Raw genomic sequence first — 57,671 nt, forward strand, 5'->3', positions numbered from 1 at the left:
TCTGGTTGATCTACCATCAGGCGCGGCCCGGGCGATACGTTCAGTGCGATGAGAGCACCGAGCAGGATTGCAGTGGTTCCTGAACCCGGGATGCCGAGGGTGAGCAGGGGAACGAAGGAACCGGTACACGCTGCATTATTGGCGGACTCGGGAGCAGCGAGACCTTTAACGGAGCCTTTGCCGAACTCAGCTTGTTCTTCTTTCGGAGCGATATTGCGCTCCACCGCATAACCGAGGAAAGAAGCGATGGTCGCGCCAGCGCCGGGCAGAACGCCGATCAGAAAGCCCTGAATGGACTGGCGTCCAATCACTGGGGTGATCTTCTTGGCTTCTTCCTTGGTGATGCGCAGATCTTTGATGTCACCACCATTGCTACCGGAGTTGGAACGGGAAGGGTCCAGCACGAGGAACAGCGCTTCTGGCAGAGCGAACATGGCCATTGCTAATGTGATGAAACCGAAGCCAGACTGTAGATCCAGAATACCCATGGTGAAGCGTGGCTGGTTGAACAGCGCGCCTTCACCAACGGTTGCCATCATCAAACCGACCAGCGTCATCAGCAGCGCTTTTGCCACCTGTCCGCTGCCTGCAAAAGCGGCAATCGCAGATAGACCGACTACCATGAGCGCGAAGTACTCGGCGGAGTGGAAGAGCAGGGCGACAGAAGCCAGAGCCGGAGCAAAGATCATCAGCAGGATCGCGCCGATGCTGCCGCCTGCGAAAGAAGCGATTGCGGCCACAGTCAGCGCTTTACCAGCCTTGCCCTGACGGGCTAGCGGATAGCCATCGAAGCTTGTGGCAACGGTGGAAGCCACACCCGGCGCATTGATGAGGATGGAAGAAGTGGAACCACCAAAGATTGCGCCGTAGTAGACGCCTGCGAGCAGGATCAGTGCAGCGGAGGGGTCTCCAATGGAGATCGCCACAGGGATCATGATGGCGATGATGGACATGGGGCCGAGGCCGGGCAGCATACCGATGAACGTACCGATCAAGCAGCCGCCAATCACCATCAGCAGGTTAGAGAATGAGAACGCCGTCGAGAGGCCAATCCAGATACCGTCTAACATTGTGGCCTCCTAGTTTAGAAATGTCGGCAGCGGGCTGAGGTAGATACCCAGCGTTTGCTGAACCAGATACCAGACGCCACCAGCAGCAACGGCGGCGACCGGTACGAGGATCGTGAAGCGTCGCTCGCCTAAGAGGGCTGCGCCAATCACAATGAAGAGCAGGGTGGAGAGCAGGAAGCCAGAAGGGCGCAACAGCAAGGCGTAGGCCACCATCAAAGCCAGCAAAAAGACTGCCTGTCCGATATTATAGTCCCACAATCGGCTGAAATCGATCTCGTCCGCATCGCTCTCAGCGGGTTTCTTTTCAAAGCCGAGCAGAATGGCAAGGCTGGTGATTGCGGCCAATACTGCAATGACTTTCGGAAACGTGCTTGGCCAGATCGGGTTAAACCGCATGAAAGGCGGCAGGCCTGCGTCCATCATAAAGAACGCCGTGTATCCGTAGCTGAGGCTCACTGCCAAAATGACAAGAGCAATCCATCGGTCCAGTGCCATCATCCCCTCCCGTTGGCGTGGCAAGTGGATGCGCCCATTAGAGTGCATCCCATTATTTTTATTGGTTTAGAGGAAGCCCAGCTTCTTCATGAGATCGCCGATGGCCTTTTCCTGTCCTTCAAGGAAAGCCTGGAAGTCTTCGCCGGAATTATGGATGTTGACCCAGCCATTACGTGCACGCACTTCTTCCCACTCAGGGGTGGCGTACATCTTTGCGATTGCTTCCTGATAAGCGGTCAGCTGTGCTTCTGGCAGGCCAGGAGCCGCGAAGAACCCACGCCAGTTGACGAAGGTGGTATCGATGCCCTGTTCCTTCATGGTTGGTGCATCACCATAAGCTGAAACGCGCTCATCCGCGGTTACACCGATGATCTTCACTTCACCTGCCTTTGCCAGTTCAACTGCCTCAGAGAAGCCTGTTGAAAGCGCGGCAATCTCACCGGAAAGAAGAGCTGCCATTGCTTTGCCGCCGGCATCGTACGGGATGTACTTCACAGCAGTTGCATCTTCACCAGCAGCTTCCATCACCATGGCTGCAACGAGGTGGTCCATGCCGCCTGGTACGGAGCCGCCGCCGATAGCAGTGCCGCGCTTGTCAGCTTTGTAGGCTGCCAGCAGATCGCCCATGGAGTTGATGGAACTATCTTTACCAACCACGATAGCGGCGTAGTCACCGATTGTGCCGGAAACCAGTGTCAGGTCGCGGAAGTTATGCGGGAACACACCGGTCAAAGAACGGATCACGATTGGTGTGGAGTTCACCATCAGCGTGCCGTGCTGACTTGCTGCGTTCTCGATCAGATAACCGATGGCCTTACCGCCACCGCCGCCGGACATGTTCTCGTAGGATGCATTGCCGACAAGACCGGATTTGGTCAGCGCTTCACCTGTGCCGCGTGCGGTGCCATCCCAGCCGCCGCCAGCGCCACCTGGAATGAGGAAGTGGATGCTTTCAACCACTGGCTCTGCAATTGAAGCTGCAGGTAGTGAGAAAGTCGCCGCGGCCATAGCCGCTGCCGCAACCAAGCGGCGCGCCCGAATAAAACTCATTTTGTCCTCCCATTTGACAGGGGCAGCATTTGTCGCCCATGACTTACGTGAAAACACGGAAACCTGACACAAACCTGTCACCTCCTTGATTTTTTGGGGAAGCTAAAGATGAGATTTCTTCTCGTTGAAGATAACGCCAAACTGGCCACATCCATCGTCGAGCGCTTGACGCTGGACGGCCATGTGGTTGATCACGCTGCTGAAATTTCGACTGCTGAGGACTTTATCTCAACGGCAGATTACGACATGATCCTGCTCGATATTATGCTTCCCGATGGCGATGGGCGAGATTTTCTAAATGAACACCGGAGCCGTCAGGATGATACTCCGGTCATCGTTCTGACCGCGCGCTCCGAAGTCTCTGACCGGGTAGGGGTGCTTGATCTCGGGGCCGATGACTACATCACCAAACCCTTTGATTTCTCAGAGTTAGAAGCCCGTTGCCGTGCTGTGATGCGTCGCAAATCCGGCGGTGTGACCAACGCAAAACGATTCGGTGATCTGGTATTCGATTCCTTAGCCGGAACATTGAAAATCGGCAGCAAAACAGTGAGCCTGCGCAACAAAGAACTGCGTCTTTTAGAGATTTTTTTCAGCGCTCCAGACGTTATTTTCTCAAAAACCAAGCTTGTAGACAGATTATTTTCGTATGACGAGGACGTCTCTGAGAATGCCATTGAGGGGTCTATGTGGCCCGTCTACGCAGGCATATATCTTCCTCCTCCGTGCAGATCATCACCGTGCGCGGGCTGGGTTATCGGCTGAGCCTGACATGACGTTAGAGGCCAACATCTCCGGCTCCATCCGCCGCCGTTTGACCCTACAGCTGCTTGGCATTGCCGCCGTGCTTGCGGCCCTGCTGTTTGTCATGGTGATGACTTACGCCAAGCAGGTGGCAGAAGAATCTCAGGATAACATCCTGTCCGCCTCAGCCACCTCCATTCTGGACAGCGCGGCCATTCAGAGCGGGGAGGTCACCGTCGACATTCCATACTCAGCGCTTTCCATGCTGGGGAACGTGAGCGATGACCGCGTGTTCTACCGCGTTGTCGCAGATGGAAAGTACCTAACTGGATATGAGAGCTTACCCGATGCCTACACGGCGAAAGGGCGAGAGAACCACCGCTTCATCACCTCTCACTATCTGGGCGAGAGCATCCGTATGGTGTCGGCTACACGACGCCTATCCAATGCATCCGGACCTGTCGAAGTCACTGTTTCTGTTGCTCAAACACTGAAGCGCCAACGTGAAACACTGGAGCGTATCTCCACAAATGCTGCATACCTCGGCTTCGGCTTCTTCATCGCCGCTGCGGTGTTAGGGGTGTTGACAGCTCAATCCGCAGTTCGGCCTGTACAGACGCTAGCCAACTCCGTTTCCAGAAGAGGCCCGCAAGACCTGCGTGCCGTGCAAGCCCCTGTTCCGGGAGAGATGGCCCCACTGGTGGTTGCGCTCAATCGCTTCATGGCTCGCCTGAAGAAGTCGCTGACCCGATCCGAAGAGTTCATCGCCGAGGCTGCCCACCGCATTCGCACGCCACTGGCAGTGCTGCGCACACAAGCTGAAATAGCCCTGCGCCGCGTGGAACGTCCTGAAAACAGAGCCGCGTTGAAAGAGATGATCCGCGCTATTGATGAAAGCTCGCGCGCGGCTGGCCAGTTGCTTGATCACGCCATGGTCTCCTTCCGCACAGACCATCTGGAAGTGAAGGAAATCAATCTGCTGGAGTTGGCCGATGAAACATTGGAACGCTTACGGCCACTGGCAGAAATGCAGGACAAAACACTCAGCCTGCATGGGAGTGAACCGCCTTCCATCAAGGGTGATGCAATCCTCATTCAAAACGCTCTGAGCAACATTCTGGACAACGCCATCAAATACGCCCCGCAAGGGGAGGACGTGAAGATAACCGTCACTCATGAAGAGAAATGGGTGGTGCTTTCGGTCTATGATCAAGGTCCGGGATTTGTACCAGAAGACATCGAGAAGCTTACAGAACGGTTCTCACGCGGTCAAAACGCTGAGGACACCGTTGGCTCCGGTCTGGGGCTTACTATTGCCGAAGAAGTGACACAGGCACACGGCGGACACCTGAAACTTTCAAACAGAACAAATGTCAGAGGCGCATGCGTATCCTTCTATTTCCCTCAGTCCTGATTGTGTTGTTGGTGTCGCTGGTTTCAGCCCACGCCTATGAGATTGAGCAGCACAAGGTCTTTCCAGCCTCACAAGAGGCGCAGACCCTGCGCATCATCTCCAACTCCGATATCGATATTTTCGCCCCGATGGTAGAAGCCTTCCAACGCAAGTATCCGCACGTCTCCATCGATTACACCGTGGTCAGCAGCACAGAGCTGATGAAAGCGCTTTACGAGGAGCGGCAGGTATTCGACGTGGCTATCTCCTCAGCGATGGACCTGCAGGTGAAACTGGCCAATGATGGTTTCACAAAGCCGCACAGCTCATCCGTTGCTGGTCTAATGCCAGACTGGGCCCGCTGGCGTGACCACGTATTTGCCTTCACGCAGGAACCAGCCTCCGTGGTTTACTCCAAGTCCGCCTTTGAGGGGTTGGAGGTGCCAACCTCACGGCAGAACCTCATCTCGACTTTGCGCAACAATCCGGGCCGCTTCCTCAACAAAGTCGGCACCTACGACATTCGCCAGAGCGGGCTTGGCTTTCTGTTCGCCACGCAGGATGCACGCACCTCAGACACATTTTGGCGTCTCAATGAAGTGATGGGCAGCCTCAATGCTAAGCTTTATTGCTGCTCTGCGGATATGATCTCTGACATCACAACAGGCGATCTGGCCGTGGCCTACAACGTGCTCGGCTCCTATGCCTCGGCGCGGGCAGCAAAAGACCCTGATGTTGGCATTCTGGAACTGGAAGACTTCACCACATTGATGCTTCGCTCCGCCATTATTCCAGCAGGTGCAGAACAGCCAGAAATCGCAGGTGATTTCATTGATCACCTGATCACCGCCAGCTGGAGCGAGGAGGGCGCAGACTACTACCCTTACCCAAAGCTCAATCATAGCGAGGTGGCACCAAACCTGTCCTTGCGCGCTATTCGGTTAGGCCCCGGCCTGCTGGTCTATCAGGACAACCTCAAGCGTCAGCACTTCCTTCAGGAGTGGCAGAACGCGATCATTCAGCAGTGACAAGAGATGAACCATTTTCTCTTTTCAGCTGACTGAGTTTGTGGCATGACACGCCTCCCAAATTCAGATGAGTGAAGTCCATGAGTGTTATGATCCGCCCGCTAGAAATCTCCGATGCCCCTCAATGCGCACAGATCTATTATGATGCGATCATGATCGGAGCGAAGGATTACTACACAACAGAACAGCTCAACGCATGGGCAGGTCCTCAACCCAACCCGGAAGGCTGGACCAAAAATCTGGATGGAATGACAGGTTTTGTGGCTATCAAAGAAGATGCCGTCATCGGTTTCATGACCATCGATATGGAAGGCTACATCAAGTTTGCGTTTGTAAGCCCGTTTGAGAGCCGCAAAGGGGTTGCAACAGCCATCTACAACGCTCTGCTGAACTGGGCAATTGAGCGTAACATTCCGTCTCTGTCGTCAGACATCAGCCTTGCCGCCAGGCCCTTCTTTCTCCGTCAGGACTGGCAAGTGGTCCGCCAACAAGCTCCGGTGTGCAGAGGCATCACGCTGACAAACTTCCACATGACCAAAGCGCTGACTGCTTAGTCCGATCCATTCAATCGGCCTATCACTATTGTCATTCGGGCTTAGCCTTGACCATCCAACCAGAATGGTCACTATGGATGCGCTTAACCTGCGGCTTACTCATCCAGCAATCTACATATAACTTATTGATTTCATATATTCTCTTCAGAGGCCACATTGTCAGACGCCACTTTAAAAGCCAGATGGGGGCAGATCAGCCTACTGTTTTCAGCAAACTTTCTGTCGCTTCTTGGCAATGGTTTGTCTGCAATTGCTATCCCGTGGTTCGTGTATGATTTGACGGGCAACGCCGTTATCACCGCAACGGTCGCCATTGCAGGACAGTTGCCCAACATTATCGTGGGCCTCTTTAGCGGACCGTTGATTGACCGCTATTCCGCCAGAACCATGAGCATCTTCTGTGATGCTGTAAACGCTGTTGCAGTGCTGCTTATTCCGCTGCTCTATGCCGTCGAGATGCTGGACGTGGCCTTGCTTGGCTTCCTCGTCTTTCTGTCTCAGGTGATTGACGTTCCGGGGCAAACCTCCAAAGCTGTCATGATCCCGGCTTTGATCGACAAAGAAGGCTTGCCACGCGAACGGGTCAACGGGCTCAACTCACTGCTGGAGACCGGCGCTGATCTTCTGACACCATCACTAGCGGGTATCCTTATCGCTGCTTTCGGTGCAACCACCGTGCTGCTTCTGGATTCCCTTAGCTTTCTGATGGCCCTGATGATCGTCTCCATGGGCATCAAAGCCAGCCACGTCAGTGCTCCGCCCCAATCAGAGCCACAGCCAACAAAGGAAGCGTGGAAGTGGATGTTCACCACGCCCAGCATATTGAAACTGGGCATCTATGATCTGATCATCAATACCGTCGCTGTTTCCTTGTTGTCGCTGGTGCTGCCAGTGCTGGCAAACGCGAATGATAAGCAGGCCATTTGGCTGGGTATCTGGCTCACCTGTTTCGCCTGCGGAACCACACTCACAACCATCGCCTACACGGTTCTGGGCCACCGCATCTCATCTCTCCGCCTTTTACAACTCACGCCAATCGGTCAGGCCATTGGCCTTGGTCTCCTGCTCTGGGTGTTCGCTGACATCACAAATATAAGCCTCACCCCAACGACTGGCATCATCGCTGCACTGGGAATGTTCCTCTACGGCCTGAACCTCGGTGTCGGAAGCGTGGTTGACGCAACAGTGCTCCAGAAACTCGTCCCCGAAGCCAAACGCGGCACTGTCTTCTCCACCTTCTCCTCCCTCCGCTACACCGGCGTCCCCCTAGGCCTCCTCCTCAGCGGCATCCTGCTGGAGCAAAACAATCCAATAACGCTATTCGGCACATTCATAGGCTTGCTACTGGTGAATGCAGTGATTTGGTTTTGGGGGAGATTGGAGGTGTGAGGAAGGTGGGATTTGAGAGCAGATACTCGCAAGTTCCATAATACATATTATATGTAATAAATATTAGGCAACCATATACTCCCACCTCACACATCCGTTTACAAGTTACTCCACCAACTCTGTCTCTTTCTGAGCTTGATTAACTTCAGCCGCCATCGGCTGAGTACCCAGAACAGTAACGCGCTCACCAAATCTGGAGTAAGGATAATAGTCCCAGACTGCGCGGTGCTGCGTGCAGCGATTATCCCAGAAAACCAATGTACCTGGCTCCCAACGGATGCGGCAGTTCAGAGCTTGCTCACGTTCAACAAATTGGAAGAGCATGTTCAAAATGGCAGTACTCTCGTCTTCAGAAAGATCAGGAATGTGAGTTGTGAAACCTGAGTTCACGAAAAGCATTGGTCTGCCGGTATCAGGATGCTTCGCTACAATTGGGTGTTCTGTTTTGGGAAGCCCTTCAGGCGGAGTGAAGCCTTTCCAGGGTACGGCGCCATCATGAACAGCTGTCAGGCCGAGCAGAAACTCCTTCATTGCAGGAGATAACATTTCATAGGCGAGATGCATGTTTGCAAACAGTGTGTCTCCACCGCATCCAATCTCAGGCGTTTCGTGCATATACAGCATTGAGCCAAGCGAAGGTGCCGGGTCAGCTGTGCCATCCGTATGCCAGACTTCTCCGGCTACAAAACGAGACTTTTCGCTGGCACGAATTAGGACAATCTCCGGATCATCACCATCAATATCGCTTAGTGGGAGTGCCCGTAGCTTTCCAAACCTCCGAGCGAATGCTTTCTGTTGATCCTTTGTCAGTGTCTGATCGCGAAATACCAGAACGTGGTTTTCCAGAAACGCACGATAGATTTCATCGTACTGTTCTTTGGAAGTTTCTTCGGAAAGATCTACACCACAAATTTCGGCTCCAATAACCGGCGTGAGGCGATTAACTTGTATATGGTGATAGGCCTCGCGAGGTTCTGCTGCGATGCGTTCAATAGCTTTCAATGCGTTCGGATGCATGACGTTCCCTCCCCGGAAAACAAATAAAATCAGACTACAGGCGTTAGAGTGAGCTGCTGGAGACCCTCGCTATACCGCGCTTCCAACTCACCAAATGCATGAGCGGCGGCGAAAGCGTATGCGAAGGCTTTTAAAAGGCTGAGTAAAGCAACCTCATCCAAGCCTTGAGGGCTTTCAGAGGCAAACAATCGGGCGGCAATCTTTGAATGAACCTGCGCATTTGCACGTGCAAAGGCCTGTGTATTGGCTTCGCTGTTCAAGGTCCCATAGTAGTCAGCATAAGCCTCTGAAGAGCCAAATTCTTTCTCAATCATCTCTTTGTTGCCGGCGGCAAACTCAAGAGCACTCGCATGAGAAACGCGGTAGGTTTTCTCGGCAATGAACGCTAAGCGAAATAGAACGACAAAGGCTTTCTCTGCCACGTTGGCCCAATGCTCAAAAGGTATGCCCACCCCTGCCGCAGCTTTGCGATGCATGTTCTGGAGGTTTTCTAGCTCCCGACAGTTTTCACCTCGCATCTGAGCGGCTTCTAATCCCACAGGTAAGGCAATCTCAGCCATGTACCTATGAAGTCGGTGGTCTGTCTCATCACGAGAGAACGAAGTCATGTATGCCACCAAGGCGGCTTCAAGCTGAGGTCGCTCTAAATCAGGCTGTGACATGATCTATCGTCCTCTGGCAGGTGAATGCATCTAGTAGGACCTGACCAAATGCTACGTTCCCATGGATCGGGTCATTTTCCTGCGAAAAATCATCGAGTTGTAGGCCATCTCTGCCAACGGTGCCTTGGCGAACATCCAGGGTCTTCAAACCCATACGATTTGCTTCTGCAATCAACACACTTTGGGCTGCTCTAAAGACATTTGGCTCTGAAGTTTCAGGTATTTTTTGAGGAGGGAGGACTGCGGTAACGTCAATGTCTTTTTCGATTAGCGATCGATAAAAATCTAAGGCACCTTGTGCCATAACGCAGATAAGGTCGTGAAACAGCGGGCTCTCAAGAAAAGATTGGGAAAGCGTGTGATCCGCTTCCCGGTATATCTCCCAGTTCTCAGAGGTCGCATAAAAGTGCAGCGCGAAGCCGAAAGTGCAGAGAAGCGGCAGGTTAACATCCAGCAAAGAGCTGGCATTCAACTCCTCCAGAAAGCTCTGGTACATTTCATCAGCGTAGCTACTGCGAAATGTCAGCTTCTCAGCATCCCAGTCCACAAAAGGAGCAGTGAACTCCCGCCCTGCTCCCATTGGCCCGCCAACGAACTGAACACCAGCTTCTTTGGCAGCGCGTCCGATTACACCCGCATGAGAATCTCCAAGCAGCAAGAACTGCGGATCATTTGTAGTAGTCGAGCAGTTCTTCTTCACAGATGATATCCTCAAACGGCAGTGATGATCGGGTACCTTCTTCAGCAGTTTTGTGTTGCGTCTGATCCCTGAGATAAATGCTGTTAAAGAAGTGGTTCATTACAAAGCGCACCCCAGTTGGCGTGATTGTGCGCTTGTTTGGATTGTAGAACACGCCATTCATGGGAGGTGATGCGACCAACTCATAGGATGGAAAGTACTCAACGTTTTTATTGATTGCTTCCAACTGACCAGCGACAGCGCGCAAAACTGACTTAGTGTAAGTAGAGGCTGTCAGTACGTGGTGCTGCGAGAAGGTCGCAGTGACCGGAACAGGTGAAACTGTAAAAACCAAACGCAAACGCGGATTGTATCGCCCCAAGAGACCAATGCACTCCTGAAAGTCAGAGTGAATCTCGCCAAACGTAAAGTTATGTGCCTTATGCAAACGTTCATCGAACCGGCCCTGTACGGTTCCGGGACACATCGGATACACCACATCCGTTACAGTGTTTAACCAGGCCTCAGTCAACCCCATGGTGAACACGAACACATCAGCAGAAGAAACGGCTTGGCGGATTGCTTCTAAGGTGACCTCACGCGACGCCCACATTGCTTGCGGGCTATCGAAACCAACTGGTGTTATGTTGGGTCGAAACGGATCGAAATAGCGCTCTCCGTCATTCCAAACTTCCTTAGAGGGCGGGGTTTCCTCAAACGCCCACTTTAGCCATTGCAGCAGTAAACGAGCGGTGTAGATGTTCCCTGTCCGGAATGAGAAAACACCATAGTTCAGCTCATGCGCGACTTTTGCACTGAACTCGTCTGGTGCAGTTTCAGCATTTAGCCAGTTCATTCCTCTGCGCTGCAGCTCTTTGCCCATGTTCTGAGAGAAACAAGATCCAGCGGTAATGATCGCGGCATCTTTGGAGATCTGAAACTTTGGTTTCCAAACCTCGGAGATTGAAAAATAGTCTTTTTCAGCAACGGAGGGGCGCCAAAATTTATTGGGAGGGAAAGAAATGTATGGGTTCATTTCACACCTCTCCTCACATGACACGAACCAAATATCATGCGACCTCCTCAGCAACTTTTTCTTTGATCTCAGTTGCACTTAACAACCTGAAACTCACGTAAGCCACGGGTAGGCACAGCATCGCAGAGGCTAGGAACAACGGTCCGCCGCCGAAGCGTTCAATCACGAGTGCAGCAACAAAAGGAACGGCTGCGGCTCCCGCATTGGACAGCATGTAGAGCCCCATATAACTGTTCCTAAGACGAACCGGCGCCATACGGTCAACCACAGTGGCGAACAAAGGCATGGCGATGATTTCTGCGAGTGTCGCCAGTGCTATTGCGACAAGCCACAGTTCCATCATCTCAGCCCTGTTAAAGGCGACGACCAATAGTCCGAGCATCAGGAAGAAGAACGCAACCAAAACAGCTTTGTGCTCTTCAAGCGTGATAAGCCATTTCATCAAGAACAGGTGGACAATCAGAACAACGCTTGTGTTGGTCACGTTTATCGACGCAATGATCCCATTGATGTTTGCCGTCTCAAGGAACAATAGGAAAAACGTGAGAGGCTCATCCATTTGTGCATACAGGATGACGAGAAAAAAGTTGGACACAAACAGTGTCATGAAAAGACGATCCGTTAAAGCTACCTTCAGCAACCTCGGGATCGGGACTTCTTCTTCTCTGTTTGTTGCAATGATAGTCCGCGTGACGCTAACTAAAATACAGGCCGCTAAGATGGCGTAAGCTATTGCACCAGCAAGAAAAGCTAGGTTTGAGTTATTACTAGCAAACCACACTCCGCAGAGAGGCCCTAACGCCCCCGCAATGTTGACCAGATAGTACCGCAAATGGAACAGTAACGGGCGGTCCTCTTCTTTTGCTGCACAGTCTCCCAAGGCAGAGCGCAAAAGCGGCTCCAAGGCTCCATTTGCAACAGACATCGCGATGATGATTGCAAAATACACCTGTTCACTGCTCCAGAGTCCGAGTGAGCAATAGAGCCCCATAATCACCAGCGTGCTTAGTAGCATGATTGCCTGGCGGTTCAGTTTGTCTGCAACAACTCCGCTTATTGGCGATGTTAAAATTGCTGCAAATGCCGATACGGAAAAAATCACGCCGAGCTCAGCAATAGAGGTTCCAAACCGCCGGGCCATGAGCACTGCGAAAAAGGGCCAGATCATGAAAGAAGCAAAGCGCGCGCAAAAAGTACCGATCAGGATTGTTTTCGCAGACTTCGGAAGCATCCGGAATTGACGCAGAAACGTTTCCCGCCCACGAGTTTCAGACATGAACAAAACAACCTGAGATTAAATTAAAACTTGACTTTGTGATATATTAGAAAGAATGATTGGGCAATTAAAAAATCAATACCCGAGGCTTTGGTGAATTATTTTCATGTTTACTTACCTTCACTCAAACCATACCAATTATGTACTGAGCTTCAAGTCTATTTACCCTCATTAATGTAAAATTTTATTCAATTACTCAATCATCGGTAGTTGTTTTATGGGTGAGTTTAATCTTTCCAACGTAGTTTCAATATGCGCAACGGGGCACGAAAATGTCGTGACCCGAATAGAGCAAGTTGCAAGGATCCAGGCCAATAAAACGGCTTTGGTTGGACAAGTAGCAGCGCTCAGCTATGGCGACATGGTCTCTTCTGCAAACCGGCTTGCTGGGCTGTTGCAATCTAAAGGGGTTGGGCCAGAAGTTGCTGTTGGAGTGTGTATCCCTCGCGGCCCTGACGCAATCATCGCCTTTCTCGCTATTCTTAAAGCGGGCGGTGTTTATGTCCCACTGGACAGCAAACACCCTCACAAACGCCTTAAGTTTATGGTTCAGGACAGTGAAGCCACCGTTTTGATTTGCACCGACGAGACAGGAGCTTTCGTTGACGGACTCGCTGCCAATGTTTCGCGCTCAACCAAGATCGTAAACTACTCCAGATTAAATCCATCAAGATCCGACACCTTTGAAGATCAAGTGATCAGCCAAGATCAGCTCGCTTATATCATCTACACGTCAGGCTCCACCGGCCAACCTAAAGGTGTGATGGTCGAGCATCGCGGATTGATAAATCTTGCTGAAGAACAAGCGCGCCATTTTGAGTTAGACGGAACTGCACGTGTGCTGCAGTTCGCCTCCCTGGGCTTCGACGCATCCATATTTGAAATTCTGATGGCCTTGTGCAGCGGTTCAGAGTTACATTTCACTCCCAATGAAACATTGCTTGCTGGAGATGCGCTAAGGGAAATTGTTCGAGAAAGAGCTATTTCTCATCTGACGCTGCCACCATCTCTTGTCAGTCGAATGAACCCGTCAGACTACCCAAGTTTGGAGACATTGGTGGTTGCTGGTGAAGCAATGCCATGGACGCTCATGGAGCGATGGTCTGATCATGTTAATCTTATAAATGCTTACGGACCAACCGAAAACACAGTTTGGGCGACCCTGCATAAATGCAGTAACAAGGCCATTTCATCCGGCACGGTTCCAATTGGCAATCCAATTGCGAATGTAGATGCCCATGTTCTGGATGCAGACCTAAAACAAGTGCGAGATGGTGAAGACGGAACTCTCTGGCTGGGAGGCCTCGCACTGGCGCGAGGATATAAAAACCGCCCTGATCTCACCAATGAAATGTTTCGCTCCGTTCCCGGGATTACGGCCGAAAGACTTTACAACACTGGAGACCGAGTACGGCGTCTTGCCGATGGATCATTGGAGTTCCTTGGCCGTTTAGATGCTCAAGTCAAGGTGCGAGGCCATCGGATAGAACTTCAGGAAATAGAGAGAAACCTCTCTGCTCTTGATGGCATTGAACATGCTTATGTGGTCGTCTCATCATCGCGATCAAAAGATCATGAAATCATTGCTTACTTCACTGTTCGCGCCAGCGAAATCACCCCTGGCATTCAGCAGTTAAAGACCAAACTACGCGCATTTCTGCCTGACTATATGATGCCAAACGCATTTGTGCGCCTTGATGAGTTTCCGTTAACAGTCAACGGGAAGGTAGATAGCAAGGCACTTCCTGCGCCGGACAGGAGTGCGCGCGGTGGGTCCTCCCAAGAGCTGCCACAGACAAACATAGAGCAGTCGCTCGCAGGCTTTTGGAAAGAAGTGCTGGGTGTAAATCCCGTCTTTTGTGGCGACACGCTTCAAACTCTCGGAGGCTCCTCACTGGATGCCGTTCAGTTTCTCACGCGATGCAGGGAAGAGTACGGCAACATACTCTCATTAAAGGACGTATTTACGGGCAAAACACTCCGTGAACTGGCAGAGACGATCCAAGCAAGAGAGGGTTTAGAAAAACAAGAAAAACCCCTGAATGCCTACAGTATTGAAAGTGACACATTCCCTGTTTCGCATCAGCAAAACGGAGTGTGCTTGCTGGAGAAGCTCACACCAGACTCTCTTGCCTACAACGCTCAATGCCTGATCCGTATTGAGGGAAATGTAGATGTATTAGCCCTGCAGAGCGCTCTGGATCTGATTGTTCAGCGGCATGAGATCTTTCGCAGCACTTTTCATGAGGACGCAACAGGCAAAGCCTACCAGAAAGTTCACGGTCCCGTCCCTGCCCGTTTGGATCAGGTGGAGTTGGATGCTCCAATGGATAGCCCTGATCTCTGGCAAGCTGTAGACGATGAGGTCTCCAGGTCATTCGACACCAGCCAATTGCCACTCGCACGCTGGGTTCTGTTCAAGTTAAACGATGAGACATCGGCTCTCCTACACATAGAGCATCACCTTGTTCATGATGGCTGGAGCGCGAACATTTTCCTCTCAGAGTTTCTGGAGGCTTACAGCGCATTTGCACATGGAGAGGAGGTCACTTTGCCTCCCGTTCCAGCTCAATATCGCCATTATGTGGGATGGCAACAAAGTGCCGATGCAGAACGTACCTATGAAAAGCAACTTGCCTATTGGAAGGAGCAACTTTCAGAGGCTAGCTTCACTCTTGCTCTTCCAACAGATGCCTCTCGCCCTGAAACAATGTCTTTCAAAGGCAAACAGTCGCGTTTGGAACTCAAAGGAACGCTGCTCCAAAAACTAAACGAGTTCTGCGAAAAGAGTGGTCACACTGATTACACCGTGTTGTTGGGAGTATTTCATCTCCTGCTCTCACGCTATACGGGACAAAAAGATCTGCTTACGGGCAGTGCGGTCGCCAACCGAAAAACAAGCGCTTCAGAGCATATGTTGGGTATGTTCGTGAACAGTATCGCCATACGATCTGATCTTTCCGAAAACCCAAGATTTATTGAACACCTCGAGCATCTGAGAAACACTCTATCCAACGCTTATGAGAATGAAGAAGTTCCGTTCGAACGCGTTGTACGTGAGTTGCAGCCGGAACGAGACCTCTCAAGAAACCCCATCTTCCAAGTGGGATTTAGCTATCATAATTCAAAGATTCCAGAGCTCTCACGCGATGATCTGAGCCTCTCACTTTACGAAGCCTACAGCAACAATTCTGCAAAGTTTGACATCGAAGTCGTCATTCTGCCGCGCTCATCAAATGAGAAAGATACACCAGCCCTCACTCTGTTATGGAATTATGCAACGGACCTGTTTCAACTCGAAACAATTGAACGCATGCAGGCCAACTTTTTTGCATTATTGGAGAACTGCCTGTCTGAGCCTGAGTGTTCCGTTGAGGATTTCAGTTCTGTTTGCTTAAGTGAGCGAGAACAACTGCTTGCGATGGGAGCGCCATCTGAACCGACTTCAGAAATCGTGCCGGTTCCTGTTGCAGTCAGGATCGAGCAACTGGCCAGATCCCAACCAACATCTCCTGCAATCCTTCACGGAGAAACGACCCTCTCCTATGGCGAGCTCAATCGTCAGGCCTCGCTTCTGGCAGGCCAACTTCGTGTACTCGGTGTGGGAAAAGAAAAGCTGGTTGGCGTTTGTATGGAACGCGGCTCAGATCTTATTGTTGCTTTGCTGGCCATATGGAAAGCAGGTGGTGCTTATCTTCCGATTGATCCTTCACTGCCAGAAGCAAGGAAGGCGTTTATCATTGAGGATAGCGCACCTGATTTAATCTTATGCTCTCATGCATCACGCCACTCATTCAAGAGTTTGATGGGGCAGGACACGCTTCACATTTTTGAGGCGCTCGCGCATGCTGCTGAAGAAGCAGCCGCAGATGAGAACATACTTGAACCAGTCAGCGGACAGGATCTCGCCTATGTCATCTACACGTCAGGCTCCACCGGGCAGCCCAAGGGCGTACAAATCGAACATCAGCAGATTGCCCGGTTGATCGACACATGTGAGCCTAGTTTCCAGTTTTCATCATCCGATGTCTGGTCTTTCTTCCATTCCTACGCCTTCGACTTCTCAGTTTGGGAAATATGGGGCGCGCTTTCCACCGGTGGCTCCGTCGCAATTGTGCCGGAAGACATCCGGCATGATCCTGCACAATTCTACTCCATGTGCTGTGATCAAGGCGTCACCATTCTCAGCCAGACACCCTCTGCTTTCCGAAGTTTCATGTCAGCGCAAGCAGGCACACATAAACCTCACTCCATCAGGACTGTTGTATTTGGAGGTGAGGCTCTATCCCCGTCGATGCTCTCAGACTGGTTCGCTCATCCTTGCAACACAGACTGCAAGATGGTGAACATGTACGGCATCACAGAGACTACCGTTCACGTCACCTACACAGAGCTAACACCTGAGAACATTAATCATTATTCAGATGGAAGCCCGATCGGTCGTCAGCTTGATGACTTGAGCCTTTGTCTGCTCGATGAACATGGCACGCTTGTGCCCTTTGGTGCGGTTGGTGAACTTTATGTGGGTGGTGCGGGCGTTGCACGCGGGTACTTAAATCGTCCGGAGTTGAATGCAGAACGCTTCATCGAAAGCCCATTCTCAACAAGCGACCGCCTTTATAAAACAGGCGATCTGGCGAGATATGCAGTTGATGGTACCCTGCTCTATCTGGGTCGAAACGATAGTCAGGTTAAAGTTCGCGGATACAGGATAGAGCTGGGTGAAATTGAAGCTGCTCTTGCAACGCATGAGGCCCTTCAACATGTGGTCGTGACATGCCAAAACCAAGCAACCAGCGATGCGATGTTGGTGGCCTACTATGTCTCAACTTCCGAAAATGCTGACCTGGACAGCTCCACATTGCAGTCCTTTGCAGCAGGTCTTCTGCCAGCCTACATGGTACCTGCAGCGTTTGTTGAACTGGATGCGCTGCCGTTAACCTCCAACGGCAAACTGGACCAGAAAGCACTCGATAAACATAAGCCGACTTACACCAAGAACAGAGCATTCGAGAGCCCGGAAGGGGAGCATGAAGAACTGCTCGCCAACGTATGGGCAGACATTCTTCAATTAGAAAAAGTGAGCCGCCTCGACAGCTTCTTTGAACTTGGAGGGCATTCACTGTTGGCAGCTCGGGTACAAGCTGCCATGCGCGCAAAAGGTTTTCTGCTGGCGGCAGTGGATGTTCTGCGATGGCCAACACTGAAGGATCTGGCACAACGCATTCAACCTGTTGAACCGAAGAGTTTGAAATCAAGCGCCCACGGAAGTGGTAGTGCGATGTCACTCTCCGGTCTTTCGCAAACGCGGATCAAACATCTTGCATCGTCACTGCCCGGTGGTTTTGAAAACGTAGAAGACATCTATCCCCTTACGCCCCTGCAAGAAGGTATTTACTTCCATCACCAGCTCTCAGAGGAAGGAGATCCTTATCTGCTCTGGAGCCTGATGGCATTTGAGACTTCCCAAGCCTTGCAGGACTACACGGTGGCCTTGCAAAAGGTGATGGATCGTCATGACATTCTGCGAACAGTGTTTGTCTCTGAAGGGTTAGAAAAACCGCTGCAAGTGGTTCTGAAAAACGTAAACCTGAAGGCTGTTGAGCTAAATGCTGACGCCTTGGAAGGGCCCGGAGATATTACTGAAAGGCTTCAGGCGCACTTTGACCCGCGCACCACTAAGGTTGATTTGCAAGAGCCATCCATCCTCCAGGTTTATTCCTGCTACGACGCTAGAAACGAACGCTGGTTAGCCCTCAAGCTCTTCCACCACATCATAGATGACAACACCTCACTCAAGCAGCTCAATGCTGAGGTCAAAGCTTTCATGGTGGGGGACGGCAACCGACTAGCGAAACCAGCGCAGTTTAAGGAATATGTCGCCTTTCAGCAAGAAGAGAGCATGAAAGGAGGCGCACGCAGCTTCTTTGATGAGCTGTTCAGAGGTTTTGAGGCTCCAAACAAACCTTTCGGCCTCAGTGTTGATCATGTTCATGGCGCTGATCTTGATACAAAGACAGCGCATACGGATACCGCGCTGACATCAGGTCTGAGAGAAGTAGCAAGTCAACTGGGTGTAAGCACGGCATCGATCTTTCACTTCGTCTGGTCACTGGTCTTGGCGAAGTGCTCCGGGCAGGACGACGTTTGCTTTGCCACCGTGCTTCTTGGCCGATTACAGGGACTTGAGAATGCCGAGCGGATTTTGGGGCCGTTCATCAACACCCTGCCCTTGCGTGTCCAACTGACTGATCAGGATTGGAAGAGCGTGCTTCTCACTGTTCATCAGATCCTTCTTGACCTGATGGATCATGAATACGCATCGCTTACTGATGCGATTGGGGCCAGTGGAGTGGATCGCACAACTCCGCTTATCTCTTCATTGGTGAATTTCCGTCATGCCCAGCTCATGTCCGATGGCTCACAAGGTTCCTCGCACCGTGACTTGCCGGGCGCGACTTATCTGAATGGTCATTATGGTACGGGCTACCCTTTCAACCTGACTGTTGATGACTTCGGCACATCCTTCAAAGTCCAGTGTCAGGCTCCACATGGCAGCTATGCTTCTGCACTTTTAGATATGACACTTGAATGCTTGCAGCGGATAAACCGGGTGCATTCAAAGGCAGAACAGACGCCAGCACATCAACTGGTACGGCTGGATACGAACCAGACAAGCAAACTCCTTGAGCTTGCAGAAGGAGTGGAGTTTGAAGAGGTTTCAACTCCGCTTCATAGCGCTTTTGAAGCTGTGGCAGCAGATCATGGAACGCAAGTTGCGTTGGTCGGAGAAGGAACACAACTCACATATGGCCAACTGAACAGTCAGGCCAATCAGCTTGCCAAATATCTAGTTGCTCAAGGTGTTTCCAGCCAAAGTCGCGTAGCGGTATGTCTGCAAAACTCAACACATGCTGTTGTCGCGCTGCTTGCTATCTTAAAAGCTGGCGGGGCGTACGTTCCAATCGATCCCGCTTATCCATCAGAACGCATTGCGTATCTGATTGAAGACAGTACCCCTGTTCTGGTGCTTTGCGACACTGCAAGCCTTACAGGGCTGAGTGAAATCATTCCTCCTGCAAAGCTGGTCGATTTGGGTCAATCGGATCCTGCTTGGCAAAATCTCGACGATGGGAACCTCAACAAGTCGGTCTCCAGTGAAGACACTGCCTATGTGATTTATACGTCCGGCACCACGGGCAAACCCAAAGGTGTTGTGGTGCCGCATAATGGCCCTGCTAACCTCACGGCTTGGTTCCTGCAGGAAGGCACCTTCACTCGGGAAGACAGAATTCTACTGTCGACGTCTCTCACCTTTGACATTTCAGTGGTGGAAGTGTTTGCCAGCCTTTCGTGTGGCGCAACTGTTGTTGTCGCAGACCGCTCGCGCTTGCTTGAAGGCAATTATCTGGTGGAGCTGATTGCGGAACAACAGCTCACTGTTTGTCAGTTTGTCCCTTCACTGCTGGACTTTTTCCTTTCATGTGAAAACGTCAGCACCTGCACAAGCTTGCGATCAATCCTTTGCGGTGGTGAAGCATTCCCCTCTCGGCTTGCGGAACGCTGTTTCAAGGCTCTGGGGTCAATACACTTGCAAAACCTTTATGGGCCCACAGAAGCCAGTGTCTACTGCACCAGACAAGAGTTAGATCATCGCGCTGAGTACCCGCCTGTTGTCCCTATTGGACAGCCCATCGCAGGTATGAAGATGTACGTCCTGGATCGCTATCTGGACCTCGTTCCTGCTGGTGTTGCAGGCAATCTCTATGTCGCTGGTCCCGGTGTTGCTAACGGGTACTTGAACCGTCCTGAACTAACAGAGGAACGCTTTGTTCCGAGTCCATTCAAGGCTGGAGAACGGCTCTATCAAACTGGAGATGTTGGTCGCTATCTGGAAGACGGCACAATTGAGTATCTGGGCAGAGACGACTTCCAGATCAAAGTGCGAGGTTATCGCATTGAGCCGGGCGAGATTGAGCACGCGCTATCTAAATTTGATGGCGTCTTGAATGCGGTTGTGGTCGCACATGAAGATCAGGCAGGGTCTTCTCAACTGGTTGCCTATGTCTGCATGGAACAAAATGCAGCAGCACTCGACACGACTGCTATGCGCGGGGCCCTGTCCAACCAGCTACCGGATTATATGGTTCCAGCGCTTTATATGCAGTTGGATGATTTGCCCTTAACATCAAACGGCAAAATTGACCGCAGCCAGCTTCCCCTACCAACCGCAGACAGTATTCAACCGGTTCGCGATTACGTGGCTCCTGAGACGCCATTGGAAGAGGAACTTGCGCGTATCTGGGCTGAGGTTTTGCAACTGGATCGCGTCGGTATCCGTGACAACTTCTTTGAGATTGGCGGACATTCCCTGCGAGCCACCCGCATTACGGCTCGCATGCAAGACGCACTAGGGGTGGAGGTGCCTCTTCGCATCTTCTTTGAGCGTCCCACCATTGAGCAAACCCTCGACTACATCTTTGAAGAGCTGGAAGCAGCCGAAGAATTTTCCTGACGCAGAAGCAGGTCGTCAGCGTCTCTGGGAGGAACCATGCAGGACGGACAAAACAAGCGAAAAATGCGCTCTCTGACACCGGAGCAGCTGTTGAAGCTGCGCCAGCACACCGCTCTCAAAAAGCTCCGCGAGATGAAGGTCCCCTGCCCTTATCTTTTGCCCAAGAGAGGCTTTGGTTCCTTTCTCGCATCGCAGGGATAGGATCCGCCTATCACCTCACACTTGGCATCCGCCTGCGAGGAGAGCTCAACACGAGCGCTCTTCAAAACGCACTGGATCAACTGATCGCCCGCCACGAAGGCCTTCGCGCATTTGTCTGTGAAGACGCCGGAGAGCCCGGGCTGCGGTTTGCTCCTCCCACCTGCGGCTTGCCTTTGCATCTGATCAACATTGAGACTGAAGACGATTTAGAAGCTGCAATCCACCACGTGGTGGATGAGGAATGCACAAAGCCGTTTGATCTGAAGACCGGTCCACTCGCACGTTGCTGCCTTATCAGGGTGAGTGAGACAGAGCATGTGTTGCTGCTTGTGCTGCATCATTTCATTTCTGATGGTTGGTCCAACGGGCTTTTGCTCAAGGAGCTGAGCGAAAACTACACGCACCAGATCGAGACCGGACAACCGGTTGACCGCAACACACCTGAGCTTTCTTACGCAGACTATGCCTATTGGCAAAAACAGCCTGAGCAACAAAAGAGCTTTGAGAAGCAGAAGGCCTACTGGGAGCAGCGCCTATCCGGGGCGCCAGAACGCTTGCTGTTGCCAACAGACCGCCAACGTCCGCTACAGCAAAGTTTTGAGGGGGACTTTCTACCTCTTGAGTTAGATTCTGAACTCACAGAACAGATAAGAGGGTTTGCCCGTGAGGCGGGGACAACTCCGTACCTGGTGCTTATCTGCGCCTTTGCAGTTGTGCTTACGCGCATGTCTGGTCAGGATGACATTGTCATTGGAACACCATCAGCTAACCGGGTTCGCAAAGAGCTGGAAAAGATGGTGGGGCTATTCGTCAACACGCTGGCACTCCGCTTCAACTTCGATGAAGACATAACGGTGAGCCAGCTGCTGGCTCACGCGCGAGATACATTCCTCGACAGTCAGGATAACCAATCTGTTCCTTTTGAGCAGGTGGTGGATGCACTGAGCCCTCAGCGGTCACTTTCCCATACACCTTTGTTCCAAATTATGTTTGCCTGGCAAACTCTTGACGATGCAACACTTCGCTTTGCCGATTTGAAGCATGAACCATTCTCGGTTCCCCGCAGTGCATCGCAGTTCGATCTTACACTGGAGCTGGTGGACAACGGGACTAAGATTTCTGGTGGACTGGAGTACGCAACAGCACTCTTTGACCGGCAGTCCATCGAGCAACTCGCAGGTTATGTTCTGCAGGTGGTTCAAGGCATTTGCGAGGATCCAGAGCAAGGTGTTGCTAGTCTGCCCATCATCGATGAAGCGGCACGTACTGAAACGCTAAAGACCTCTCTCTTGGCATGTAACAAGACCTCCACTGCCGAGCCTATCCATCTTCCGTTTGAAGCCACAGCTACCTCATATGGCGAACGGATTGCGATCATCGATGGTGAGGACGAACTCACATACGCTCAACTCAACGAGCAAGCGAACAAACTCGCCAGATATCTTCGCTCGCTTGGGGTTCAAAAACAGGATCGCATCGCGGTCTACATGCAGAAGTCCGCAGATGCTGTCACAGCATTGCTGGCTGCTTTGAAAGCAGGTGTAGCCTACATTCCGATTGATGCTAACTACCCTCCTGAGCGGATCAACACGCTTGTTCAGGACTGCTCACCTAAGTGCATACTGGTTGATGCATATGGGGCAAAGCAACTGACTCACCTGCCCGACCTCGCGGCGGAGGTCGTCCATATCAAAACCCAAGAAGATGAATGGGGTTCGCTGGGTGGGCAGAACTTAACTATTTCCATTGACCCTGATGATCTAGCCTACATCATCTACACATCTGGTTCGACAGGACGACCTAAGGGCGTGATGGTGGATCATCGAGCGATCTGGACCGTCAGAGATGCCTGGAGCGAACTGTATAATTTCGACGAGCCGCCACGTGTTTTGCAAATGGCTAACCTGTCATTTGACGTGTTCACAGCAGATCTTGTCCGCGCGCTCACGTTTGGAGGCACGCTTGTCCTTGTCAATCAGGATGAGTTAATCGACAGCACAGCCCTGCTTGCAAAAATCACGCAGTATCAGACGACCTTCGCAGATTTTGTTCCGGCAGTGCTGGATAGTTTGACAGCACACATACGGAAGAGTGGCGCAACTTCAACTCCCCTCAAAACCATCGTGTGTGGATCCGACCGGTGGTCCTCCAAAGGTGCCGCTGAAGCACGCAGTGTTTTCGGGCCTGACGCGCAAATCATCCATGCCTATGGCTTAACTGAAACAGCGATTGATTGCCTTGCTCTCACCCTGCCTCAAACTTTCTCGCAGACTGACAACCTCAGTTTAGGCAAGGCAATCAAGAACTACAGCGTCTTGGTTTTAGATCCCTCAGGCCAGCCTGTACCTAAAGGCGTTGTCGGTGAAATCTGCGTCACTGGAGCTGGACTTGCGCAAGGGTATTGGAACGCACCTGAGCTAACCGAACAAAAGTTCGCCACTGTTGCGGGCCGTGATGATCTACGATTTTTCAAAACAGGAGACCTGGGTCGATTGCTTCGCGATGGATCCATTGAGTTTCTGGGGCGCAATGACAGACAAGCCAAGCTTCGCGGGTTTCGTATAGAGCTGGGAGAGGTAGAAGCCACTCTTGAAACCGATGAGCGCGTTCAAACTGCTATTTGCGTCGTAAACGAGAAGTCCGGAGAAGAACAGCTGCTGGCCTATGTGGTTCTTTCCAGCGAAGACAATGGCGATGTGCTTGCTGAGCTCAAGAAAGGTTTGAGCCAAAAGCTGCCTCACTTCATGGTGCCTGCTGGCATTGCCGCAATTCAGCAGATCCCCCTCACGCCAAATGGCAAGGTTGATCACGAAGCACTACCGGATGTTGATCCAACAACTCTTTCCCAAGCAGAGTTTGCCCCTCCACGGGCAGGGAAAGAAACAGAGCTAGCTCAGATCTGGTTTGATCTGCTCGGCCTCAGTAACGTTGGGCGCCACGACAACTTTTTCACTCTTGGCGGTCACTCCCTACTGGCAGTGCGTTTAGCCCAACGTATCCGCGAGGTCTTCTCTGTAGATGTGGCGGCTACAATCGTATTTACGGCACCAACACTTGCCACCCTTGCTAGAGCGATTGACTGGACCTCCTCCAGCGCAGACACGCAGATTACCCCCGCTGACAGAACCAAGGAGCTTCCGCTTTCGTCTTCACAGCAACGCCTGTGGTACCTGGCGGAGATGGAAGGGCAAAGCGAAGCTTACCACATGCCCCTCCTGCTTGAGCTGAAAGGTAAGTTGGAGGTCTCCGCCCTATCTCAAGCCATCGAGACAATCGTGGCACGCCATGAGACTTTGCGCACGCGGTTCAAGCAAAAAGACGGTACAGCCCATCTGGACATTCAACCGGCAAATGCATGGCGGATGGAGGCACCAACACCGCTGACTGAAGACGATGATCTGAAGGAGCATGTTGCACGGTTGATTGCTGAGCCTTTCGATTTGGAGGCAGGACCACTCTTTCGGGCGGCCCTACTGCGTCGAGATGAGACTCATCATGCACTCGTAATTGTGATGCACCATAGCATCTCAGATGCCTGGTCCATGGGTGTCTTTAGCAAAGAGCTGAGCGAGCTCTATTCAGCTTTGATCAAACAACAGAAGCCCAACCTCCCTGATCTGCAAATCCAGTATGCTGACTTTGCAGCATGGCAGCGGGAAGAACTCAGCGAGGGCACATGGAACGAACAGAAACACTATTGGGGTTCCAAGCTTGAAGGCTCACCAGTGCTTCTAGAGTTGCCGTTGGACCATCCGAGACCCAAACGACAGTCCTTCAAAGGGGCAGCAATCCCGCTGGAACTGGATGCTGCCTTATCTCGGAAGATAAAAGAGTATTCGGCTGGGTGCGGCGGTACCGTATTTTCCACGCTTCTGGGGGCCTGGGCACTCACACTTTCCAAGCTTTCAGGCCAAACGGATCTGGTTGTTGGTAGTCCGGTTGCCAACAGAGACCACGCGCAGCTCGATAAGCTGATCGGCTTTTTTGCCAACACGCTTGCCATGCGGGTGGATGCAAACAAAGACCTGCCCCTGACCGAGTATCTTTCGCAAGTTCAGGAAACGGTGCTGGAGGCTCAGCAAAATCAGGACCTCCCTTTTGAACAGGTCATTGAGCATCTCAATCCGCCTCGAAGCCTTGCGCACGCACCGCTCTTTCAGGTGATGTTTGCGTGGGAGGGTGAGAACAATGATCAGTTTGAGCTTCCCGGTCTCTCTGTTGAGCTGCTCCACCATCACCATGGAGGAGCCAAGTTCGATCTACTGCTGTCACTTCAGAACGTAAACGGCCAGTTGAAGGGAGCAATCGAGTTCGCAAGCGACCTGTTTGAACCAGAAACAGCAGCTCTCATTGGACGTTACTTTGAGTATGTCCTCGCGCAACTGGTCGCGAACACCAACGCAAAACTCAGTGACATAAGCCTGCTGACTGAGTTGGAGCAAACTCAGGCATTGGAGGCTTGGCAACAACGCTCTGTGCCATATCCTGAATTAGAATGCATCAGCAGGCAGATTGAAAAACACGCGGCAGAAACACCCGCTGCGACCGCTGTTATCCTCGGGCAAGAAACGCTCAGTTATGGTGAGCTAAACAGGCAGGCCAATCAGCTTGCTCACACGCTCCGGCAGCAAGGTGTTGGCGCTCAAGCTAACATCGCAGTGTGTGTTGACCGTTCCATGCAGATGGTCGTCACTCTGCTGGGTATCTTAAAGGTGGGAGCCACAGTAATTCCGCTGGACCCTGCTTATCCGCGAGCGCGGCTTCAGGTTATTCTGCAGGATGTCCAGCCAGATCTCATCATCACAACAAATACACTGAGAGCCAAACTCCCGGAAGAGTTTGGGGAAGCAACGGCGACCATCGAAGAACTCAAAATACGGTGCCAGTCGGCATCAGCGGATAATCCTGCGCATGCGCCTGCCCCGCTTGATCCTGCCTACGTGCTTTATACATCTGGCTCGACAGGGAAACCCAAAGGCGTTGTGCAAACACATCGCATGCTGCGTAATCTGGTGCATTGGCAGTTAAAGCAAGGCCCGACGGATAAAGCTCCAGCACGCGTTCTTCAGTTTGCATCGCTCAATTTCGACGTGGCTTTTCAGGAAGTTTTCTGCACATTGTGTCAAGGCTCAAGTCTCGTACTGATGACGGATACGCAGCGCAAAGACATCGGCAATCTTGCTGGCTTCATCAAGTCCAACGGTGTTGAACGTGCCCACTTGCCCTTTGCAGTCCTTCAGCAGATGGCAGGCCTTTTTGAGTCCGAACACCTACCGGACGGGCCTGCTTGCGAGGTGATTACAGCGGGGGAAGCGCTGCTCGTCAACGATGGCCTGCGCAGGCTTCTTAAGGCACTGGGTGGACGTCACTTTTACAATCAGTACGGCCCCACCGAAACGCACATTGTGACCCAGCATATTCTGGACTGCGGGCACATGGAAGATTGGCCAGCTTCTCCGCCTATTGGAAAGCCAATGGATAACACCAGTGTGTTTCTTCTGGACGATGGCATGCGACCTGTGCCTTCGGGAACAATCGGTGAAATCTACGTTTGTGGAGATAATCTGGCCTCTGGTTACTTCGGCAATGAGGATCTGACCGCTGACCGGTTCATCTCGCACACATTTAGATCACAGCCACCTCTTCGCCTGTATCGTACTGGCGATCTGGCTGCGTATCTCCCGGATGGCACTCTGGCATTTCATGGACGAGCTGATGATCAAGTGAAGTTTCGCGGGTTCCGCATTGAGCCTATGGAGATCACAAACTGCGTATTGCAGATCGAAGGTATCCAGGAAGCCTTTGTTATCTTTGATCGGTCTACAGGTGCAGAGCATGCGCGGCTGATCTGTTACTTCGTTGGAAAATGTTCTGTCGACGCACTGCGAGCGGAGCTGAAAACCCGTCTGCCAGACTACATGATCCCCACAGACTGGGTACCGCTTGACGAACTGCCCATCACGCCAAACGGCAAAATCGACCGCAGAGCATTGCCTTCTCCAGTTCGGCTCACAGCATCAGACTTCGAAGCGCCTGCGGCAGGCCTTGAAGCGGACATTGCGAAGGTCTGGGAGGTCGTGCTCAAGGTTGACCAGATTGGCCGCACGGACAACTTCTTCGATCTGGGTGGACATTCGCTGCTTGCAACGCGGCTCATTCATACTCTGAACAAGGACCTGTCACTCAGCCTGTCCCTCACAGATCTCATCGAGAATCCGGTACTTGCAGATCTTGCAGCTTCAGCCAACTCCAAGAGCAGCCAGCCAAAGCTGTCTGTGGTTCAGATTCATTCAGATGAGGCAAATCGGTATGAACCCTTCCCGTTAACGGACATCCAACAGGCCTATTGGGTTGGCAGAGATGATGGCTTAGGGCTGGGCGGTGTCAGCGCACATGCTTATGAAGAAATTGAAATTCCTGATCTGGATCTCAGCCGCTTCAATGCAGCCTTGAATAAACTGATCCAGCGCCACGACATGCTGAGAGCTGTTTTTGCCAAGGACGGCACACAACGCATATTGCAGGATGTTCCTGACTACATCATCCAGACAGATGACGCCCGAGGGCGAAATGCACGTGTCGTAGAGCATATGATCGCCAGAAACCGGGAGGCCATGTCTCATCAGGTGCTGGATGCTGGCACATGGCCACTGTTTGAGTTCAGAGCCTTGCAACTTGATAATGGTGTCACTCGCCTGCACATCTCCATGGATGCCCTGATCGTCGATGCTGCCAGCAGTCAGATTTTTTCCCGTGAGCTAGCCGCGTTCTATGAAGACCTTCAGGTCGAGCTCCCAGAGATCGAAATCACCTTCCGAGACTATGTGGTGCAAGAGTTGGCGCTGCGGGATGGCTCACGCTATGCAACCTCGCTGAAGTACTGGCAGGACCGGCTTGCCACACTGGCAGCAGCACCAGACTTGCCACTGGCAAAGCAGCCTGAAAGCATCAGCAATCCCCGGTTTACCCGTAGACACCTTGTGTTGGATGCAGCCAAGTGGTCACAGATCAAAGCAAATGCACGTCAACATGGCGTAACGCCCTCTGGTTGTTTGCTGACGGCCTTTACCCAGGTATTGGCCAAATGGAGCCAATCGCCTCAGTTTACGTTGAGCTTGCCGGTGTTCAACCGCCAGCCACTTCACCCTCATATCAACCGCCTCATCGGTGACTTCACGTCGATCGTTCTGTTGGAGGTCGGCTTTGATGCCACAACCAATTTTGTTGCAAATGCAAAAGCAGCTCAGCGGCAACTTTGGAAAGATATAGATCACAGCGAGGTCAGTGGTGTGCAGGTTCTGCGCGAGCTGACCAAACAACGCGGTGAGCAACAGACAGGCATGCCGATTGTCTTCAACAGTACTCTGGTGGAGATGATCCCGGACCAGGAGGAAATCACACTCTCCACTGCCATGAATGCACAAAACGTTCATACGATCACCCAAACACCGCAAGTCTGGCTGGATCATACGATTCTGGAGATCGATGGCGAACTGTGCTTCAACTGGGACAGCATCGATGAGCTATTTCCTGAAGGCATGATGCAGGAGATGTTTGACGCTTACTGCGCATTGCTGGAAGAGCTGGTGGCACCGGATCGATGGCAGCAAACAGCACTGCAAACCTTCCCTAGCTGGGATGCAGACAAAGCGCTTTCACAGCACTGGCCCTTGATGCATCAGCTTTTTGATACACAAGCTCTCAAGACACCTTATGCCCCAGCCCTCATATGCGATGCCCTGACGCTCTCCTACAGCCAGACCCGGCAACGGGCGCGGAACCTTGCAACTCTTTTGCAGCAAAAGGGATTGGATAAAGGTGAGCTTGTGGCTATCAAGATGCGTCCGGGCTGGGAGCAGACAGTTGCTGCACTTGCCATCCTGTATGCCGGAGGCGCGTATCTTCCAATAGATCCAGACCTGCCCGCAAATCGCATAGAAGGCATTTTGCGACGGACCGACTCCAAACTCATCTGCGTTAAAACCGGCCAGACTGACAAGTTAAAGGGTGTTCCAGATTTCGCTCTGACCATTGAAGTGGGCTCGGAACTGGACGCAGCAAGCGACAACAAACTCAAAACTGCGGAAACACAACCCGATGATCTGGCTTACGTGATCTTCACCTCCGGATCTACTGGAGAACCGAAGGGCGTCATGATTGATCATCGTGGTGCTGTGAACACACTTCTGGACATCAATAAACGCTTGAATGTCCAGCCAGAGGACCGCGTGTTTGCTATCTCTGCATTGGGTTTTGATCTGTCTGTCTATGACATTTTTGGCCTGCTGGCAGCAGGCGGCACTGTTGTCATACCCAATGAAAATGAAGTGAAAGACCCCGCTCATTGGCTGGAGTGCCTGACACAACACAATGTGACTATCTGGAACTCCGCCCCTGCTCTTTTCGGCATGCTGGTGGATTATACTGAGAGTGATCGTAAATCTCTGGGGACGTCCCTGCGCCAGATCATGTTGTCTGGTGACTGGATCCCGCTTTCACTTCCGAGCCGCGCCCGCGCGCTGGCCTCCAATGCTGAGGTGCTGAGCTTAGGGGGAGCGACAGAAGCTTCCATCTGGTCCATTTGTTACCCGGTTCAGGATGTCTTGCCTCATTGGAAGAGTGTTCCCTATGGCAAGTCGCTGGAAAATCAGCAGTTCTATGTTCTGGATGAGGCGTTGGCAGCCCGTCCGTGCAGGGTCACCGGAGAGCTATACATTGGCGGCCTTGGACTGGCCCAGGGCTATTGGCAGGATGAGGAGCAAACCAACTATCGTTTCATCACTCACCCAATAACCGGCGAGCGCCTTTATCGCACTGGAGACCTTGGCCGTTATATGCCCGATGGAAACATTGAGTTTCTGGGCCGCATGGACACGCAGGTCAAAGTGCAAGGCTTCCGGATCGAGTTAGGTGAGATTGAGACCGTCCTCAACGCGCATGACGCGGTGAAAGCTTCTGTCTTTAAAGTCTTTGGAGATGCACAAAGCGACAAGCAGCTTGTTGGCTATGTGGTACCAGAAAGAGCCGGTGTCGACACGGATGCACTTCTGGAATATTTGCGAGCGCACCTGCCCCATTACATGATCCCGTCTTCTCTTATCGAGATTGAACAGATCCCAGTGTCTGCAAACGGCAAAGTAGATCGCAAAAAACTGCTACGGCCAAGCAGGTCATCGACAACTCAAGTCAGCTTTGAACCGAAAGGAAAGCAGGAAGAAAAGATCCGCGAGATTGTTTCGGATGTTTTGAAACTGGAACAGATTGCTCCAGAGGAGAACTTGTTGCAGTTGGGGGCAACATCAATCGATATCACGCGCATCTCTAACGCTCTTTCCAGCACGCTCTCCTTCCGCCCTCCGCTCGCAAAGTTTATGGGCAGCCCGAGCCTTGCGACACTCCTTGTGATGTATCGGGAGCAGTTCAGCCAAGTAGGTGCTGAAGCAGAGAGCACAGCGGCCAGTTCTGCGATTGCGGCCATTGAAGACCCACAGGAGCGCCAGACCTTCAAGGATCGTAACGCAGGTTTACGTCGGTTTGGTCAGCAACACACCCAGCACCAACTGGCACACTCAAATCCTCGTGGATTTGATGAGTTTGATGCTTACCGATCAGTGCGACAGTTCGTTCCCGATCCTTTGCCCAAAAACCGATTGGAAGACCTGCTTTCAGCTTTGCGGCGCAATCAAAAATCAGATGCCCCGAAACACCTGTTTGCCAGCGCAGGTGGGCTCTATCCGGTGCAGACGTACATCTACATCAAGCCTGACCGCGTGCAGGGATTAGACGGCGGGGCGTATTATTACGATCCGCAAAATCATGCTTTGATTTCAACGACGGATGGTAAGGCACTCAGTCCGGACACTTATGACTACTTCGTCAATCGCCCGACTTTTGAAGAGGCCGCATTTGCCCTGTTCTTTGTGGCAGAGCGCAAAGCGATAGAGCCGCTTTACGGTGAGATGAGCAACCAGTTCTGCCTGATCGAAACGGGCGCAATGGCGCAGCTGCTGACCATGCGTGCTCACGAGACTGGACTGGGGCTTTGCGGCATTGGCTCGGTTGATGAGAGAGCTCTGACTGATCTGTTTCAGCTCAGCTCTTCCCATAAGCTCATCTATTCTATGATTGGCGGCACGCGCACAGCAGACCAGAACCGGCAACACACCATTGAAACGTTCGGCACCACACCAGCTCTCGCGCAGCAAGAAGAAGACGAAATGGAGGAGTTTGAAATATGAATGCACACCAACTGCTCAACCATTTCGCCAGTCACAATGTGAGCCTGCAAACAGATGGTGAAAAACTCCGTTTCAAGGCCCCAAAAGGATTTTTGGAGCCACAACTGGCTGCTGCGCTGAAAGCTCAAAAGTCCGAGTTGATTTCTCTATTACAGCAGCAGGCGCAGGCCGGAAAATCAACTGGCGTTCCGCTTTCTGCTTCACAGCGTCATTTGTGGTACTTGCACCAGTTGGAGCCTGATAATCCGTTCTACAACAACCCCATCGCGCTGAAGGTGAGCGGAGCGTTGGACGTCGAAACACTCCACCGTGCGGTGAACGCTATTGTTGCTCGTCATGACATGCTCCGCGCACAGTTTGGTCTCTGTGATGGAGTTCCTCAGCAGACTTTTGCTGAACATTCAGAGCTTCCTCTTGAGGTTCTGGAACTATCTCAGCTCAGCGATAAAGAGAAAAGCCTCGCACTGAACGATCATGTCCAGAAGGAAGCCAGTCAGCCGTTTAATTTGGAAGACGGGCCACTTGTCCGCTCCAGTTATGTGAAGCTCTCAGAAAGCGAATATGTCTGGCTGGTGAACCTGCACCATATTGCTGCTGATGGCTGGTCAATCGGATTGTTCTTCAACGAAGTAACCGCCCATTACAACGCGTTCAGGCAAGGCACGACGCCTGATGTTCCAACGCTCAAGATGCAGTACGCGGACTATGTGGCCCATAGCCAGCAATCGCTCTCTCGGGAACAGGAGCAAACCCAATATTGGACCGAGAAACTTGCCGGGTTGCCTGCCTTATTGGATCTGCCGACAGATTATCCCCGCCCCGCAGAGCAGACACACAATGGCGCGCACTTTGAACTCATGTTCGGGGATGAACTGAGTGAGCGTGTGAGATCCTTCTGCAAAAGCAGATCAATCACACCTTTTGCGTTGTTTCTGGCGGGGTTTGCCATTGTTCTGTGGCGCTATAGCAAACAGGAAAACACCTGCATCGGAACCTCTTTTGCCAACCGCCATACCGCTGAAGTGGAACCTTTGATTGGCCACTTCATCAATACTTTAGCCTTAAAAACACAGGTATCAGCACACAACACCTTTGCAGAGTTGGTGTCACAAGCACAGACGATCGTTTTGGAAGCTTTGGACAATCAAGACCTGCCTTTTGAGAAGGTGGTTGAAGCTGTGAACCCGGAGCGCTCACCAGCCCATTCGCCTCTATTTCAGGTCATGCTGATCTATCAAAACCTTCCAGAAGGTTCCACTCACATGGATGGGGTGGAGATAGAAGCGCTTGCGACGAACAGTCAAACCGCGAAGTTCGATATCACGCTGGAAGTGTTTGAGCGCGGGCCTTCGTTCAGCCTCGGCTTTGAGTACAACAAAGACTTGTTCACGCAGGCTCGCATCGAGCGCATGGCCATGCACCTTGAATGTTTGCTCTCAAACGCCATCGATGATCCGCATGGTCAAGTCGGTTTGATTGAGTACATCACGCCAGAAGAACGGCACCTGCTTACGCAAGTCTGGCCTCATGGTGAAACGCACGCTCTAAGCTCAACGTGCATTCATGAAGCATTCGAAGCACAGTGCCAGCGCTCCCCCGATGCATCAGCTCTTGTCTGCGGTGAAACGGTGTGGAGTTACGCCGAGCTCAACGCCAAGGTAAATCAGCTTACGCATCATTTACAGGAATGCGGTGTCAAAGTAGGCAGCCCCGTTGGTTTGCTCCTTGAACGCTCCAGCGAACTGGTCATCGCCATGTTGGCCACCCTCAAAGCCGGAGGGCATTTCATTCCACTGGAGCCTGGCCTACCCTTGAAGCGCCTTGAGTACATGGTGCAAGACAGCCAGCTTGATCTGATAGTGACGCATCCGGCCACTGCCGATGTGATGGCCGACCTGACAACCACCTGCAATGTCAAAGAGCTATTTTTAAATGAAGAGTTGTCGGAGGAAGTCACCCAATCCTACGCCAGCACCAATCTTCAAGCGAGCAGAGCGAATGCTGATGCGCTCGCCTATATCATCTACACCTCCGGTACCACCGGCGTTCCTAAAGGTACTAAGCTCAGACATAGGGGGCTGGTCAACCTCGTAGACTGGAGCAATCGTACCTTCCCGGCTAAGCCCGGCGATGCGCTTTTACAGAAGACTCCGATGGGATTTGATGCCGCTATCTGGGAGTTTTTCTGGCCTCTGTGTTCCGGTTCATCACTGGTCTTGGCTCCCCCATCAGCTCATAGTTCACCCGCTGAACTGGCGCAGCTCTGTGTCTCGCACAACATTACCGCTGTTCAGTTTGTTCCAGCTATGCTGGATCTCTTTCTTGATGAACCTCTCATCCCTCAATGCACGCACCTGAGAGATGTGTTTTGCGGTGGAGGTGAGTTGAATGGTGCACTGCTACGCAAGTTTTCTAGCAAGCTGCCTTGGGCGACGTTGCACAATGTGTACGGTCCAACAGAATGCACCGTGGACAGCACCTGGCACAGCATTTTACCTGAAGATCATAACAAACCGGCAGCTCCCATTGGGAAACCTATCAGCAATGCAAAAACCTATCTGCTCGACGAGAACATGTCGGTTGTACCAGTTGGGATCGTGGGCGAGCTCTACATCGGTGGTTTTGGCCTAGCCTCCGGGTATCTGAATGCCCCGCAACAGACTGCATCTGCTTTCGTAGACAACCCGTTTGTTTCAGAGGAAACACTCTACCGCACCGGTGATCTTGCCTATTATGACGAACAGGGCCAGCTGATTTTTGCAGGTCGCAAAGACAACCAGATCAAACTCAATGGCTTCCGCATCGAACTCTCAGAGATTGAAGGGGTTTTGCTGGAACATGCAGATTGTCGCAGCTGTGCAGCCATTCAGGTTCAGCGAGAGGGCGGCGATGCTCAACTGGCGCTGTGTTACACCTCCTCAACGGGCGAGCCCTTGCTTGAAAACGATCTGCGCCAGCACCTTTCCAGCAAGCTTCCTGATTACATGTTGCCTCACACTTTGCTGCACATGGAGGCGATCCCGCTCACCAATAATGGCAAGATAGATTACCGCGCTGTTGAAGCTGCCGTCATGGCTCATGAAGCCGTGTTTAAGGTCAATCAGGAAAGTCCCCGCGACCATATCGAGCTGCAGATCTATAACATCTGGCGAGAGGTGCTCCTGCATCCGTCCATGGGCATCAGCGACAACTTCTTCCATGTGGGTGGCTCATCTATTGCCGCGATCAAGGTCGCGCACCGTGTTGGCGAAGCGTTTAAGGTTCAAGTGCCTCCAAAGACCTTCATTTTGAACCCAACGATCGAAGCCCTGGCCAGTTGGATACGCGCCGGAGCACCTAAAGAAAATGCTCAAGACAACCTGATTACGTTCCGTGAAAGCCAAAATGGTGAATATGTGGTGTGTGTTCATCCTGCCGGAGGTACTGCATTTTGCTATTTGTCTCTGGCAAAGATCCTGGCCGATGACATCGGTGTTTATGGCCTTCAGTCTCACGGTCTGAACAGTGGAGAAGACACGTTATCTTCCATCCCTGCCATGGCAGAGGCTTATCTGAATCGGATTGAGCATATCGCGCAGGATAAAATCGTTCTGACAGGCTTGTCTTTTGGCGGTTATGTGGCGTTTGAAATGGCCCGCCTCCTCAAAGCGCGCGGAAATGACAATGTGAGTGTCATTCTCCTCGATACTCAAGGGTTTGAAGAACATGAACGCGATAGCCTCGCGCCCGTGGACCTCGATGAGTTTCGCGACAAGCTGGTCAAGTTCAACGGGATGTACCCGGGCATCGACGATGCGCAAATAGAGCGCTATCACCGGGTCTACAATCACAACCGGTCATGCGTTCCCAGCTATGAGTGCCAACCCCTAGAGGTTCGCGTGGTTTTTGTTCAGGCCCTCGGGTCTCTCAACAAAGACTTTTTGCATGAGTTACGCCAGTTCTGGATAGAACGGGTGACAGGCAGCTTCATGACCAGATTGGTTCGCGGAGACCATTGGGAACTGCTGGAGTCGGAAGAAATCCAGCGCGTCAAAAAAGCAATCTCCTACGAGTTTCAGTTGTTTGAGCGGAAGAACTCCCACACTCTTTCCCCTGCTGTACCTAGTGTCGCTTAGAGGTCATCATGAACAGCACTATCTCACATGACCATTCAGCCTCTGATTATGTTGACTTGAAGTTGGGTGAGGAAGGTCCGGTCCAGTCCTCACTGTTTGAGAGCATCAGTTATTATGCTGCACGTTTTCCAAAACTGACAGCCGTTCAGGACCATGACAGCACGCTCACCTATCTGGAACTCAACACACATTCTTCCCGGTCCGCAGCACTGCTGAGGCAGCATGGTGTGAAGCAAGGTAATGCTGTTGCTGTTTGCTTGCCGCGGTCTCAGGAACTCATTGTCCTCATGCTTGCAATCCTGAAAGCAGGAGCGACTGTTGTCCCGCTGGATGCTGCAAGTCCACCAAACAGGCAAGCTGCTATTTTAGCTGATAGTCAGGCGCGCTTCCTGATCACATCACAAGAAGCACACTCCAGATCCGTTCCCTCGGCAACATACAAAACTCTCCATGTAGGCGAGTTGGTTGCTGGAAATTTGCCCGATGACCAAGGCCAGTTCCAAGCCTCCTCAGTCGCCAGCACGGCTTTTCTTTTTTACACGTCCGGAACAACGGGAAGACCAAAGGGTGTGCAAGTTCCTCTGACGGCCATTGAGAGGCTCGCGCATCAGCCGCGTTTCGTTCCAATGTCCATTGGAGATCGCTACGCACACATTTCCAACCCGGCATTTGATGCCCTCAGCTTTGATGTCTGGGTGCCGCTTTTAACAGGTGGCTGTATCGTTGTTTTCTCTGCAGAGGAAACAGCTGACTTTGAAGGTTTTGCGAGGAAGCTGGAAAAGCGCTCCATCAAAACTATGTTCATGACAGTCTCGCTGTTCAACGCCATGGTTGATTACGGGGCAACCTGTTTCACCACACTCGAACATCTGTTGATCGGTGGAGAGCAAATCAACCCGCACACCGTACAGGGCTGGTATGAGGCAAACCCACAAAGCACTTGCCAAATACACAACATCTATGGCCCTACAGAGTGCGCCACTTTTGCATTGAGCTACCCCATACCCCGCAGCTTTAGCGGTGATACTGTTCCAATCGGCAGACCCATTGCCAGCACAGACTGTCAGCTGCGGTCTTCCAATGGCGAGGAAGCCAACCCAACAGAGACTGCTGAACTCTACATTGGCGGAGCTGGCGTAGCGCATGGCTATCTGAACAGAGAAGAGGAAACACAGCACAGCTTTGTCGAGCTTTCAGATGGCCGGAGGTGGTATCGCACCGGTGATCTGGTCCGCCTCAACAACAAAGGACTCGTAGAATATGTTGGCCGCGTTGACAGGCAAGTTAAAGTCCGTGGGTTTCGTGTTGAACTGGAGGAAATAGAACAGGGGCTCCAGCATTTTTCTAAGGTGCAGCAAGCGTTTGTACTCGCACATCAGGAACCCGGAAAACCGCTCGAGCTACACGCGTATCTGACAGCGGATACGCGTCTAAACTATGCAGATCTTAATGCCCACATGTCAGCGCATCTGCCGGATTACATGCGCCCTCACCAGATCTTTTGCATTGACGAAATGCCCCTGAATGCAAACGGCAAAATTGATCGAGATGCCTTCCAGAAGATGGACTGCGCTCCACTCCGCCCCGCACAATCTTCCAGTGGAACTCCAGATGAAATCCTCACGGATGTTCTGGAGACTGCAGAGCTCGTTCTGAGTGTGCCTCACTTGAATGGTGAGGATACAATGCTCATCGCAGGCGGAGACTCCCTGAAGGCGATTAGTCTTGCAAATCACCTGAACAAGACACTTGGCTATCGCTTAGTTCCATCCCAGCTCCTAAATCTAACTTTTTCTGAGCTTGCAGATACGATCCGAAATCAAGGCCCTCAGCTGAACGTCTTGCCGCCGGTTCCCTCCCCGTCAAACATTTCGAAAGCCCACGCGACGTCTGAGCAGAAGCGTTTGTGGCTGCAGCAGCAAAAGAACCCTTCTGACACCTCTTACAACACACCCTTCACTTTCCGGTTCGCCGGAGAGCTCAATCCCGAAAAGCTAGAGAGAGCGTCACGAGCTCTCGCAAAACAACATCCAGCGCTGCGCACCAGCTTTCACCTGACGGACGATGGAGTGGAACAGCACGTTGCGCAGAATAATCCTGAGATGTTTCATTACCACGGTGTCTTAGAGCAGAACGAGATCGCAGCACTGCAAAACACACTCTTCGGTCAACCGTTTGACCTTGAAGTGCCCCACTTGTTTCAGCTTCATCTTGCGCATGAATCCGATGGTTCAAGTGTGCTCATCCTCCATGCGCATCACATCGTTTTGGATGGTTGGTCCCTCAATATCTTGTTTGAGGACCTTTCCCGGGCTTATCAGGCTCAACTCGACGAAGAGGTCTCCGAGCAGGCACAGACCTCCCTCACCACGCTGGATTTTGCAGTTTGGCAAGCGCAAACCTGGGAAAGCGAGCATTACAAAACACAGCGGGAAAAACTCTTCAAAATCTACGAGGAAGCAGAGTTCTCCGCATGTTGGTCACCTGTGTTGAACTCAAAACGTGCTGGTCAGGAAGGGCCAGCAGGTCGCACGCGTTTGATGCGTCTTGATGATGCTCATCGGGCAAAGTTGATTTCAACCGCACATCAGTTTTCTCTGACACCTCATCAGGTTTTCCATTCTCTTTTCGCACACGCGCTTTATGCGCATTTGGGCAAATCAAGATTTACAATCGCGAGCCCAGTAGCAAACCGCAACACAGCAGAGTTTGAAGCGACTGTTGGAATGTTTGCCAACACAATGCTGTTGCCGGTTGTGATCGATCCTGCCCGAACCATTGGACAGAACACGAGCGCATTGGCCGAAGTTTCAAAACGCACACTTGCCTGTCAGGAGGTTGCTTTTGAACATGTCGTAGATCACTTGCAGACAACGAACCGCTTATCAGGCCTGCCTTTCCAGTTCATGTTTGCGACTGAAAACACGCGGTATGAAACGCTGAACCTGAACGGAGAATATTCGCCGCCATCTTTCCCAGAGCACATCGCCCCTAAGTGCCCGTTGTACCTTTCAGTTCTGGACGAGCTTGAGACCTACCAGTTCTATTGGGAATATGATTTCGCTTACTTCAGTACCGAGGACATTACGCAGCTGGAGCAAGCCATGCTCGCTGGGTTATCTCAAGTAGAACTGGAAGAACCCGCAGGCGATATTTTCAAGACCGACAAGCAGCAACAGGCAGCTCATCTCAAAGGGGGTGATTTAGCCCTGACACATAAAACAGTGGCAGCCTGGTTCCAAGATCAGGTTCTGCAAACACCCCATGCCTCTGCTCTGGCATGGAAAGATAATACACTTTCCTATCAAGAGCTTGGCAAGCTATCAGACGCACTCGCAGCGCATCTGCAGTCTAAGGCCATTGGTTTTGTCGATCCATCAGAGCCATTGCGTATCGCGCTCTACATGGACGCCTCTCCAGAGTACATCATTGCGCTCCTTGCTCTGACAAAGCTGGGCGTAACAGTCGTACCGCTGGACCTCAGCTATCCCCAAAAACTGCTGCAAGCCGTTGTCTCACAAGCCAAGCCAGTGGCAGTTCTCCATCAAGCTGGAGCACCCTACCCACCAGAGCTTCAACAGGGTGATCTCCTCCTAATTCCGGTGGAACTGGAAGACCTCAAAGGTACTCAAGATGTAGCGGCTTTGGAACTTACTGACAGCGGAAGACCGCTGTACACCCTGTTCACCTCAGGTTCGACAGGCCACCCCAAAGGAGTTGACGTCTACAACGAAACACTCTGCAACTTGTTGCATTGGCAGCAAGAACAAGGAGAGTTACCTGCTGCTGAAAGCACCATGCAATTCTCTAAGCTGGCCTTTGATGTTTCGTTTCAGGAGATATTTTCGACACTCTGCTCCGGTGGCTGTTTCCATGTCATTGACCCCACCTGGCGGCAGGACATGCGATGCCTGCTGACATACATGCGCGACAACAATATTGAGCGCATCTATATGCCTTTTGTAGCTCTGGAGTTGTTCTGTGAAGCCGCTTTGGCGTTCGATATTTTTCCGGCTGATCTGAAGAATGTTGTAACAGCGGGCGAACAACTTTATTGCACCAGAGCCCTGCGCAGTTTCTTCGACAAACTGCCTCAGGCTTCCCTGCACAATCACTACGGCCCAACAGAAACCCATGTGGTTTGCGTTCATAGCCTCCATGATTCTCCCGCAAACTGGCCAACCCGTCCTCCTATTGGTAACCCTATAGCCAATACGGAAATTTTGCTTGTCGACGACAGCTACCAACCCGTTGTTCCTGACGAAGCAGGCCATCTCCTCATTGGTGGCCAATGGGTCCGTCACTGCTATTTGAACAACGCAGACCTAAACGAAGACCAGTTCGTTGAACTCCACCCAAATGGCAGTTCTGGCCCATCACAGCTTTACTACAAAACAGGCGATATTGGCGTTCTGGATGAGACTGGCCACCTGAACTATCAGGGCCGTCAGGATCATCAGGTGAAAATTTCCGGTCACCGGGTCGAACTTGGCCAGCTGGAAATGTCACTCATCGATCACGATGCCATCGAGCAGGCTTCCGTTGTGTTCGATGGAGAGCACAACAAACTTTATGCTTATGTCAGCCTTCGGGACAGTTCCATCAGTGCAGATGATCTTGACCGCCACCTTTCAACTCGGCTTCCAGATTATATCCGTATCGACGAATTCAGGCAGATCGAAAACTGGCCGCGCACACCAAGTGGCAAGATCGACCAGAGAGCGTTGAAGCTGTGTGATTGGCTTCTTCTTGAAACGAAGAAACGCAAAAAACACGCAAAAAACGCAAACCAACGCACAAACCAACTCATCGCGGCATTTGAAGATGTTGTCGGCTCTTCACTCTCTGCAGATCAAACGTTCTTCGAGGCTGGTTGCTCCTCTCTGCAACTGATGCGTTACCAAATGCACCTGAGCAAAGAATTGGGTGTGAAGGTGAGTATTGCTGATTTATTCCGCTATGTAACACCCGCTAAACTGGCAGAACATATTGAAAAGGATGGTGAAACAGAGCAACTGGACAGCAAAGAGCAATCACCTCAGAGCGCGGATAAAGTTGCCATCATCGGCATGGCACTCAGAGTTCCAGGCGCAGATAATCTTGCAGAGTTCTGGTCCATGGTGCTCGAAAACCGAAGTGGTATCGAACATTTCACGCCTAACAATCCTGACTTCGTTGGTGCCCGAAGTCAGATGAGCGAAATGCTGTCGTTTGATCCCGAGTACTTCGGCATCAGCCCCCGCGAAGCCGCGCTCATGGATCCGCAGCAACGCCATTTCATGATGAGCTGCGTACATGCTCTTGAAAATGCTGGTATTTCTCCTCACCACAACGACCAGAACATCGGCGTTATTGCAAGCTGCGGTGAAACAACCTACTACCACGCCGCCCTCCGTTCAGCCTCCTCAACTACCCTTCCCGACAAGTTCCAAATGGCCCTGCACCACGAGAAAGACTTCCTCGCCACCAAGGTTGCCTTTCAACTTGATCTCAAAGGCCCAGCCATAACACTACAAGCTGCTTGCGGTAGCTCACTGGTTGGTATTCACAGTGCAGCAGGCATGCTCAAAAATGGCGAATGCGATGTCATGCTTGCAGGTGGTGTCCTTGTCGATCCCGACATGAGTGAAGGCTATAAGTATCAGTCACAACACATCTTTTCCAAGGACGGCAACTGCGCACCCTTCAGCGATAAAGCCAGCGGAACCATTGGTGCAAGCGGCGTAGGTGTAGTGGTTTTGAAGTGCCTGGATCGTGCTCTTTCCGACGGAGATCGCATTTACGCAGTTCTTGAAGGATCGGCTATCAACAACGATGGACGGTCCAAAATGAGCTATACTTCTCCTTCTGTTTCCGGCCAGGAGAAGGTCATTCGACAAGCTCTTGCGAATGCTGATTTACGTGGTGACCAAATCGGTTACGTCGAAGCTCATGGAACAGGAACACAGCTGGGCGATCCCATTGAAGTACAAGCACTTTCCAATGCCTATGGCAAACTCACGGAAGATTCCTGTGCACTCTCATCCGTTAAAAGCCAGATTGGACATCTAGGAGCCGGTGCCGGCGTTCTTGGCCTCATTAGAGCAGCGCTCTCAGTTTATCATGGATATTTGCCACCAAATCTTGGTTTTGAGCGCTCCAACCCAGAACTAGGCTTGGATGAAAAAGGCTTTTATGTTCCACCTGTTGGCAAGCCCTGGGAAAGCCCTGAACCCCGTTATGCAGGCGTAAGCAGCTTTGGGATTGGCGGCACTAACACACACGTTGTCTTGGGCCAAGCCTTGCAACAACCAGCCTTTGAAGCAGTTACTCCGCAACATAACAACAGCTCGTCTCCCTCCAACACCGCTAACCGGCAAAGCACGCCGCCACCGTGGGATCACCCGGGATATAGCTTCAACCTTCGACAATATACTGTTTTCGAACAGGAATTCTCCCAAACTCAGAAGAACATCATCCCCCCTAAGCAGCTTCCAGAAAGCGAATGGCTCAGTCAAATGGTCTGGCAGCCTGTGTGCCGGATCGAAAGCAACAAAGCTGGCAGAGTTCCAAGAACGGCAGTTGTATTGCTGGACGCAAATAGCACTCTTGATGATCTGTTGCCACTCAATGAAGTCTATAATCTGGTTGTTCCTGTCTTCATTGAGGGCCAAGCTTTAGCTACCGTCTCAGACAATATCTCAGTAAATCCATTCTGCAAGAGTTCCGTTGAGCAGCTTACTCAGCGGCTCGCAAACATGGATCTTGAAGAAGTAGACTGGATACATTCCCTTCCGCTCTTTTACAGGGGGACTGGAGATAAACTGGCAGATCTCCAGCAAGCTCAAAGCGCCTGTTTAGATAGCCTAACTTATTTTCTGCAAGCTCAGCAAGAATGCGATCTAAAAATCTCCAGAATATGCTTGCTCTCCAGCGGAGCTCTACCCGTATTCGGTACGGTCAACCAGCCACAACATGGCATGCTTGCAGGCCCACTGTCAGTTATTCCTCAAGAGTTTGGTATTCAAACACTCTGGTTGGACGTTGAAGACATTCCATCTAGCACTGGATGGTCAGAAATTGTCTTTGCACTCTCAATTGAGAAACAGGACGCGCAGCGTCTCGCATTAAGAAATGGGTTCGTTTGGCAGCCCAAAGTCTCTACTTTGTCTACGAACAACCAAACTACAGCCATCGCTGAAGCGGAGAAAGAAGGTCTATTTGTGGTGACCGGCGGTAGCGGAGCTATCGGAACTCAGGTTTGCAAGAGTTTACTGTCTGACCCTCAGTCTCAAGTCGCAATCGTTTCACGCAATCCGAGTGTCCCAGCAGACTTATTGCAAGAGATCTCCAGAATACATCTGATCAAAGCAGACATAGGAAACCCTGATACTTGGGCAACTACTTTAGATAGCATCGCAGAGATAAACTTGCCCATTACTGGGATCGTCCATGCATCAGGTGTCGGTGAAGGAAACCTGATCTCGTTTCGAGATCCTGCCAACGCTCACAAGAAGATGCGTTCAAAGTACGAGGGAAGTATTTTCGTCGAGCACTTTATTGAGAGATTCCAGCCAGCAAGGGCTATTTACTGCTCATCCGTGTCTGCCGTTCTTGGTGGCGCTGGCCAGCTCGACTACGCCTCCTCTAATGCTTTGATGGACAGTTTTGCGCATTTCAGGAATCCAGCAGCACCTCATACTGTGAGAACGTCCATCAATTGGGAAATCTGGAATGAGAGCGGAATGGCCGTTTCTGCTGAGTTGCGCGATGAACTACATCAGCAACATCTGAAGGTTGGGCTATCAAATGACGAAGGACGGCGCATCTTCTCTCAGATACGAACGACATCTCTCCCGCAAGTCCTGGTTAGCACTTGCGACATTGAAGACTCTCAATACTTCTATCGATCTCTGATCGGAGATAATCTTGAAAACACACCTGACAACGCTGAGACGAAAATCGTCACGATTCAAAAACAAACTGAAACTCTATTACTAGAGCAGCTTGGGCTTGATCAGATCGATCCTGACGAGTGCCTCCATGATCTGGGTATGGACTCCCTTACTCTTCTCGATCTTGTGGGTTTACTAGAGAAACACGGGGTCCGTTTATTGCTTTCCCAAGTTCCTAGAAACTCCTCTCTAAGACAGATCATGGAGTTGGCTGAACAGCAGCTTGAGGTCAAGCCTAACTCCAACAAGACTACATGGTCTGATGCCATAGCTGTGCATGAATGGCAGGCTGGATATGATGACGGAACCGTTGTTCTCATACATCCGGTTGGTGGTGATGTGGAAGCCTATCGTGAACTGGCAGCAAAACTTCCTGATACCGCCCAGATCCTTGTCATAGCTGACCCTCGCCACAGTAACCCCGACCTCCTGGAGATCAGTCTAAAAGAAAGAGCGAGGGTTTACGCGGACACATTGATCAAAAAGCTCGCAACACGAAAAGTTCAGTTGGTCGGCTGGTCATTTGGGGCGTGGGTCGCACACGAAGTAGCGCTCTATTTCCATGACAAGTCAGGCATCTCTGGCCAGTTGACGTTGATCGACCCGCCAGCCCCAAACTCACGCGCAGATTTGCAGCAGCTAAGCAAACATGAAATTGAGCAGATATTCTTAAAGGAGCTGAGCGAAAAATGGGGAGCCGATAACGTCCAATCTAGCGAAGAGGGCATGCGCGGAGAACAACACGAGTATCGGGAAGCTCTTATCCGCTGTACATCCTCCAACATCAAGGCGATGGTCAATCACCAAATGCGTCCGGTTCCTTCTTGGAAGGCGAATGTAATTTTGGCATCTGAAACAGCCGAAGGGTTGAATGAAAACCAAAACACCAGTGCAAACAACCGAATAAGTTGGCTTGAAGTTCTTCCAAATCTACAGAACTGGAAGGTCATTGAGGCCGATCACTACTCCATAATGAGGGGTAAGGCGTTAGATGACGTGCTCAGTGTTATGGACTTGCTCGAGACACGCGAGTTGATAAGAATGGAAGGGTGAGAGAACATCTATAGCTGTAACACCTGGGTCAACAGCAAGAGTACAGCTGTAACCTTTCCAGCGAAGAGGAACATCAAACAGCGCCATGGATAGAGCTTCAGAAGTAATGGTCGGTTGATGCTGAGATAACTTCACATCAAGCGAACGAAGATCATCTCGAAGACCCTCACCGGACGCCTTCAGCACGGCTTCTTTGCGGGTCCAGCAACGGTAAAACATCTCGTCTCGCTCCTGTTCGGAGTATCTTGCAAGCTCTCGACACTCAGCCGGATGACAAACAGCAGCTACCAGATCAGTTGGTTGATTGTCTGAGCGGATCAACTCGATATCAACACCCAAAGGCTCCTTGCGAGCTAATGCAACAGCAACCAATCCACCAGAGTGGCTTATGTTGAACGCTGGATAGCCATTTATGTAGGGCTTGCCCCGATCTCTAATTGCAAAAGGCTCAAGAGGAGTCGTAGTCTTGAGCGTAGTTCGAACAATAAAGCGGCCCAACTCATATGCTCGCCTGTCTCGAATAAACCGATAGCGTGCACTTCTTTCATTTTCTTCCCCGGTCAACATGCAGTCTCCCGGAACCGGAAACTCTATCGGTACGAAAACCAGCAACACCCTATTGGTCTCGTAGCAATGTTGCCACTTCCCTCTCAGAGTTTGAAACCATTCTTGAGCATCTCTTGCGGAAATTGAAATGGGCACAGTATCTTACGCTAGCTGCAAGGTTGCGGATTGAGACATCTGATGAACTACGTTTGCAGCGTGCTCTCTTATCTGATCAAGTACCTTGACTGGTCGTTCTTCAATGAAGAAATGTCCACCTTCCACGTCGTCAATAACTACGGTTTCAGAGCTCAAAGTCTTCCATTCTTCCACTTTGCTCCGCTCGACAATTTGGTCTTCACGTCCTGCGAACGCAAAAATGGGGGACTTAACCTTCCAAGGGGCACGTGGCCGATAAGTCTCGCAGAGCTTAAAATCACTGGTAATCGCAGGTAGCAGTAAGCTCACCAGCTCATCATGCTCAGCGATCTGCTTAAAGTCAGGATTAAACGAGATGAGCTCTTCAATCATTTCCTCTCGCGTACATCCTTCAAGGAACGGAAGGTTTCTTGGGGCAAACGGAGAGGCTGAAGCCAGCACAAACAGCGCTGTTGGTTTAAGATGATGTTGCTTGGCAAGGCAGAGAGCCAACTCATAAGCAATCCATCCCCCCATACTGGACCCAAGCAGTGCAAATGGGGCTTCTCCGAACTGCCCAACCTCTTGCACTAATTGATCGACAACTTCTTCCATACAATTGATTGATGGTTCTCCCAGCCGAACTCCACGGCCAGGAAACTTCGCAGGCATCACGTTCACCTGATCACCAAGCAGCACCTTCCATCGGTTGTACAAACTTGTATCGCCCCCCGCTTGAGGCAGGCAAACCAAGTTCAGCTTGTTCGGATGGGTCTCTGCATCAAACCAAGGAGAAGGCATCAAAAAACTCATTTAAAACCATCAATCTAGTCAAACTCAATGCATTGAGTATTGCGTGGTTTTATTATGAGGTCGAGATATTTCTATTGATGAGGTTGCCCATTACACCTAAGCGTTATGACAAAAGAAGCACGACGACAGATGCCAGAACGATACGGTAGCTGAGTTTCATTGGAATGGTCTTTGTGTGAAGCAGAGAGTCCAACGCTTCAGCCAGGTCAGCGGGGTTTGTGATGGCTTGGCTGGCTGAAGCGGGGAGAGAGTTTGTGGCACACAGGGGCAGTCAGCAGGGTTTTACAAACTCTCTGGGAGTTCCTTTTGGAAGGTCGGTGGAGTGGGCAACAAGCTTTCCCACTCCACGATGCTTTTGACTACTCGACGTAGTCTTCAGCAAAGAGTTCTGCATCCATGAGCGGGAGTGGCTCTGCAACTCTTGCAGGTGCGTAGTCCATCTGATCCAGAATCTGGGTCTGCAGGTCGATACCTGGTGCGATTTCAACCAGATGCAGGCCGTCTTCATGCACTTCAAACACTGCGCGTTCAGTGACAATCTTGGCTTGCTGGTTGCGCTTCACCACGCCTTCTTTCACCAGATAGGTGATGTGCTGGGCAGTTTCGACGAACTTCTTGATCTTGCCTTCTTTGACGATTTCAAGCTTGCCGTCTTTAACCGCGGTTTTCAGGCCTGCAGTTGTGAAGGTACCGGTGAAGACCAGACGTTCTGCGTTGTGCGCGATGTTGATGAAGCCACCTGAGCCCGGATTCACCTTGCCAAACTTACTGACATTGATGGTGCCTTTGGAATCGAACTCAGCAAAAGCCAGGGCTGCGAACTTACACAGGCCACCTTCAATGACGTCAAACTGGGTCAGGCCATCCACGAGTGCTTCCGGGTTTGCATTGGCTGAGAACTGCCAGCCCATCATGACCACGCCACCATAAGAGCCGTGCTCGGTGGTGAATTGGTAGTCGTAGATCTCATCACCATCGAACTTGCCATCTTCTGCCATTACCAGCGGAATATCGCCGGATGCGCCGAAGCCGAGGATGCCGAGTTCATGCTTCTTGGTTTCCCAGGATGCGCGGCGGGCAATGATCTTGTCGACACAGACCGGAGGACGTGGCAGTTCGGTCATCTCGATGCGGTTGAGGCCGAGGTAGTTGGCATCGTAATCGATATCAGTGACCATAGGCTGCTGAGCATGGTCCACCAGAACCACGTGATCGACCAGAGCGCCCGGCAGCTTTACGATGTTGGTTGGACGGCTGCCACGGTCTACCTTGTTTTCGACCTGAGCAATGACGATACCGCCAGATGCTCGAACGGCTGTTGCAATTGCGATGTTGGAGGACAGCAGCGCTTCATTCTCAAAAGACAGGTTGCCGTTATCATCCGCACTTGTTGCACGCAGCAGGCCAACATGGATTGGACGGGTTGGGTAGAACAGGTAGTCTTCGCCCTTGAATTTGATCTTCTCGACCAGACCGTCCTGAGAGCTCTCGGTGAACTTGCCACCGCATACGTCTGGATCAACAAAGGTGCCGATGCCGGTTTTGGTCAGGTAACCCGGACTGCGGCGGGCAACTTCGCGGAACCAATGCATGGAGGTACCCATGGCCCAGCTGAAACACTCGATCTCATTGTTCTGGATCATCTGCATCAGTTTTGGGCGTTCGCCGGTTTCTGGGTGAACAGGGTTGAGCATGGAACCTGCCATGATGCGACGCAGTAGGCCCTTCTTCGCGATATGGTCCATGCCGCCGATGTGCATGGCGTCGCCAGTGCCACACGGGAAGTAGAAATCCAGATTGTTTGGATGACCGGTTGCTTCAAAGCGATCAGAAATGCCTTTGAGCAGAACGTCTGGTGTGATCCAACCAATCACGCCGGTGGAGGCAACGGTGTCGCCGTCTTTGATGACAGACAGAGCCTGTTCCAGAGTTGAAAATTTAGTCACAGCTATCTCCCAGTGATCTTTTATTTTTCGAATTTTTTGAAGGTTTCTTGCGCAGCTTCCATCTGGCAATGCTGGCGGAAGAGAGAATTCAGCTTGGCGTCTTCGGCCTCTCCATCCGCCAGACAAGCATTCAGATACCAGCGCTTTGTCGCTTGTACTGAAACCGGTGGAAGTGCTGCGAGTTCCTCAGCAATGGTACGGGCTGTCTCAAACAGGTCTTCCAGTGCAACCACTTCATCAACCAGACCGATGCGCAGAGCTTCTGTTGCGGTGATGAACTTGTAACCCCATGCAGCGCGCTGTGCGTGGCGCGGAGCCATGCGGGCGTTCAGTGCATGAAATCCCCATGGAGTGATCCAGCCATTTGGCACTTCCATGCCTTTGAACTTCACGTTCTCTGCGGCCACGACCACATCACACGCTGCTGCGAGGAAGGCACCGCCTCCCACAGCATAGCCCTGTACGGCTGCGATGATTGGTTTTGGGCAGAGTGAAATGCGGCGCAGGAAAGCTGCTTTACGTTTTTCAACGTCACAAATGCCATCCAGATCCAACGCACCCAGTTCTGTCAGATCACTGCCTGCACAGAAGGATGGATCTGCGCCAAAAATTATGGCTGCATTGATTGTGTCGCAGGTTTCAACCCGCTCCAGAGCTGCATCCAGCAGATCCAGCATTTCTTTGTTTTGCGCGTTGCGCTGTTTAGGCCGATTCAGCTGTATGTAGGCCACTTTGTTTTCGACGGAAAACTCAACTGACATAGTCTGCTCCCAAGTAATCCTGATCCGCTTTGCGCGGTTCAGCTTCCCGTTAATGTCAGAGGAGCTGGAGAGCGTTTGTGGTGCCTCTTTGCCCTTCTGAATTGAGAGACAGTCTATTTTTGATTGTCATTTTATTTTATATACAGTAACTCTCTTTCATATATACAGTTGAGCTAACTGGATTTGGAAAGAGAAGAAAATGTACGCCAACCTGATCCGAATTGACCGAAGTTCATCCGAAAGTTTGCAAACACAAATTCGGCGTCAGCTGGCAATTGCAATTGTGAACCGGCAGTTTCCCATTCATCGTCCACTACCTTCAATTCGCAAGCTTTCCAAAGACTTAGAGGTGAGTGTCACCACAGTTTCGCTGGCCTATGAGAGCCTGAAGCAGGATGGATTTGTGGAGAGCCGAGACCGGGCTGGCATCTACATTCGCGAGGATGCATTGCTCTCCAGTCAGGCCTCACAGGATCTGTACACATCACCTGCCAATAGTAGTGATACAGATGTGATTAAGATGGACTTCAACTCGCATTTTCGCGGGCGGAGTTTCAACATGCCTCGTGTGGTGAAGCCAAGTGACAGTCTCGTCCGGTTTCGCTTCCCGTTCATCTGCGGGCTGATCGATCCGAACCTGTTCCCGATTGCCAGCTGGCGCGAGTGTATTCGCGACTCTGTCAATGTGGTGGAGATGCGAAACTGGGCGACAGATTACTCCTCCATTGATGATGAGTTGCTTGTTGAACAGCTGATGCAGCGTGTTCTGTCCAAGCGCGGGATCATTGCTCACCCGGAAGAAATCCTGATCACACTGGGAGGGCAGCAAGCGCTATACCTTGCTGTAAAACTGCTGCTGCGGACAGGTGAGACGATCGGGATAGAAGATCCGGGATATCCGGACATTCTGAATATGGCGCAGATGGAAAACCTGAATGTGCGCAGGTTACCGATCGATAAAGGCGGAATGATCCTGAGTGATGAGATCAACCAATGTAAATGCCTTTACACTACGCCGAGCCATCAGTTTCCAACCACTGTCACCATGCCCGTTGAACGACGGGAAGAACTGCTGCGCATCACGGCGCAAAACCGTCAGTTCATTATTGAGGATGATTACGAGGCAGAGATCGCCTTTGACAAGACGCCGCCGCCTGCTCTCAAGAGCTTGGATCGATGTGGGAACGTGATTTATGCGGGCAGCCTGTCCAAGAGCCTGATGCCGGGGCTGCGCATTGGCTATCTGGTGGCAGACAGAGAGTTTATTCGCGAGGCCAAGGCGTTGCGGCACCACATTCTGCGGCACCCACCGGTCAATAACCAGCGTAGTGTCGCCCTGTTCCTGCAGCGGGGCTACTTTGACCGGTTTCTTGCAAAAATCTCGAATGAATACAAAACCAGATGCAAGACGATGCATCAGTCGCTTGAAGCGCATTTTCCGGGTGCTTCTGTACTACCAGAGTTTGGCGGGGGAAGCATCTGGTTGAAATTGCCAGAAGACATTGATGCCGGGAAGCTGCAGCAAAAGGTGATGGAGTCCAGCGTTTACTTCGAAACGGGTGGCTTCACCTTCTCCAATCCAAGTGAGAACCTGAACCATATCCGTCTAGGATATTCGGTGATCGATAACGCGCTTATTCCGGAGGGAATTGAGCTGATCGCAAAAGCCGCCTTGAGGGAAAAGTAAAAGAGGCAGCGATTGCTGCCTCTCTCAGGGTTCTTAGAGTTCTGCGGTTTTCACCGTCAAAGATCCATCTTCATGCCGCTCGATGGCGGTGTATTTGGAGCGGAACAGGTGCGGGAAGTCTTTGCGAGCTGCCTTGACCATGCAGTAGGTCGCAAGGAAGCTGAGTGCAACGAGTGGCACCGTTGGCACCAGAGCCAGCGTGACAACCACATCCAGACCGCCAACAAGGATCACACCGAAGCTGATTGCAATGATGATTGCACACCAGATCAGACGGGAAGAGGTTGAAGGCTCAATGTCGCCGCTGATGTTCTTGTTGGTCATGGACGCCAGGTTACGGGTACAAGCTTCGATCGTGGTGATCACGAAGATTGCCACCATCACCAGATAGATTGGCACAGCGAGTGCTGGAAGCGGGGTGTTGCTCAACGCCAGCGCTACTGTAGACGGAATACCGTGCTCATTGAAGTTTGCGGCAAGGTCAACAGTGCCGGAGAGCTGAAGCTGAACAGCGAAAGCACCCAGAATTGCGAAGAACACGAAGGCAGACAGGGAGCCGTAACCAACACAGCCCAGCACAACGTTCTTCAGAGTTCTGCCGCGAGATACGCATGCTACGAACAGGCCCATCTGAGGTGCATATGCGATGTACCAAGCCATGTAGAACACGCTCTGGTCCTGCGCATATCCGTTGGACAGGCCGTAAGTATCCGTCCAGGTGAACACATGTGGCATAAGCTCCATTGCATTACCGAAGATGCTTGTGAAGCTGTTCATGATGTAAGCCGTTGGGCCAAACAAGATCATCGCGCCCAGCACAACAACAACAAGCCAGCCGTTGAAATCTGAGAGCAGTTTCATCCCTTTCGAAATGGTTTTGGAAAGGGAGTACATGGTCAATGCGCCGAAGAAGAGCAGAACGCCGACTTCCACGAACATGGTGTGCTCGATACCGATGAACACGGAAAGCAGACCAGCCAGCAGCGGAATAGCAAGACCAAGGGTCGTACCGATACCACCGATAAGACCGAAAACAGCGAATGCATTGATTGCGGTACCGATTGGTCCCTCAACCCGCTTTTGACCAAGGATTGGCTCAAAGCAAAGAGCAAAACGCTGAACCTTTGGCTTACGAGCAAACAAGAAGTACGCGAATGGAAGGCCCAGTGCCATGTAGCCAACCCAAAGGAATGGCCCCCAGTGGATCAGGCCATAAGCCAGAGCATCCTCGGCAGCTTTTGCGGAGAATGGTTCTGCACCAGCAGGAGCAGAGGCCATGGTAATCATAGGCTCAACCATGGACCAGTTGACCACGCCGATACCGAAACCGGCTGCCAGGATCATGAAGGCCCAGCTTGAATCGTTGAAGGCTGGTTTATCGTCTGCGTTGCCAAGCTTTACGTTGGCCAGTGGGCCAAAGGCCACCCATGCCAGAAAGAACAGGCCTATGGTGCCGTAAGCCATGTATGCCCAGCCAAAGCTGTGCGACACGAAGTTATTGATTGCTGTGATGTAAGGATTGAGTGCCTCACCCATCAGGATCATCGGAATGATGATCGCAAGGCTGAAGAGTAGGCTTGGCAAGAAAATGGACTTGTCCAAGCTGGGCTTAAGTATCTCCCCCTTATTTGTGGTTGGTTTTGTCATGGGTTCCTCCAAAGCCATAATATCTCTCCCGATGTTTGGCCTTCAGACAAGGGTTTCGGCGGCGTCAGGCCGCACGAGCCCTTTGCAGGAAGCAGCATCCTTACGGCTACAGCTTCCTACAGTTACTTGTGGTTAGTTTGAATGTGACTAGGTGCTACAATGCGCTGTTATTCACGCGCATTTTCTGGCGGATTTGCTCCGGATCCAGATCTTTGTATTTCACTGCACTTTCGAGTGAAATTTTGCTTGCGACAGCCGCTGCATGGCCCATTTCAAAGCACTGTGCAGTCACGCGGGCAGATGCCAACGCCTCATGCTCTGCGCTCAGGCAACGGCCGGCGACAATGGTGTTGTCCAACTCCTCAGGAACAAGCGTGCCCCAAGGGATCTCGTAGTAGTCGTTCATCAGCCAATGCAGCTTGCTCTGCTTGCCTGCATGCAGCTCGATTGGCCAAGATGAGCGGGCAATGCCGTCCGCTGGCTTCTCGCAGTTCACGACCTGATCGTTTGTTAGTGTTTTGGTGCCACGGATCGTCCGGGTCTGGCGCACACCGATTTCTGGCGGCATGTCGATCAGCTGTGTTTTCTCAAAGCCCTCAACGTTCTCTTTGAAGAAGGCATGATAGTCACGGGCTGAGCGGCGACCATAGATCTCTGCATAGGTGCGATCTGCTGGATTGATGACATTCAGCATCCGGCCACCTTGCCCGGCAAGGCGGGTACAGTTCATCAAAAACACACCGTCTTGCGGTGTTGGGAAGACCCAGACCTTATCCCGCGGCAGATGACGCTCACCACTTGCGTTGACTTCGCGGATCTTCTCGGTGACCTCAGGCGGCGAAATGGTGTCCTCGCCAAAGACCTTATAAAAACCTTCTGCTTCCACGTTGGAAAGACGGAACATCATGGTTGGGTTCTGGATGTTGCCCTTATCTCCATAAGAATGCTCACACCCGGCCTTCGCCAGTACAGCTGCATCACCCGTCGCATCAATGAAAGCCTTGGCTTTCAGGAAGGTGCTTCCAGCTGAACTTTCCAGCTTGATCGCCTTTATGCGCTGATCCTCTCTCATCACCTCAGTGATGAGGCAGTGATACAAACATGTTACACCAGCTTCTTCCAGTAAATCATCGGCCACCTCGCGCCAGCGCAGTGGGTCGAATGTCAACACATGCGTGTTGCCGTAGATCTGAGGCTCTGTGACGCCCTGCTTGCCTTCTAGTCTCTGACGAAACTCTTCTGCAAAACCAAAGACGACCTGCTTAGGTGTTTTCTTGGCGATTTCATCCTGCGTCAGGTACAGACCGCAGATCGTTCCAGACAGACCTGCTGTTGCAGCGCCACCGCAAAAGCCATTCTTCTCGACAAGGATTGTTTTAAGGCCATCCCGGGCGCTCATCACAGCCGCAGCAACACCTGCCGGGCCGCCTCCACACACCACAACATCAGCCTCGTCCAACACCGGACTGTCGACTGCGCTTAATGCTAATTCCTTCCAAGCCATATCGCCACTCACATATAAGATAACATATTGTTATATAACGCTAATATGAGAGGATGAGCTGACTTATGAGCCCTCTCTTCCTAACTAACATATTGTGAAACACATCATGAAGAGCGGGCACTGACAAAAGTAGAAGAACGTACATACAGTCAGCTGAAATAGTCACTGACAGTGTTGTGGTGAGTAGCTTCAAATTCTCACTCACACAAAAAATATCTTTACAAAACAGATAGATAAGAGAGTAACTATCGGAGTGGCTGTTATGCCTTATATATACAGATAGAAAATGCACAGCAATCATCTGTACATATACTTGCGCACAGCTAAGCACTATTACCAGATATACAGTTTGAAACTTATCCTAAGTACAAATGTGGAAATAAACAGATTGCTTCACTCGCAGATTCCATTGCTCTAGCTTCACCGCCAGAATTTACATGCCAGCTTAAGCAAGCGGAGCACCAGGTGTCTGATTTCCAAGCAACAACACAAGCAGCTTTTGCCAAGGCTGAGATAGAGCGCAAAGTCATTTTCAGAGAGCTGGATACGGAGCAGCTTTACTCAGAAAACAAACTCTCTGCCATATTACAGCTTGGACGCACTCCCGTCAGAGAAGCCCTTCAGGCTCTTGAGCAGGAAGACATGCTGAAAGTGCATGCACGAAAAGGTGTCGAGTTTCTGGAGATTTCAGCAGCGCAGCAACTTCAGCTTTTGGAGATCCGCAAAGAGATTGAACCGACTTGCATCAAATATGCGATCCTGCGTGGTAGCAGCGAACACCGCGTTCATATGCTGCAACTGGCACAGAACATTTTGGAAAGTGCGCAAGGTGATGAAGATGCTAGCCTGCTGGAGGCTTTGCGAGGCATTCACTTCGCCATTACTAATGCCAGCGGCAACCCATACTTCCACCATGCTCTTGCCCGTGTGCAGAGCCAATCCCGCCGGTTCTGGTTTGCTAATAAAACGCGTGACGACACCATGGTCTGCAGCCAGTTTCACGCAGACATCATGCGCTCAGTCGCTATTGGCAATGAGGTTGCTGCGAAGGAGCAACTCTTGAAGCTTCACGAATATCTTGCTGGAAGTGCGCTGAAAGTCATCAAGCTCTCAGCCAACTGATCCTCTGCGATGAGATCGCCGCAGAGGATGGGATGGATTAAACGTCGATACCCATGATCAGTCTTGGCAGAGCCAGCGACAGTTCCGGGAAGAAGGTGACGATGAGAACCATCGGCAGATGCCCAAGCAGCAGGAACTTAAGTGTGATGCCCACGTACTTGTCCAGCGTGAGCTTGCTCACCCCAGCGGCCATGTAAAGCATGGGCGCACACGGTGGAGATACATTCCCCAGCCCCAGATTGGTGCCAACAATTGCGGCAAAGTGAATTGGATGAACGCCAATCTCCGTTGCCACAGGAAGCAACACAATCGCCGCCAGCACACTGCCAGACACATCATCCACGATCATGCCAATAAGCAGCAAGATGAGGTTGATCAACAACAAGATCAGGATCTTGTTTTCCGTTAGTGAGATCAGGACTTCAGCTACCTCACGCGGCACCTGTTGCAGGATCATTGCCCGGCTCATCACAAACAGGAAGAACAGCACTGCAATGATGGAACTTGTGGTGATCGCCGCCCGTACAAAGGCCGCCGGAATATCCTTGAAGCTAAGCCCCTTATAGATAAACACCCCAACAACAATCGCATAAACCAGTGAGATTGCGGCAGCTTCTGTTGGCGTGGCAATACCGCTGTAAATCACCCCCAATACCAGCAATGGCATCATCAGCGCCCAGAATGCCTTCAGCCCGCTGCTGGCAACATTCTGCGCCGCTTCCTTAAATGGCAATGGCTCCTCCACCTGAATGGTATCCACCTTGCGCAGGAAGAAGAAGTTAAGCCCGATGTAAACCAGAGCCAGCAAGACGCCCGGAATAACTGTCGACAGGAATGCTGCTCCGACCGACAAGCCACCAGTCACCGCGAACACAATCATCGGAATAGACGGCGGGATCATCAGCGCCAACACAGAAGAACACGCAACCAACGCTGTTGCATGGCCAACCGGATAGCCTTCCTTCACCATCCGCGGGATCATGATCTGCCCAATCGCCGCAATGGCGGCAGATGACGAACCTGAGATCGCACCAAATAGAGCGCAGGTGATAACGGTCACCGCACCAAGCCCACCTTTCATACGTCCGACAAACGCATTCACGAAACTGAGCAGACGATCTGAGATACCACCTTCAGCCATCAACGTTCCAGCCAAAACGAACAATGGCAGCGCCAGCAGAGCAAAGCTGAGTGTGGTCTGATAGGCGTAAGGGATCAAGAAGGAGACGTTTGAGTCTGACGCAATGCCGAACACCAGCGCGCCAACACCAAACGCAAATGCGATTGGCATTTCAGCGAGCAATAGCACGACGATAAGCAGAAGAGAGGCAAGAAAAATGAACATGATTAGCCCTTCTTCACGACTGACAGTCTTGTTTTGAGATCGATGGTTTGATTGATGGCTTGCAGCGAGAGGTAGATGATGGTGCCTGCAAATCCGATGATCATGGAGGCAGACCACAGCCCCTTTGGCCAGCGCATGTAAGAACTTGCGCGCCCACGCTCTATTTCAAAGATCGCGTACTTGCTGGCGTAGTATCCAAACACCAGACATGCTGCGATACTGGCCAGTGTCATGATCAAACGGATGCCTTGGATCTTTCGCGGGCTTTTGATCAGCAGTGTCACGATGCCACCGTGAATGTGCTCTCCATTACGGGTCACATAAGCAAGCCCCAGAAAGTAAAACCAGGCCCCCATCAGCAGAGCAAGCTCTTCAATGCCGACAAACGGCAGCGCAAACACATAGCGGAGCAGAACCTGCACAAACATGATTGCAGCAAGACCAATGCCCATCAGCACCAGACCAAAATACAGAGATCTTTCCAGAAGCCGCTCCGCTTTTAGCAGCCCAGTCATGCTTTTGGATTTCGGACCTTCGGGGATTGCTGTGACATGATCCGGCGGCTCAGTCTCAGTAATTTCCGGATCATAGATGAATGAAGCGACCTGCACCGGCGCACGCGGGTGCTGTTTAGACTCGCGATTCACGGTCATATGCCTCCCAACCGAAGACCGGAGCACGCTCCGGCCTTCTCTTCAATTATTATTAGTTTGCAGCAGCTTGACGGATCTGGCTCATGATCTCAGAGCCAATGATTTTCTCCATGGCTGGCCATTCTGTTTCATGAGCAATCTTGCGCGCAGCCGCCAGCTGGGCATCATCCAGCTCGACCACCTTGATCCCGGCATCTCTGGCTTTTTGCAGGAACTCTTCGCTCTTTGCTTGCGCTTCTCCCCAAGACCACTCAAGTGTGGTGTCGATCGCAGTTTGCAGAGCTTCACGATCAGCTGTTTCAAGGCCTTCCCACCAGTCCTTGTTCACTAGCCAGAAGGCGTGCTCAAAATAGTCATTGGTGAGGATGTTGGTTTCCAGAACGTCACGTAGTGAATACGTCTCAACTGCGGTTGAGAATGAACGCGCATCGACTGTGCCAAGCTGAAGGGCGGTGTAAACCTCTGCCAGCGGGATCGGCACAGCGGAAAAACCCAGATTGTTGAAGCGTTCCACCGCCATCGGCAGACCCGGAACGCGGATCTTCAAGCCATTGGCATCATTAGGAAAATTGACCGGCACCTTGCCAACGCCTTTGCGGATCACGACAGAACCAAAGTCCGTTGGAATAATCCCGACGGCATGCAAGCCAAGTTCATGAAGGATACCGTTGTAGATATCCAGCATATCTGAGCCCGGGCCATAGAGCTTCTGCGCCTGTTCCCAGTTGGAAACCACATAACCGAGGTAGGCAAGGTCCAATCGGCCATCAAACTCAGATGCGCCCCATGTCAGGCTCATTGGCACAACACCTTGCATGGACTGTTCAAACAGCGAGGTCCAGTCACCAAGATCACCGCCGGGATGATAATCAATGTTGATGGGCTTGCCGTCCAGCTCCCCCATAAAACGTTCGGAAAGCGCATGAAACACGTGATCCGTGTTCATTGCATGCGCCAGGATCAGGCTTTCATCTGCCTGCGCTTGTCCGCCAGCAAATCCAGCTATGCCAAGTGACAAAGCCAATGCAGTTGTGCGTGAAAATCTCTTAAGTGCCCCAATCAT

At 51.7% G+C, this 57,671-nt stretch carries 28 protein-coding genes and 1 pseudogene (1 of these 29 only partly in view); 12 read left to right on the forward strand and 17 right to left on the reverse strand.

Annotated features, from left to right (window positions below):
* The 3 genes from QT397_00235 to QT397_00245 form a co-directional block, all read right to left on the reverse strand.
* Positions 1-1,070, reverse strand: the 5' portion of a protein-coding gene (locus QT397_00235) for a tripartite tricarboxylate transporter permease (GenBank protein ID WNZ53839.1). 448 nt of this gene lie to the left of the window's left edge; only the first 1,070 of its 1,518 coding nucleotides appear in the window; its start codon is at positions 1,068-1,070; the stop codon falls past the left edge of the window.
* Between the two features lie 9 nt (positions 1,071-1,079).
* Positions 1,080-1,565, reverse strand: coding sequence for a tripartite tricarboxylate transporter TctB family protein (locus tag QT397_00240; protein WNZ53966.1), 486 nt, complete (start codon positions 1,563-1,565; stop codon positions 1,080-1,082).
* 66 nt (positions 1,566-1,631) lie between these two features.
* Positions 1,632-2,615: a tripartite tricarboxylate transporter substrate-binding protein gene (locus QT397_00245; protein WNZ53840.1), complete on the reverse strand. Its 984-nt coding sequence runs from the start codon at positions 2,613-2,615 to the stop codon at positions 1,632-1,634.
* 108 nt (positions 2,616-2,723) lie between these two features.
* Between QT397_00245 and QT397_00250 the strand changes: the two are divergent.
* The 5 genes and pseudogenes from QT397_00250 to QT397_00270 all read left to right on the forward strand — a co-directional run bounded on the left by QT397_00250 (position 2,724) and on the right by QT397_00270 (position 7,723).
* Positions 2,724-3,391: pseudogene (locus QT397_00250) on the forward strand (response regulator transcription factor).
* Positions 3,388-4,773, forward strand: a complete 1,386-nt coding sequence (locus tag QT397_00255; GenBank protein ID WNZ53841.1) for a sensor histidine kinase — start codon at positions 3,388-3,390, stop codon at positions 4,771-4,773. The pseudogene QT397_00250 and the gene QT397_00255 overlap by 4 nt, the downstream one beginning before the upstream one ends.
* Positions 4,743-5,780 carry an ABC transporter substrate-binding protein gene (locus QT397_00260; GenBank protein ID WNZ53842.1) on the forward strand — a complete coding sequence of 346 codons (1,038 nt, stop codon included), beginning with the start codon at positions 4,743-4,745 and terminating at the stop codon, positions 5,778-5,780. Before QT397_00255 ends, QT397_00260 begins: the two co-directional genes overlap by 31 nt.
* Before the next feature lie 80 nt (positions 5,781-5,860).
* Positions 5,861-6,334 (forward strand): GNAT family N-acetyltransferase, encoded by a 474-nt coding sequence (locus QT397_00265; GenBank protein WNZ53843.1) that lies wholly within the window; start codon positions 5,861-5,863, stop codon positions 6,332-6,334.
* 156 nt (positions 6,335-6,490) lie between these two features.
* On the forward strand, positions 6,491-7,723 hold the full coding sequence (locus QT397_00270) for an MFS transporter (GenBank protein ID WNZ53844.1): 1,233 nt from the start codon (positions 6,491-6,493) through the stop codon (positions 7,721-7,723).
* Positions 7,724-7,828: 105 nt separating this feature from the next.
* Here the strand turns inward: QT397_00270 and QT397_00275 are convergent, their stop codons facing one another.
* The 5 genes from QT397_00275 to QT397_00295 are packed head-to-tail and all read right to left on the reverse strand — an operon-like array spanning position 7,829 to position 12,393.
* Positions 7,829-8,740: a TauD/TfdA family dioxygenase gene (locus QT397_00275; GenBank protein ID WNZ53845.1), complete on the reverse strand. Its 912-nt coding sequence runs from the start codon at positions 8,738-8,740 to the stop codon at positions 7,829-7,831.
* Positions 8,741-8,769: 29 nt separating this feature from the next.
* Positions 8,770-9,402 carry a hypothetical protein gene (locus tag QT397_00280; GenBank protein ID WNZ53846.1) on the reverse strand — a complete coding sequence of 211 codons (633 nt, stop codon included), beginning with the start codon at positions 9,400-9,402 and terminating at the stop codon, positions 8,770-8,772.
* Complete coding sequence (locus QT397_00285) at positions 9,389-10,102, reverse strand: hypothetical protein (protein WNZ53847.1); 714 nt, start codon at positions 10,100-10,102, stop codon at positions 9,389-9,391. Before QT397_00285 ends, QT397_00280 begins: the two co-directional genes overlap by 14 nt.
* The gene (locus tag QT397_00290) at positions 10,071-11,117 is read right to left on the reverse strand and encodes a GSCFA domain-containing protein (GenBank protein ID WNZ53848.1); all 1,047 of its coding nucleotides are present in this window, start codon (positions 11,115-11,117) and stop codon (positions 10,071-10,073) included. Before QT397_00290 ends, QT397_00285 begins: the two co-directional genes overlap by 32 nt.
* A gap of 34 nt (positions 11,118-11,151) precedes the next feature.
* Positions 11,152-12,393, reverse strand: a complete 1,242-nt coding sequence (locus QT397_00295; GenBank protein WNZ53849.1) for an MFS transporter — start codon at positions 12,391-12,393, stop codon at positions 11,152-11,154.
* Between the two features lie 217 nt (positions 12,394-12,610).
* Here QT397_00295 and QT397_00300 point away from each other — a divergent pair, with 217 nt between their 5' ends.
* Genes QT397_00300 through QT397_00320 form a run of 5 tightly spaced genes read left to right on the forward strand, consistent with a single transcriptional unit; the run spans position 12,611 to position 44,449 of the window.
* Positions 12,611-20,908, forward strand: a complete 8,298-nt coding sequence (locus QT397_00300) for an amino acid adenylation domain-containing protein (protein ID WNZ53850.1) — start codon at positions 12,611-12,613, stop codon at positions 20,906-20,908.
* Between the two features lie 36 nt (positions 20,909-20,944).
* Positions 20,945-21,109: a hypothetical protein gene (locus QT397_00305; GenBank protein WNZ53851.1), complete on the forward strand. Its 165-nt coding sequence runs from the start codon at positions 20,945-20,947 to the stop codon at positions 21,107-21,109.
* Positions 21,106-31,347 carry an amino acid adenylation domain-containing protein gene (locus QT397_00310; protein WNZ53967.1) on the forward strand — a complete coding sequence of 3,414 codons (10,242 nt, stop codon included), beginning with the start codon at positions 21,106-21,108 and terminating at the stop codon, positions 31,345-31,347. Before QT397_00305 ends, QT397_00310 begins: the two co-directional genes overlap by 4 nt.
* Positions 31,344-35,462, forward strand: coding sequence for an amino acid adenylation domain-containing protein (locus tag QT397_00315; GenBank protein WNZ53852.1), 4,119 nt, complete (start codon positions 31,344-31,346; stop codon positions 35,460-35,462). Before QT397_00310 ends, QT397_00315 begins: the two co-directional genes overlap by 4 nt.
* A gap of 8 nt (positions 35,463-35,470) precedes the next feature.
* Positions 35,471-44,449, forward strand: coding sequence for an amino acid adenylation domain-containing protein (locus QT397_00320; GenBank protein ID WNZ53853.1), 8,979 nt, complete (start codon positions 35,471-35,473; stop codon positions 44,447-44,449).
* Here QT397_00320 and QT397_00325 read toward each other — a convergent pair.
* From QT397_00325 to QT397_00340, 4 genes are all read right to left on the reverse strand, one after another.
* A complete protein-coding gene (locus QT397_00325; protein WNZ53854.1) occupies positions 44,384-45,016 on the reverse strand; it encodes a 4'-phosphopantetheinyl transferase superfamily protein in 633 nt (210 codons plus the stop codon). The two genes, QT397_00320 and QT397_00325, sit on opposite strands and share 66 nt — an antisense overlap.
* A gap of 141 nt (positions 45,017-45,157) precedes the next feature.
* Positions 45,158-45,931 carry an alpha/beta fold hydrolase gene (locus tag QT397_00330; GenBank protein WNZ53855.1) on the reverse strand — a complete coding sequence of 258 codons (774 nt, stop codon included), beginning with the start codon at positions 45,929-45,931 and terminating at the stop codon, positions 45,158-45,160.
* A gap of 371 nt (positions 45,932-46,302) precedes the next feature.
* A complete protein-coding gene (locus tag QT397_00335; GenBank protein WNZ53856.1) occupies positions 46,303-47,889 on the reverse strand; it encodes a CoA-transferase in 1,587 nt (528 codons plus the stop codon).
* 20 nt (positions 47,890-47,909) lie between these two features.
* The gene (locus QT397_00340) at positions 47,910-48,650 is read right to left on the reverse strand and encodes an enoyl-CoA hydratase/isomerase family protein (GenBank protein ID WNZ53857.1); all 741 of its coding nucleotides are present in this window, start codon (positions 48,648-48,650) and stop codon (positions 47,910-47,912) included.
* A 199-nt stretch (positions 48,651-48,849) separates the two neighbouring features.
* On the opposite strand from QT397_00340, the gene QT397_00345 reads away from it, so the two are divergent.
* Complete coding sequence (locus QT397_00345) at positions 48,850-50,337, forward strand: PLP-dependent aminotransferase family protein (protein ID WNZ53858.1); 1,488 nt, start codon at positions 48,850-48,852, stop codon at positions 50,335-50,337.
* A gap of 33 nt (positions 50,338-50,370) precedes the next feature.
* On the opposite strand, the gene QT397_00350 is transcribed toward QT397_00345, so the two are convergent.
* Positions 50,371-51,984, reverse strand: a complete 1,614-nt coding sequence (locus QT397_00350; protein WNZ53859.1) for a BCCT family transporter — start codon at positions 51,982-51,984, stop codon at positions 50,371-50,373.
* Positions 51,985-52,138: 154 nt separating this feature from the next.
* A complete protein-coding gene (locus QT397_00355; GenBank protein WNZ53860.1) occupies positions 52,139-53,488 on the reverse strand; it encodes an FAD-dependent oxidoreductase in 1,350 nt (449 codons plus the stop codon).
* 465 nt (positions 53,489-53,953) lie between these two features.
* On the opposite strand from QT397_00355, the gene QT397_00360 reads away from it, so the two are divergent.
* Positions 53,954-54,610, forward strand: coding sequence for a GntR family transcriptional regulator (locus QT397_00360; protein WNZ53861.1), 657 nt, complete (start codon positions 53,954-53,956; stop codon positions 54,608-54,610).
* 37 nt (positions 54,611-54,647) lie between these two features.
* Here the strand turns inward: QT397_00360 and QT397_00365 are convergent, their stop codons facing one another.
* The 3 genes from QT397_00365 to dctP are packed head-to-tail and all read right to left on the reverse strand — an operon-like array spanning position 54,648 to position 57,671.
* Entirely contained in the window at positions 54,648-55,955 is a 1,308-nt protein-coding gene (locus QT397_00365; protein ID WNZ53862.1) for a TRAP transporter large permease, read from the reverse strand.
* A 2-nt stretch (positions 55,956-55,957) separates the two neighbouring features.
* Complete coding sequence (locus tag QT397_00370; GenBank protein ID WNZ53863.1) at positions 55,958-56,608, reverse strand: TRAP transporter small permease; 651 nt, start codon at positions 56,606-56,608, stop codon at positions 55,958-55,960.
* A gap of 52 nt (positions 56,609-56,660) precedes the next feature.
* Positions 56,661-57,671 carry a TRAP transporter substrate-binding protein DctP gene (dctP, locus tag QT397_00375; protein WNZ53864.1) on the reverse strand — a complete coding sequence of 337 codons (1,011 nt, stop codon included), beginning with the start codon at positions 57,669-57,671 and terminating at the stop codon, positions 56,661-56,663.

It is taken from the genome of Microbulbifer sp. MKSA007, assembly GCA_032615215.1.
Lineage (GTDB): Bacteria > Pseudomonadota > Gammaproteobacteria > Pseudomonadales > Cellvibrionaceae > Microbulbifer.

What these genes read in the sequence shown, in the direction of transcription:
- QT397_00240 (WNZ53966.1), bottom strand. Translation starts at nt 1,565, where the DNA reads ATGGCACTGGACCGATGGATTGCTCTTGTCATTTTGGCAGTGAGCCTC.
- QT397_00245 (WNZ53840.1), bottom strand. Translation starts at nt 2,615, where the DNA reads ATGAGTTTTATTCGGGCGCGCCGCTTGGTTGCGGCAGCGGCTATGGCC.
- QT397_00255 (WNZ53841.1), top strand. Translation starts at nt 3,388, where the DNA reads ATGACGTTAGAGGCCAACATCTCCGGCTCCATCCGCCGCCGTTTGACC.
- QT397_00260 (WNZ53842.1), top strand. Translation starts at nt 4,743, where the DNA reads ATGCGTATCCTTCTATTTCCCTCAGTCCTGATTGTGTTGTTGGTGTCG.
- QT397_00265 (WNZ53843.1), top strand. Translation starts at nt 5,861, where the DNA reads ATGAGTGTTATGATCCGCCCGCTAGAAATCTCCGATGCCCCTCAATGC.
- QT397_00275 (WNZ53845.1), bottom strand. Translation starts at nt 8,740, where the DNA reads ATGCATCCGAACGCATTGAAAGCTATTGAACGCATCGCAGCAGAACCT.
- QT397_00280 (WNZ53846.1), bottom strand. Translation starts at nt 9,402, where the DNA reads ATGTCACAGCCTGATTTAGAGCGACCTCAGCTTGAAGCCGCCTTGGTG.
- QT397_00290 (WNZ53848.1), bottom strand. Translation starts at nt 11,117, where the DNA reads ATGAACCCATACATTTCTTTCCCTCCCAATAAATTTTGGCGCCCCTCC.
- QT397_00295 (WNZ53849.1), bottom strand. Translation starts at nt 12,393, where the DNA reads ATGTCTGAAACTCGTGGGCGGGAAACGTTTCTGCGTCAATTCCGGATG.
- QT397_00300 (WNZ53850.1), top strand. Translation starts at nt 12,611, where the DNA reads ATGGGTGAGTTTAATCTTTCCAACGTAGTTTCAATATGCGCAACGGGG.
- QT397_00305 (WNZ53851.1), top strand. Translation starts at nt 20,945, where the DNA reads ATGCAGGACGGACAAAACAAGCGAAAAATGCGCTCTCTGACACCGGAG.
- QT397_00315 (WNZ53852.1), top strand. Translation starts at nt 31,344, where the DNA reads ATGAATGCACACCAACTGCTCAACCATTTCGCCAGTCACAATGTGAGC.
- QT397_00320 (WNZ53853.1), top strand. Translation starts at nt 35,471, where the DNA reads ATGAACAGCACTATCTCACATGACCATTCAGCCTCTGATTATGTTGAC.
- QT397_00325 (WNZ53854.1), bottom strand. Translation starts at nt 45,016, where the DNA reads ATGTTGACCGGGGAAGAAAATGAAAGAAGTGCACGCTATCGGTTTATT.
- QT397_00330 (WNZ53855.1), bottom strand. Translation starts at nt 45,931, where the DNA reads ATGCCTTCTCCTTGGTTTGATGCAGAGACCCATCCGAACAAGCTGAAC.
- QT397_00340 (WNZ53857.1), bottom strand. Translation starts at nt 48,650, where the DNA reads ATGTCAGTTGAGTTTTCCGTCGAAAACAAAGTGGCCTACATACAGCTG.
- QT397_00345 (WNZ53858.1), top strand. Translation starts at nt 48,850, where the DNA reads ATGTACGCCAACCTGATCCGAATTGACCGAAGTTCATCCGAAAGTTTG.
- QT397_00350 (WNZ53859.1), bottom strand. Translation starts at nt 51,984, where the DNA reads ATGACAAAACCAACCACAAATAAGGGGGAGATACTTAAGCCCAGCTTG.
- QT397_00355 (WNZ53860.1), bottom strand. Translation starts at nt 53,488, where the DNA reads ATGGCTTGGAAGGAATTAGCATTAAGCGCAGTCGACAGTCCGGTGTTG.
- QT397_00365 (WNZ53862.1), bottom strand. Translation starts at nt 55,955, where the DNA reads ATGTTCATTTTTCTTGCCTCTCTTCTGCTTATCGTCGTGCTATTGCTC.
- QT397_00370 (WNZ53863.1), bottom strand. Translation starts at nt 56,608, where the DNA reads ATGACCGTGAATCGCGAGTCTAAACAGCACCCGCGTGCGCCGGTGCAG.
- dctP (WNZ53864.1), bottom strand. Translation starts at nt 57,671, where the DNA reads ATGATTGGGGCACTTAAGAGATTTTCACGCACAACTGCATTGGCTTTG.